We start from the raw sequence: 57671 nt of genomic DNA on the forward strand, positions 1-57671 counted from the left end.
GTTGAGCCGTTCGAGAGCTTCATCGCTACTGATATCACCGGCAATCATGTTACCGTAGTCCGTAATCGGGAATATTACGAATACATGGAGCATGACGAGGGAGATCATGGGCTTGAACAGCTTAAATAAGGTTTCGCCACAACTTTCTCGTACAGCCTTTCATTAATACGCGCCGCCTTCAAGCTGATGCTGTACGATCCGGACAATGTCTGCAATATAATCTCCGATGATCGGCAGGTTCAGCGCCCCAAGCAGCTGCAGCACATAGAGGATGGTTGCAGCGAAAAAAGTAAATCCGATCGCAATTCCGATGCCGCGCGCTGTACCGGCAAGTATATTCCGCCATATGAGCGAAAAGGGCCGGTTAAGCAGCTGAACATACTCGGCAATTTGCGTATGTTCCATTTGCAGTGACAGCTTCTCCAGCTGGTGCTCCAATACTTCCATCGAACGGTGAAGTGTACGCTGATCTTTCGAATCCTCGCTTATGTCGATCCCTCCCGGGAATAATGAAGTTCTGCGTTAAACAAACAAAAGCCCAAGTGTTGCTGCTGGGAGCGGCTTATGCTGCTCGCCGGTAGCAACGCTTGAGGCGTTCGTTAACTGCTGCTATTCCATTACTATTCCCTTATCCGTCGATTCGAATTCCAATTTCTTTCTCTCCAAGCGAAATACGCTCCATGCCTTCTTGGGAGGTATATTCCACTGCGCTTAACAGAACATTCTCGAACAATACGAACTCAAACGCTTGAAGCGCTTCATGAAGCTCTGCATCTACATCGAGCAAGAGATGAATCCTTTTCTCGATCGGAAGATCCAGCTTCTTGCGTGTGTCCTGAACGGCACGAATGACTTCGCGAACAAGTCCTTCTTGTTCTAATTCCGGGGTAATATCCGTATTGATGGCTACTGTTAGACCATAACCGGATGCCGAGGCAAAGCCTGATTTTGCTTGTTTCTCCACAAGCAGCTCTTCAACCGTAATCGTAAGCGTCTCGCCCTCAGCGGTTGTAAAGCTCAGCTCCCCGTTCTGAACGATTTCCTTTGTCTGATCAGCCTGGAGCGACTTCAAATACGATTGGATCGGTCCAACGTGTTTGCCATACTTCTTACCGGCAACCTTAAGGTTCAGCTTAAACGTAAAGTCAACAAATCCGCTGTCCCCGCTGGCAATCGTAATCGACTTCACATTGATTTCTTCTTGGATAATGACCTCATAATCAGACAGATCAAACTCGCGGTCAAGCGCCACGATAAGCTCTGAGAGCGGCTGGCGTGTTTTGATTCCTGTTTCGTTACGTACATTTCGCGCCAGCTCAACAATCTCTCTGGCTGTTTCCATATCACGCTCAAGCGTCTCATCGATTGCCGCTTCATCAGCTGCCGGGTAGTCTGCCAAGTGTACACTGCTTCCTCCGCCTAAATTCACGAACACATCATCTGCAAGCAGAGGTGCAAAAGGAGCAATTAGCCGCGAAAGCGTAAGAAGTACCGTGCGCAGGGTTCCGTAGGCGTCTAATTTATCATCTGTCAGCCCGCTGCCCCAGAACCGGTCACGGGAGCGGCGAATATACCAGTTGCTGAGCTCATCAACGAATGTCTCGATTAACTTAGCCGCATTCAGGAAGTCATTCACGGCCAGGCCTTTCGTTACTTGCCGTATGAGCGTATTCTGACGCGAGATAATCCAACGATCCAGCTTGCTGCCGGAAACACGGTGCGGCTGCTCAGCCGGATCGTAGCCATCAATGGATGCGTAAAGCGCGAAGAACGCATGCGTATTGACGATCGTATCGATAACCTTCGACTTCGCTTCACCGACAATACCGCGGGAGAAACGTTTGCTGTTCCAAGGTGCGCTGTCTGCAAGCAGAGCCCACCGGAATGCGTCTGTACCGTACTCCTCAATGATTTCCCACGGGTCAATAACATTCCCTTTCGATTTGGACATCTTCTGCCCGTTCTCATCAAGGATATGCCCGGTTGAGATGACCGCTTTATAAGGCGCCTGACCATTATACAGCGTTGAAACCGCAAGTAAACTGAAGAACCATCCGCGTGTTTGGTCGATTCCTTCACAGATAATATCCGCAGGATACTGCTCAGCGAATTTCTCTTGATTCTCGAACGGTTGATGATATTGTGCGAAAGGCATCGAACCGCTGTCAAACCACACATCGATAACTTCGGATGTACGTGTCATTACACCGCCTTCACAATGCGGACAGTGCAGCTTCACTTCGTCAACGTAAGGCTTATGCAGTTCGATATCCGGCGAGATCGGATGGGTCGAACGAGCAACCAAATCTGCTCTGCTGCCCGGTGAGTGCTGATCGCCGCAGCTATCGCACACCCAAACGTTTAGCGGAGTGCCCCAGTAGCGGTTACGGCTGATATTCCAATCTACAAGATCCTCCAGGAATTTACCGAAACGGCCTTCGCGAATATGACCCGGATACCAATCCACCTTGCTGTTATTGGCAATCAACTGGTCCTTGATAGCAGTCGTCTCGATAAACCAGCTTTCAGTCGCATAGTACAGAAGCGGTGATTTACAGCGCCAACAGAATGGGTAGCTGTGTTCATAACGTTCCTTCGAGAAGAGAAGCGAACGTTCGCTTAGCATTTTGACAATATCGATATCGCAATCCTTAACGAAGCGGCCTGCAAGATCCGTGATAGAATCCATGTAACGTCCTGCATTATCGACAACATTCAGGAAGCTGATGTTATTTTGCTTGGCCACTCTATAGTCATCTTCACCATGAGCGGGAGCGATATGAACGATACCTGTACCGCTTGTGTCACTGACAAAGTCGCCTGGAATGATAATATGACCACCAGGAACGGACACATAGCCAAATGGAGGCGTATATTTACGTCCAACAAGCTCTGAACCTTTGATCGTATTCAGAATCTCATGCTCGCTGCCTTTCATTACGCTCTCAACAAGCGCAGCCGCAACGATGTATACTTCTTCATCTTTACTTACGCGCGCATAGTCAAGCTCCGGATTAACGGCAAGCGCCACATTAGCAGGCAGCGTCCAAGGTGTTGTTGTCCATGCCAGTACGGATTCATCAGTGTCAGCAAGCTTGAATTTCACCGTTGCACTTAAATCCTTCACATCTTCATACCCTTGAGCAACTTCATGCGAGCTCAATGTCGTCTGGCAGCATGGACAGTACGGGCTTACACGGTGACCGCGGTACAGCAAGCCTTTGCCATGAATCGTCGACAATATATGCCACACACTTTCGATATAGTCGTTATTCAGCGTGATATAAGGATCATCCATGTTGGTCCAGTAGGCGATCGCCTCTGTCAATTCACGCCACTGCCGTTCATATTCGAATACGCTGTCTTTACATTTGGTAATGAATTTCTCGACACCGTATTCCTCAATTTCTTGTTTGCCCGAAATTCCGAGCTGTTTCTCAACACCAAGCTCCACCGGCAATCCATGCGTATCCCAGCCTGCTTTACGAACAACACGGTAGCCGTCCATCGTCTTATAGCGGCAAATGAAATCCTTGATAACCCGACCAAGCACATGCCCGATATGCGGTTTACCATTTGCTGTCGGAGGACCTTCATAGAATACAAAATTCGGTTTACCGTCGCGATGTTCAATCGATTTCTTGAATGTTTCTTCTTTGTTCCATTTGGCTAATACCCGCTTCTCGCGCTCTCTAGCACGTTCCTTAACATCAATGCGCTGCATCACAGAACATCTCCTTTAATTCATATTGAAAAACAAAAAAAGCCCCGCCCCCAAAAAGGGACGAGACTGACTCGCGTTACCACCCTTGTTCCAAGAAAGCGGCATTCAACTCCCCCTATCGACAGAGAGATGAATGAACAGCACGATTTACTTGGCACCTTAGTCACGAATTTAAACATCCGCGGTCCTTGTAACGGTGGACTTCCGGCAGCGCTTAGTAAATTTGGACCAGAAACAGCTTCAACTTCCCAGCTATCTGAGTGCCAAAAGGTTCGGCTCCGCTTCTCGGAGAGGATATTCCGCCATCGTTTCTACACCGGCTTTCAGCAAATCGCCGGCTCTCTGGAGTAAAAACGTAAATGGCGTACTCGTTCTCGTCAACGAATTCAGCTTATCAAAACATATTGTATGATTACATTTATACGCGTTTCGTTATCAATTGTCAAACTATTCGAGAATGATTAAGATTCACGTGCGATTTCGCTGGATAACCGGCCTCCGCCTTCAAGGGAATCCCAGCCGTCATGACTTAACAGGTCAAGCTGTGCCTCAACAAGAGTCCGGAAACGGGCACGGTAAATGGAAGCTTGCTTCTTCAATTCTTCCACTTCAAGCGCTACTTTGCGGGATTTGGAGAGGGATTCATTAATGATGCGATCCGCATTCTTCTCCGCTTCTTTCAGGATAAGCTGTGCTTCCTTCTTCGCATTGCTCTTGAGATCATCTGCTGCTTCTTGGGCAACGATGATGGTCTTGCTGAGCGTCTCTTCTATAGTGGCGAAGTGGTTCAGCTTCTCTTGAAGCGAGAGTGCCTGATTCTGCATTTCCTTATTCTCACGAATAAGCGCTTCGTAATCTTTAATGACCTGATCCAGAAATTCATTCACTTCATCTTCGTCATATCCACGAAGGCGTCTTCCAAATTCCTTGTTATGTATGTCCAATGGCGTAAGCGGCACTGGTGCACCTCCTAAAAAGTTTACCGAAGGAAAACTAGCTTCGGAAGTTGATCTATAAGTTTTCCGAAGGAAAACTCACTCCGGAAGCAAGTCCTGTAAGTTCGAATTCGTTTCGCATGCGCAATCCAGAAATCGTCATCATAGAACCGAGTTAACAGTTATCATTCGACAAGCCCGGCCATATTCCTGCAACCCATTAGATTAATTTGCCGACTTTTACGCGAACTCGGCCTTTCTTCGTCGTGCCTTCAACAGACAGCATTTTAAATCGCCCCAGCCCCTGCATCGATACAACATCTCCTTCTTTTAAAGGAGCTGAAGGATCTTCTTCGACTTTCCAGTTCACGCGGCAGCGTCCGGCCCGAATAGGATCGACTATTTTTGAGCGGCTGATCCGATAGACATCGCTGGCTATTCCGTCAAGACGCAAAGAGGCTACCGATAAGCTTAATTCCTCGAAAGCAGAGACGGTTGTCTGCAAGCTCGATAAAGGCAAAATATCCGTTAGTACATTCGCCCTATGGACTTGGCGCAAATGAATATTAATATAATCTGCAATCTCCCCGGCCACCAGACAATGAGCAAACTCATCATGTACGTGGAGGTCGCCAACGCGGTCACGTTTAATACCTAAACCGAGCATGGCACCCAGATAATCTCCATGGTCAAGTTCCAGATGTCCTTGTGTGCTGCCTTTCACTGCAATCAAAGAGATACCTTCAGGCTCGTCCTCAAGCCTCCGATAATCGGGCGCAATAAGCGCACGTTTGCGTTCTGCGCCTTCATAACCTCCAAACAGCCTCACTTGAACCTCTGGCTGGCGGTTCGCAAGGCTGATCAGAATATCGGCTTGCCTCGGATCAAGAAAATCAGTCCGCTTCAGCTCATGCGCGAAAGCCGCTCGTTCGATCCATTCGGATGCTCGGTCAACGAACGGCTTTTCATCGGGATGGAAATGAACATAGATATCCGGTTTCATCAGATAAACAAATGAACGATCGCATCAATGCCTTTTGTTACGAAACGAAGCGCAAACAAGGCGACGATCGGAGATATATCCAGCATACCGCCGATAGGAGGTATGATGCGTCTGAACGGGGTCAAATACGGTTCAACAATTTTACCGAGCAGTTCACCCACGAAACTCTCACGCACACTTGGCAGCCAGGACAAGAGGATATATCCGATAATTAGAAAGCTGTAGATCTCGGACAATGTGTATATAATATTTGTTGCAGAGTCACTCAACTCAAGGTCACCTCATCTTTTTGTATTCTTGCTCCTCAGTCAGCATTTCCGAAATTGCCCCTTGAATTTCAACCGTGTCCGGCGTACACAGAAAAATATTGATCCCAAGCTTCGAAATGCTCCCATTAAGAGCATAAACGGTTCCGCTTAGAAAATCGACGATCCGAACAGCTTGGTCGTTCCGTACGCGCTGCAAATTAACAACTACAGAACGGCGCGAGCGCAGATGATCCGCAATTTCCTGTGCTTCATCATACGAACGGGGCTCATTCAATATAACACGGACATTCTTCTGAGAGTGTATGCTGACCACATTGTTTCCTTTCGTACTTTGTTTACGTGCTTCGAATGGAGAAGTTTCAATCTCTTGTTCTTCGTGGTGCTCCACTCTTTCGCGTTCCACAATTTCCTCTTCCTCCTGCAGCCCAAGAAAATTCATGAATTTGTTCATCACGCTCATTTTTTGTTCCTCCTAAAAGTTTTTGCGAGGCTCTGCCTTAAGATAACTTGTTAAAGTTATCTTGTGAGCAAAAACTCACTTCGGAAGCCATACTTAAGTTTTTGCGAGGCTCTGTCTTAAGATAACTTGTTAAAGTTATCTCGTGAGCAAAAACTCACTTCGGAAGCCATACTTAAGTTTTTGCGAGGCTCTGCCTTAAGATAACTTGTTAAAAGTTATCTTGTGAGCAAAAACTCACTTCGGAAGCCATACTTAAGTTTTTGCGAGGCTCTACACAAATTTGGGATGCTAGCTTTTACCGACCAGCATTGTCCCAAGCCGCAGCCAGGTTGCCCCCTCTTCCACAGCAACTTCAAAATCACCCGACATTCCCATCGATAAATCGGTTACCGGTTTCCGAAGCACAGCTTGTGCGTTCAAATCATCGCGGAGCTGTCTGAGACCGCGGAATACCGGACGGGACTGCTCCGCTTCTCCGTCAAGTGCCGCCATGGTCATGAGACCGATCGGCTCAATATGCGGCATGCCTGCAAGCTCACCAGCGAACTGATGCAGCTCCTCCGGAGCAAGACCATGCTTGCTGTCTTCGCCGGACACGTTTACTTGTATAAAACACGGTACAACGATGCCAAGCTGCTCGGCACGCCGTTCGATGGCTTGTGCCAAAGACAGCCTGTCCAATGAATGAATGTATGTAAACCTTCCAATGACGTCTTTGACCTTGTTAGTTTGGAGCGATCCGATAAAATGCCATATCGGCTCAATTCCGGCAACGGAATCCTCCTGCCCGCCAGTCATTGACTGCCACTTGGCTTGAGCATCCTGCCAGCGGTTCTCCCCAAGATGAAGGAGCCCTGCCTGCAGCACGCTCTTCGTTTGTTCTATACCCACATACTTGGTTACGGCAATCAAGTTTATACCCTGCCGTTCTCTGCCGCTTCTCCGGCAAGCCTCGGCTATCCGTTTCTCTACCGTTTCTATTCGCTCAAATAATGTCACGCGTTGGTTTCTCCTTTTTTCATGCCGATCCAGCTAACCATACGTCCAGTCGGTCCGCCTTCCACACGATGCGAAAAGAAGAGTTCCGTCGAACAACCGGTACACCACTCTGATATTTCGATATGCGTCGGCAAAATTCCTGCTTTTATCATAATCTGTCGGTTCAATTCTTTCAAGTTTATCCGAGCTTTTCCTCCGCTGGTCGGTTTAACTATTTCGCTAAGCGCTCCGGATTGATCGCTTTGTACTAATTCCAGCTCTCGAATAATCGGATTAACACGGCCCAGCACAACTTCATCCACCTCATAACAGCAGCTGCCGATCGATGGACCGATTGCCGCTTGAATTTGCCCTGCTTCGCAGCCATAGTTAGCTTGCATCGCTTCGACGGTCAACCGCGCAATTTCAAGCACAGTGCCCTTCCAGCCCGCATGCGCAAGCGCGATCACGCTCCGGGCCTGATCAAAGAAATATAAAGGAACACAATCGGCATAGAAGGAAGTTAGAAGGACATCCTTTTCATTCGTCACCATTGCATCCGCGTCGCCGACGGAGGTCGCCCGGCTCGTTCGGCCTTTGCCGCGGTCTTGAGCTGTAACTACATGGACTTCACAGCCATGCACCTGTTCCCCGCATGTCCACGCCTCGAAAGGCCACCCCAGCGATTGCGAAAGCAGCTCCCTGTTACGGATGACGGCATCATTTTCATCGCCGACGTGCAAACCCATATTAAGCGATGACCACGGCGCTTCGCTTGTCCCGCCCAGCCGGCTCGTAAAGCCTGCACTGAGACCTTCACAGCTTCCCATCCATTCTGACAATAAAAAAAGCGAAGGCATCTTCGCTGAATCAATCTGTTTAAAGGGTTCCATATGTTTTATCACCTCATCCACAGTCTATCATAGCGGAAGCTTTCCTTGCGAGCTTTGCCTCAGCCCGCAAGGATCCATTTGCGCTTATCTGTATTATCGGACCTGCACGTCATCCTCTTCGTTCCGGTACACTTTAGCATCGTCTATGCGAACAAGAACGACATCTGTACCTATCTTCACGATATTGCGCCACGGAATAATAACGTCAGTCCCGCCGCCGCCGAACAAACCGAAGAATTTCGTATTATTGGGCACGACTATCGAATCGATCCGTCCCTGGCGCAGGTCCAGCTCCAAGTCACTAACCTGGCCGAGCTTACGGCCATCCACAATGTTAATGACATCCTTCGTTTGAAAGTCGGATATTTTCACTATACGCTCACCACATTTCTGCAAAAGGTTATCACCCATTCGCTTGTATTATTACTATATGTGCCTCATGGGTAAAATGTCCTGATCAGAAAAGGAAACGGTGAAATTAATACTTGCTGTGACTTTAAGCAAATCCGTACAGAAAGCTTCGCGGATTTGTAGAAATGATTTTCAGAACCAGCGAAACATGTATTTTTCCCATTAAAAAAACGGCGCAAGGCGCGCCGTTTACGTTTTAACATGCTTTTGCATTTGTTGAATCGCTGATTTCTCCAGACGCGAAACCTGCGCCTGCGAGATGCCGATTTCATCGGCAACCTCCATTTGCGTTTTCCCTTCGAAGAACCGCATGGAAAGAATCATTTTCTCGCGTTCGTTTAGTTTATGCATCGCTTCCCGAAGAGCGATCTCTTCAATCCACGATACATCTTTGTTCTTATCGTCGCTTATTTGATCCATTACATAGATCGGGTCGCCCCCATCATGATAAATAGGTTCGAACAATGATACCGGGTCCTGAATGGCATCGAGCGCGAACACGACGTCCTCCTTCGGAACGTTCAGCGCTTCGGAAATTTCGAATATCGTGGGCTCCCTTGAGTTTTTGTTCGTCAAGCTATCGCGCACTTGCAGCGCCTTGTAAGCAATATCACGCAGGCTTCGAGACACACGGATCGGGTTGTTATCCCTCAGATAACGGCGGATTTCACCGATTATCATCGGCACGGCATAGGTGGAAAACTTCACGTTCTGACTCAGATCGAAATTGTCGATCGCCTTCATGAGGCCGATGCAGCCGACTTGGAACAGATCATCTACGAATTCGCCACGATTGTTGAAACGTTGAATGACACTGAGCACTAGCCTTAGGTTGCCGTTGACCAATTTCTCTCTTGCTGCCCATTCGTTTTGTGTTTGCAATGCCGTAAAAAGCTCGCGCATTTCAGCATTGGTCAGGACAGGCAGTTTCGCGGTATCCACTCCACAAATCTCAACTTTGTTTCGCGTCAACGATGATTACCTCCCAAGGAGAAACATTAATGTACAGTATCTCCCCGGCACCCCAATTTATTCCCACCAAATGTAAAAGAAACCTTCGGAAATATCCGAAGGCTTCAAAAGGCGCGTACTTACTTCATTAGCACGATATTTTGCAGATTCAGTTTGTTCAATTGTGCTTCCTGCTCAGCAGCTGAACCCTCAACAACAGCAGCTCCTTTATAAACCGTTTGTCCGTTTGCCAGATCAATAATGATGACCTCGCTCCGCTTATCCGTGTGGACAAGCAAATACATGTTACGATCATCAAAGCTTGTTCTCGGGAGCGAAGCTGACCCGAGATCAGAATAAGCAAGCGTTATCGCTGGTTCTGATTTACGATCGCTCAAATTGTATTTCTCAATGGTCATTCCCGCTTTATCTGCCGATAATTTCAAGATGCGCTCACCCGAAACATAATATGAATCCGTATCCTGCGGCGTTGAACTGTTTATTGGAAACGGAATCATTTCTTCCTTGCCGGTTCTTAGATTATAAGAGCTGAAGCTGTAGTCCACCGATGAGACCGAATAGGAGCTATCAACATTTGATTTGCCGTTAAGCTTCTGAAGATGAGTGGTTTTATGTTGATAGATGACCCGCTCGCTTGACGTTAGAGCTTGTACATCATGCAGCAGGAAGAATTCCTCAAACGTTGTTTCGTCTACATATTGGTCCTCGCCTGCCATATCGTCCTGTAAGATCTTCTTGGCTGCAGGATCGATGGAATAAATATGCGTTTCGGACAGATTACCGGACTTAGGCTGTACTGCCGTTCGTTTAGCATTACGTGTCAGCAGCTTCAGCTGCTTGTCGACCATCTGTACATTCTGAATGTTCATCCATAAATAATTGGTATCATTAGGTACGCTGATTTCAAAATCACTCACCTTGCTGCTGCTCTTATCCAGAACAGATACTTGAAAATCGAATTTGTTATTCCGATTGAGCTGATTATAGGTCGATTCTAAATCGACATAGACCAGCACCTGCTTATCCTCGTAAAAGCCGATCAGATTCTCTTTGCCTCTCATGAAGCTCCCGTGCTCTTGTTGTAATCGGTTCAATTGAATCTTCGTCTTGTAATCGTAGTACCGGTGCGATTCGGCAAGCTGCCAGAGAAGAGACTTCTCGCTATCATAGGAACTTCCTGCCTGATCGACCCGCACATCCCCATTGGCATACTCAAATCTGCCCTGCATAACTATATCGGCCGCCTGCTTCTCATCCCCTTCACTCTTAACTAGCTTGAAGCTTGGCAGGGGATTCAATAAGGACTCGATATAAAAGCTTCCCAGGCTGATTACGATAAGGGCAATAAGTACGACGGACTTCCAATAACGTTTCATTCATTCTTCCCCCTAAACCGTAACCTTTTTTTGAAGTAAATATAAACTGATCCATAGCGAAATGAGGCCAATGATCAGTATGAGTACCATTTCGATGGTCAAAGATTCCATCGGATACAAATAGAGATCGAAGTGCAGGAAGCTTGTTTGATAATCATAAAGATAGAGAGGAGCGATCAATATCAACGAGACAACGATTAAATAGAGAATCCCTGCAATAATCCCCTTGAGACGATAACTGCGTTCCAGGAGTACGATCGTGAATAAAAGAATGACAAGTGCCGTACCCGTGCCATAGAGAAGAAGAAAATCAGTCAAATGATTCGGAACCAGCACGACAAATATATAATAATACCGAATCATTTCAAGCAATGAAACCGGATCTGAAAGCGCCTGAGGAACACTCATACGGCAAATGAGCTGCTCAATCGGCAATATCGCTAATTGAAACCCGACTAAACCCAAAACAAGCAATAAAATAGCGGTAAGCTTGGCCAAATAGATATTCCTTCTGGCCGTAGGCAGCATGAGAAGACGATAAATAAACGAGTTCTTCCCCATCCACTCCCGGTACCAGATAAACACGGTGTACAAGAGCAGCGTGACAGCGCTGAGCGCTATCGGCGCCACAATCCACATGCTGGCATCCATCATCGCTGTATATAGATTAAAAGCTCCGTGCTTCACCACATACTGTGCATCTGTCAGCAGTTCGGTTTCCAAAATATGCTGCCGCCTCGACATATAATCCCGAGCGGCCATCAGCACCCCCCCGCACTGCACAAGCAGCGTCACTGCGAACAATACGACATACAGCTTCCAGAAACGGCTGATCTCCATATGGACCAGCTTCATATATCGGTTCATGCCTGGTACACCTCTCTCATGACATCCATGACGGATTTGCCTTCTTCCTGGCGGACTTCCTCGCAGTTGAACTCTTTACTGACAACACCTTGATTGATGAGGACAACCTTATCGATCAGATGTTCAATATCGTTGATCTCATGAGTGGTCAGGATAACGCCGCGTTCTTCAATCAGATGGCTCGTGAATACGGAAGCAATCTGCTCCCTGCTGAAGATATCAATGCCGGAGAACGGCTCATCCATCAGCACATAATCGGTATCTACCGCTAATCCGAGCAGCAGATTAAGCTTGGCTGCATTACCTTTGGACAGCTCCCCTACGCGGTCTTTCACATTCAGCTTGAAAAAGGATGCCATTTCATCGGCCCGCTTCTGATTCCAGTAGCTGTAGAAATCCTTCATGAACAGCATGCAGCTGCCGATCGTCATGCTTGGCGGCATCGTAATCGTATCTGGAATGAAGGTCACTTTCTCGTATGTACGACTGCTTAACGGTTCTCCGTCAATCAGAATCCGGCCGCTCTTAATCGGGGTCAAGCCCATGATAGCTTTGAGAATGGTAGACTTCCCGACGCCATTCATGCCGATCAGACAAGTAATTTGCCCCTTCTCGGCAGTGAACGTAATACCGTCAAGCACATGCTTCCCGCCGAATTTCTTCTTCACTTGTTTCACTTCAATCATGCTTAAGCCCCCTAATCCTTCGAGCGTTCTTCAATGTACTTGTTCTTTACGATTTCCAGGAGCTCTTCGACAGGAACGTTAATCTTGCGAATAGAAGCCACGAACGCATCAACGGCGTCCCCGATCAGCTCTTCCCTGATTCCGCTGAGCACCTGCCCGTCCGTTGTAATTCGACTGGGAGAATTCCCTTCCGTAATAATCAACTTTTGCTCCTCCATTTCTTTATAAGCTTTCTGAGCGGTGTTCGGGTTAATTTTGAACAGCCCTGCCACTTCTCTGCGTGATGGAATGACTTGTCCTGGCTCCAGCTTGCCCATTGCGAGTTCTTCTTTAAAATAGCGGACAACCTGGAGATAGACAGGATCTCGATTGTTAAAGCTTACATCCAGCGGTCCGTCTCCAATGTTCATGCTTTATCCAACTCCATTTCGAGTGTGTGTACTACTTAGTTCATACACTATAAGTGTACTATATCGATCATACACCTAATTTGTCAATTACTAACTTTAATACCAGCATCTCTAAAAGCAAAAAGGCGCCCAACATCCCGTTAAGGAGTTGAGCGCCAACATTCAAAGCATCGTTTACCGGTATCTAACTATTCAAAGGCCGGCACAATCGCACCCTTGTATTTGTCCTCAATAAACTTCTTCACTTCTGGGGAACGCAGCATCTTCGCCAAGGTTTGAATCGCTTCAGAATCCTTGTTGTCCGGACGGGCAACCAGAATGTTGACGTAAGGGGAATCCGCACCTTCGATGAATAGTGCGTCCTTGGTTGGGACTAAGCCGGCTTCGAGTGCATAGTTCGTATTGATCAGAGCGAGATCTACCTCATCAAGAACGCGCGGCAGCGTCGCTGCTTCTACCTCTGTAATCTCAAGCTTCTTCGGGTTCTCCGTAATATCGGCAACCGTTCCTGCAACGCCTACGCCATCTTTCAGCGTAATCAGTTTATTGGCTGCGAGCAGTGCAAGAGCACGTCCGCCGTTTGACGGGTCATTGGGAATAACGACCTTCGCTCCTGATTTCAGCTCATCGATTTTCTTGATCTTCTTCGAATAAGCACCGAACGGTTCAATATGCACGCCAGCCACATTCACAAGATCATAGCCTTTATCCTTGTTGAACTGTTCGAGATAAGGAGTGTGCTGGAAAAAGTTTGCATCGAGCTCCTTCTCATACAATTGTGTATTGGGCTGTACATAATCATTGAACTCCACGATTTCCAGGTTAATCCCTTTTTCCTTGAGGAGCGGCTGGATGGCTTTTAGAATCTCAGCATGAGGCACCGGTGTTGCGCCAACCTTCAATGTTACTTCTTGCGTGCCTTCGTTCGCCTTCGAATCATTTGCCGCCGTGTTTCCAGCAGGAGTGGTATCATTTGACGTATTATTTTTTTTGCTCCCGCACGCTGATACGACAACGGCAAGCAGCACCGCAAGTACAATTAAACTCAGTTTTTTCATTGTAAGTCCTCCGTTGGTAAATTTTCTCTATTCGTTCTGATTATTTTCGGCTAAATCGTCGTACCAAAAGGTCTCCTGCCGTCTGCAAAATCTGCACCAATACAATGAGCAGCACTACAGTAACCAGCATGACGTCTGTCTGGAATCGTTGATAGCCGTATCGAAGTGCAAGGTCACCCAGACCGCCTCCGCCGATAACGCCTGACATTGCCGTGTAAGATACGAGCGTGACGGCGGTTATTGTAACAGCCGCTAGCAGCCCCGGACGCGCCTCAAGCAGCAGCACGCGCCTCACGATATCCCATCTGGAGGCTCCCATCGCCTGCGCGGCTTCAATGACGCCGCGATCCACTTCACGCAGCGAGGTCTCCACGAGTCTCGCGAAGAACGGGGCAGCCGCAGCAACAAGCGGCGGAATGGAACCCTCAACGCCAAGCGTTGTTCCTGTAATCCATTTCGTTACCGGCATAATGGTAATCATCAAGATAACGAAGGGGACAGAGCGCAGCACATTAACGATTACGGATAAAATCATATAAACAACAGGCTGCTCAAGCAGCTGTCTCCGCGAGGTTAAGAATAAAACCACACCCAGAATCAATCCAAGAATAATCGTGAATACAAGCGATGACGCCATCATTGTGAGGGTGTCTTTGGTCGCTTTCCATATTTCCGTCCATCTCACATTCTCGAAGGTCATGTTAATTCCCCCACATCCAGTCCCTCGCTGCGCAGTGCAGCAATAACCTTTTTTATTTCAGGTTCATTCCCAATCAGTTCGATGACAAGCTGGCCATATGGCGTACCCTTCATTCTGGATACAATGCCTTGGAGAATGGTGAATTCGACTGACGTTGTCTTAACCGCATTATACAGAATCGGCTCGTAGGTCAAATCCCCGATGTAATTCAAACGAACAAGCTTGCCCCTGCTGACCCCGATTAACTCCGTCACATCAAATGAATCGGCTACCTGGCTGACAAAATCGATCGTCACTGGATGCTCGGGCTTCAAGAACACCTTCAGCACCTCGCCTGACTCTACAACTTCGCCTTTATCGATAACGGCTACCCGGTCACAAATGGAACGGATAACGTGCATTTCATGCGTAATAAGAAGAATGGTTATGCCCAGCTTCTGGTTAATATCGACCAGCAGCGCAAGGATAGAGTTCGTTGTCTGCGGATCGAGCGCCGAAGTCGCTTCATCGCACAGCAGCACATCCGGATTATTGGCAAGCGCCCTCGCTATGCCGACGCGCTGCTTCTGCCCGCCTGAGAGCTGAGACGGATATTTATCCGCATGATCGACAAGACCGACAAGCTTTAGCAGCTCGTTCACTCTTCGGTCGATTTCCTTCATCCCCATTTTTGCGAGTCGAAGCGGGAATGCGATGTTGCTTCGAACCGTAGCCAGACTCAATAAATTAAAATGCTGAAATATCATTCCGATTCGTCTTCTCTGCATCTGAAGCTGGCTTGATGAGAGCGTCGTCAGCTCTTCGCCGCCTACTTTAACGGAACCGGTTGAAGGGCGCTCCAATAGGTTTACGCATCTAAGCAAGGTGCTTTTTCCCGCACCTGAATGTCCGATAATACCGAATATTTCACCCTTGTTCACGGTCAAATTAATATTCCTGATCGCTTCGACGGAAACCGAGCCGGACCTGTAGGATTTACTTATGTCCTTAAGCTCAATCAGTTGAATTACCTCCTGCTTCGTCAATCGTACCCCACCTATGTAGAATACCCATTGATATGAAAAATGCATTGCAAATTGCGAGCGAGCAACGGTTGGTATTATATCGAACTCCAGTACCTATTGTCACTGTCAAATATTTCTTACACCTATACTCATTTCAGTTAAACAGGCTGCATAACCATTCAAACGGATGCGCAAAATACTTCCCATATCAGGCGAGGGGAGGGTTTACTCCGATATGTCTAAACAGCAGGGTCATGGCGCTCAGAATACAACAACGAGGAAAAAGAAGAAAAACAAGAGCACGAGCGGTGGAGAAAGCGAGAGCTAACTTCGATTCAAGCCATTCACGTTCATAAAAAAATCCCGGAATCCTTATAACAAGGAGCTCCGGGATTTCTACATCAAACCATCTTATTAAACTCCTTGCGCAGCCGCTTGATGATCCGCTTCTCCAGCCTGGAGATATACGATTGGGAAATGCCAAGCAGGTCCGCAACATCCTTCTGCGTCTTCTCTTCGCCATCCGCAAGACCAAACCGCAGCTCCATAATGATCCGTTCTCTCTCGGTCAGCTTATCAAGCGCCTTATGCAGCAGCTTCCGGTCAACCTGCTCCTCAATATTGCGATAAATCGTATCATTCTCCGTTCCCAGTACATCCGAGAGCAGCAGCTCGTTGCCATCCCAGTCGATATTCAGCGGTTCGTCGAAGGATACTTCCGTCCTTGTTTTACTGTTGCGGCGAAGATACATCAATATCTCATTCTCAATACACCTTGATGCGTATGTCGCCAGCTTGATTTTTTTCTCCGGATCAAAAGTATTGACCGCTTTAATAAGACCAATAGCCCCAATCGAGACGAGATCCTCGATATGAATGCCCGTATTCTCAAACTTGCGGGCGATGTACACGACCAGTCTCAAATTACGTTCGATAAGCATAGCACGTATGGCAGAATCGCCGGACGGCAGCTTATCAAGCAAATATTCCTCTTCTTCACGAGTGAGCGGCGGCGGCAGCGCTTCGCTTCCGCCAATATAATAGATCTCCTCACTTTTTAATCCGAATAAAAATAAAACCCGATAATAATATAACTGCAGGACTAATTTCCATTTTACGAGCATGCTGCCCCATCCCTCCCCGAAGAACTGTGAACTGAATCGATCGTGATGCTTCGATTTTGCAGAAGTGACGGATGGATGATCGCTTGATACGTCCCATCAGTGACTAATTTGCCTGCATCTAGACCAATAAGTACCTTACGTGATTCAAATTGTTCTCCATCCCGGACGATGATGACCATGTCGGGTTTAATCGCAAGCATAAATTGTGCGCCCCGGTTCACCCCGCGGTATGGCACTAGACGAAGACGATCCTGCCAAATAAAGGGCTCATCATCATTCATATTTGCAAGCAGCTTATCGACCTGTGATTCGCGAATCTTATTGATCCACGAAGGCGGAAGCACCTCCTGCCAAACGCAAGTCTCCATGACCATGACCGGCGTGCGGGTAAGCGGTTCATATAATTGATTACCTGTGTCAATCAAGCCTACACAGCTATACGTACAATCACCGATTCTGACTTTCACCTCCGCAAGATGATTGCGAACCAGATCACGCTCTTTGCGCTGGGTCATAACGGAACGGTAGATGTAATAACCGACACAGACGATAGAAAATACGAATAGGATGGAAGGTCTAATCATAAATCCATATTGACCGTCAACCGATTTGAAAGTATCCCATACCTCTTTTGAGCTGTTCATAAGCAAATAATTGAATCCAAGCACAGCACCGGCAGCAGCGAAATTCACACCATAAAATGCTCCAAGATGACGGATGAAATGTTGGACGCTTCCAAATCCAAAAGCCGTAAGCAGCATTATGACCGACAAAACAATTTTGATGATAATGGTGAACAGAAACGAGAGCGGCGGAAAAACCATCATGACGGCATATAACGAACCGATGACCGCGGCCAGCAGTACACGCCACCATTTGGCCCGAATGCTGCGCACCCAAGCCGTGAGCAGAAGATTAGAACCGTCAATGAGTAGATTAATCATGAAATAGACATCGATATAAACTACATTCAGTGCCTTCACCTTCCTGCCGCACTTTCCACTGAACAGACGCCCTCCATGCGTTTCTAGCGAGGATCAGCGGCTTGTGTTTAGTATAGTTAAAGCCTATTACAATGTCTGTCTAAACATGCCGTCAGGAGCGATCTTTTTTTGTCGATGTCTCTCGCTGGACAGGCTGTGAACAGCCGTCAGGAATTTACAGAAACGGCAAAAAAGCCGCTTTCCGTATTGTACGGAAAGCGGCCAAAGACCTATTGCCTAGCGGTCATTATTACGTTTGTTGCGCAGAAATGCCGGAATATCAAGCTGGTCGCTGGATACTGTGCTGCCGAAAGGCTTTGGTCCCGAGCTTACGCTTGGCGCCGCAGCGCGTGCTTCTCCAGTCTTCTCTTCCGGATGGCCAACTGACGGCTTGCGGAACGCCGGGTTGCTGCGGTGTTCAAATCCTGTAGCAATAACCGTCACTTTAATTTCTTCTTTGAGGTTCTCATCGATGCTGGCACCAAAGATCATATTCACGTCAGGATCCGATGCAGAAATGACAATTTCAGCCGCTTCATTCACTTCATAAAGCGACAGATTAGACCCGCCGGTAATGTTCATGATGATACCCCTTGCACCATCGATGGACGTTTCTAGCAACGGACTTTGAATAGCTTTGCGAGCCGCTTCAGCAGCACGGTTCTCACCCGTCGCATTCCCGATACCCATTAGCGCGGAGCCGCGCTCCGTCATGATTGTTTTGACATCCGCGAAGTCCAAGTTGATAAGACCTGGTACCGCGATCAAATCAGAAATCCCTTGTACCGCTTGTTTAAGCACGTTATCCGCTTCACGGAAAGCTTCAAGCATCGGTGTTTTCTTGTCCACGATCTCAAGCAGTCGATCATTCGGAATAACGATCAACGTGTCTACCTTTTCCTTCAGCGCTTCAATCCCAAACTCAGCTTGTCCAGAGCGCTTACGGCCTTCAAAGGTAAACGGCCGTGTGACAACGCCAACAGTCAGCGCACCGCATTCGCGGGCGATCTCAGCGATTACCGGGGCAGCACCAGTACCTGTTCCGCCGCCCATCCCGGCTGTTACGAACACCATATCCGCTCCTTTGAGCGTGTTCATAACCGTTTCGCGTGACTCCTCAGCCGCTTTCTTCCCTACTTCAGGGTTTGCTCCTGCACCTAAACCACGAGTTAATTTATCGCCAATTTGCAGCTTTTGTTCCGCTTTAGCCATATGAAGCGCTTGGGCATCCGTGTTAACCGTAATAAATTCTACGCCTTTAACACCATTCTCGATCATTCGGTTAACTGCATTGCTGCCGCCGCCGCCGACGCCAATGACCTTGATTTGCGCCAGCTGCTCCATTTCGAAATCGAATTCCAACATGCTGTTATATCCCCCGATCAAATAAATTCACTAAACATATTTTTTAATTTCTCAAACAGTCCGGGCTTCGAGGCTGTAGGCGCTCCTGGTTTCCGGCTGGCACTTTTCTTCTGAACGGGCACGGGACGATTACGCATGTACTTCGAAACGTATTGTATCATGCCGACACCACTGGTGAACGCAGGATCTCGCACACCGATAAAATCAGGAACTGCAATGCGCACCGATGCTTCAAGTTCATGCTGCGCAAGCGCCAAAGTACCAGGCATCGTAACAGCGCCGCCTGTAAGAACATACCCATTTATTTTATCCCCGTAACCAAGACGACGAACTTCCTGATGAATGAGGTGAAAAATCTCCTGCATACGCGGTTCAATAATATTGGTCAAATCCACTTGTGAGAATTCTTTCTCGACATTGCTGCCCATCCGCATAACTTTAAACTTCTGATCCTCGGCAGCATCTTCAATAAGTGCACAGCCGAATTTCTGTTTAATTTTTTCCGCTTGCTCCGTTTGGGTACGCAAGCCGTAAGAGATATCACTCGTTACATATTCACCGCCGATAGGCAATGTTGAAGTAGCTACTATGCTTCCCTGCTCAAAGACGGCGATTGTACAAGAACCTGCGCCAATATCTACAAGCGCCGTTCCCATCATTTTCTCATCCTTGGTCAGAGCCATTTGACCTGATGCTAGTGACATTAAGATGATGCCTGCAATTCTTAGATTAGCCTTCTCGATACACCGGACTAAATTATGTATCGCTGTTTTTGCGCCGGTAACGATCGTTGCTTCCACTTCAAGCCGCACGCCAATCATACCTCGAGGATCAGAAATCCCTTCTAACCCATCGACCAAATATTGCTTCGGAACAAGATTAATGATTTCGCGCTCAGGCGGCAGTGCCACTACCTTAGCTGCCTGAAGCACCCGTTCGATATCTTCTTCACCGATTTCCCGGTCTTCGTTCGAAACAGCTACAACGCCATGATTGGTTTGTAACCCGATGTGATTGCCTTGAATGCCCACATAAACGTCGCTTATTTGAATGCCGACCATCCGTTCCGCATGATCCACTGCATTACGAATGGACTGCACGGTCTGATCAATATCAACAATTGCTCCCTTGCGAATTCCCTCCGAGTCGGCAGATCCAACTCCAATAATATTAATGACTCCGTTATTCACTTCGCCAATAATAGCACGAACTTTGGATGTACCGATGTCCAAACTGACGATGATGTCGTTGCTGCTCAACCCTTGGCACCTCCGTTTCAACATTGATTAAGATACGGACCTTTAGTTAAGTCTCCTTGCTCATTCCTAGTTAATTCAACACCCTGACTATTTTCCCTCTTTTTTCTACAATTTTTTTAATATTGTCTATGTCTCCAGATGGGTCTTTGCCACATCCTGTATCGTGTCTGCAAGGTAAAAAAGAAAATAAGAACAAATAAAATCTACATAATTAAAATTCTAACACTCTTTCAAGCTATTGAGTAGTCTCTTTTTCAGCAGAATCGGTATTTTCTGAATCACTAGGCGTGAAGGAAGCATACTTATCTGCCAAAAGAAGGGTAATCAATCCGGGTTCCTGTGTTTCAATGACCGCATTTAGCACCGCAATCTTAGACTGCAGCAAGGAAACGGCTGTAATGACCTCAAAACGCGTACGGGTGTAGATTTTAATTCGGTCTTTGTAGGACGCTGATGCGGTTGGCATAATCTCTGAAAAATCTGAAAGTGATTGTGCCGGTATAGCAGCCAATTGTTTGCAAAGTTCAATTTTCACCGGATCGCCGGCTTTCCAGCCTGATAATATCGGCTTGTCCACTACAACATCACTGCCTGCTACGAGGCTTGTTCCATTCGACATAATCGCAGTTATTTCGCCTTTCGGCGATACTTCATATGCAACTGTCGGAAGTTCTTTGATCACAATTTTAATTTTTCCTGGAAAGGACTTGATCACTTTCGTCGTTTCAATCGCCTTTAATTTACCAACTCTAGCTTCAATTGTCTTAGCTGTTGTACCGAAGAATGCATCCCCAACCGTGACTCCTGTCGCCTTCTGGATATCCGCTGCCTTCATATATCTTTGCCCTTCCACAGTTATGGAGGATATTTTACTAATGGAAGAATTAAAAAACAAGACACATAATATAACAACAAACAGAATAAAGAGACTAATAAGCAGCTTTTTGCCGCCTCTCCGTCTTCTGGCAGGCTCCCTAAGTACAGGCATCTTGTCTGTCATGGCTTGTCTCCTCTTCGTGCAAACGGAAACGGCAGGATGCCTGCTCCTAACAGCCCCATGCCGTTTGCGATCATGATATCAATTTCAATATGAAGTGCTGGTGAAATCCGCTGCTTTCGGTTCAGGTGACAGCCTGGAAATCCGTGCTCCGAGCCGCCCGAACATCGTCTCAATCCGGTCGTAGCCGCGATCGATATGATGTACCTGCTCCACAACGGTCTTCCCCTGAGCAGCCAGACCGGCGATTACAAGCGCTGCTCCTGCACGAAGGTCTGTTGCTTCGACAGTCGCACCATATAGACGAGAGACGCCTCTAATAAATGCGGAATTTAAATCTACCCGAATATCTGAGCCCATTCTAGATAGTTCATCAACGTGCTTGAACCGACCTTCGAATATCGTTTCCTTCATGACGCTAACGCCATCGGCTAATGCCAGCAGAACCATCACTTGCGATTGCAAATCCGTTGGGAAAGCAGGATACGGCGAAGTGACAATGCGGTCGATTGCTTTAGGCCTGCTTGCGCTGCCGACCTTAATTATATCACCGTCAACCACGATTTGAACACCTGCGCGCCTAAGCACGTGGATCAGAGAGGTCAAATGGGACGGATTCGTATTTTGCAAGGTAACCTGACCGCGTGTTGCAGCAGCAGCTACCATGACTGTACCGGTTACGATTCGGTCAGGAATAACCTGATAACGACCTGGAGATAGTTTCTCTACCCCTTCAATCGTAATCGTATCTGTTCCCGCACCGATGATCTTTGCACCCATGCTGCATAAGAAACGCTGCAGATCTTGAATTTCCGGCTCTCTTGCCGCATTTGTAATCGTTGTTAAGCCATCGGCAAGCACGGCTGCCATCATTATATTCTCCGTTGCACCGACGCTTGGGAAGTCCAGGTGAACCTCAGCGCCTTTAAGCCGTTTTGCGAAGCAGGAAATCCGGCTGCCTTCTTCTTGAATTTGCGCCCCCAGTGCCATGAGGCCCCGAAGATGCAAATCAATCTTTCTCTCTCCGATTGCGCAGCCACCAGGCTGATAAATCGTCACTTCGCCAAACCGCGCTAGAAGGGGGCCCATCAAAAAGATGGAGGATCGCATCTGACGCATAAGCGGCTCTGGTATATGTGAGGAATGTGCGCTTGACGTATCAAGCAAGACGGTTTCATCCTCGTGCTCTGCACGGCAGCCTAATTCGCGTAAAATGTTCAGCATAACGTCGATATCAAGCAGCTTAGGCACATGATCGATCGTTACTTTTCCTTCAACTAGCATGCTTGCAGCTAAAATTGGCAAAGCGGCATTTTTCGCGCCTTGGATAACAATGGTTCCTGAGAGGGGTTTCCCGCCTTCAATCACCAATTTGTCCAATGTATCACCTCCGAATTACCGCTCACCCACAACCAGCACTTCCGGTACCAAATCAACGCCATACTGCTCTTTGATTGTAGTTCGAATAGTGGCCATCAGGGTGAGAACGTCTTCAGCCGTCGCTTGCCCTGCATTTACAATGAAATTAGCGTGCTGCGTCGAAACCTCGGCTCCACCGCTTCGCAATCCCTTCAAGCCGGCCTCTTGAATTAACCTTGCGGCAAAATCGTGAGGCGGATTGCGGAAAACACTGCCCGCACACGCCATCTGAAGCGGCTGCGTGCGCAGACGACGCTCTTTGTAGGCTGCCAGCGTTGCCGTGATCTCTTTGCGGTCACCCTGCTCAAGCTCCAATGTGACGTTCACAACGATGCCCGGCCGCTCGTGAAGGACGGAATGTCGGTAGGAAAAACCCATTTCTTCGATTCCATAGCGAACCAATTCCCCTGTTTCCAGTACAATCTCAGCTGATTTGAAAATACGTGACACATCCGACCCGAGGGCGCCGGCGTTCATATAGACGGCCCCGCCGACCGATCCTGGAATCCCCCCTGCAAATTCCAAACCGGTCAATCCTTCTTTGCCTGATAGAACAGACAGCTTGATTAAGGAATAAGCGGCACCCGCATGGACGAGTTTGCCATCAAATTGCGCATAATCGAATCCTGCGCCCAGTTGAATAACGACACCTCGGACTCCTTTATCGCGAACGAGCATATTGGAGCCGCGCCCGATATTGGTCCACTCGACCTCGTGCTTATGGAGCAGCTTGACGACCGATACGAGCTGATCTTTGTTTTCCGGAATGATAAGAACGTCTGCAGGCCCTCCGATTTTCCATGTTGTATATTCGGAGAGCGGTTCGTCATACATGACTTTTCCTACATCCGTTTGTTTCAGTTCCGCCAAAAATGCCTTCATCTGCCGTACCTCCTTGTGCTGTGACGATTGAAACCCTGGTGCTGTTACCCGATCCGGACGTCCCGTTCCTGCTGTTTATACGCAAGGCGATGGGCCTCCGGGTGACGGTCACGATTATGAAGTATAATATGCCCTCCAGCACAGGTGTGTGACAATCGCCTATATGACAGGCTATCATTTACTTGTTTTCGTTAATTTCATCAGTTCATTCTTAATAAGCGCAGCCGACTCCGGCATACCAAGCTTCAGCGCAGCCTGCTTCATATCCGAGAGCTGCTTGCTGTTGTTCATAATCGCGCTGATTCTCTGAAAAAGCACTTGCCCTGTTACATCCTTCTCGATAATCATCTCTGCCGCACCAGCCTCTGCCAAGCTTCGCGCATTGGCCTCCTGGTGGTTGTTCGTCACATTAGGCGATGGTATCAGGATGGAAGGAATCCCAAGCGCCGTCAGCTCAGCGAGCGAAGAAGCGCCGGAACGGCCAACGACAAGCTCGGATGCAGCGAGCACCTCCGGCATGTTATGCAAATAAGGCAGCACTTGAAGTGTGGAGGGCAGGCTGCTTCTGCCCTGCTTCATCCGGTTCATCGTCTGCTCATAATAGCTTTCTCCGGTTACAAACACAAAGTGGACATTCCGCAGCTGATCCAGAAGCGGCACCATTTCCACCATTGCATCATTAATTGCTTTCGCGCCTCGGCTGCCTCCGACCATCAAGACAACCCGGCTTCCAGAAGGCAGGCCAAGTGATGCAAAACCTTTATCTCTGCTCGCACGCACCACATGCGTTGCACAGGGGTTCCCCGTATAGACCGCATGCTTGGATCGTTTGAACTGCGGCAGTGAATCCTTGAAGCTGACAGCTACACAGCTTGCGTAGCGGGTCAGAAACTGATTGGTCAAGCCAGACACGGCATTCTGTTCATGAATCAAAGTCGGAATTCCAAGCTTGGCAGCCGCATAAACGACAGGACCGCACACGTAGCCACCCGTACCTACAACAACATCAGGCTTAAACTCCCTTAGAAGCTGCTTTGACCGTCGTACGCCTTTAAGAAAGCGCATGACGGTCTTGACATTATCAAGCGATAGCTTTCGTTTGAAACCAGTGATCTCAACCGCTTCGAAAGAGATACCCTGAGCCGGAACAATCCGGCTTTCAAGCCCCTTTGGGGAGCCGATATATAAAATAGAAGAACCCGGGATATCCGCAAGCACCTGCTTGCCGACTGCCAGAGCGGGATAAATATGCCCGCCGGTTCCGCCGCCGGTCAATACGATACGCATATAATGTCACCTCGAATAACGCGATATATTAAGTAAAATCCCCAGCGATGTCAATAAGAGCGTCAAAGATGAGCCCCCATAGCTAACCAGCGGAAGCGTGATCCCTGTTACCGGAAGCATGCCGATAACGACACCTATGTTAATGAATACCTGAACCGCTACAATACCGACGATTCCGACGGCGAGCAGGCTTCCAAACGTATCGGGAGCCGCTATAGCTGCACGCATTCCGCGCCATACCAAGATGGCGAACAAGAGGATTATCGCCGCCCCTCCGATAAACCCCAGCTCTTCCGAGACGATGGAGAATATAAAATCGGTCTGCGGCTCAGGCAGGTAGTTAAACTTTTGCCTGCTCATCCCAAGCCCCAGCCCTACCAGCCCGCCAGGGCCAATCGCGTACAACGACTGTATAATTTGGTAGCCTGAGCCCAGCGGATCCGACCACGGGTCAAGAAAGGCTGTAATCCGCAGCATGCGATAAGGCGCTGCCAGAATCAGACCGACAAGCCCCGCAACGCCGATCATTGCAAGAGAGCCCAGATGGGCAAGTCTTGCACCGGCTGTATATATAACGATTAGCGAGGCACCGACCATTACAGCACCTGAACCCAGATCCGGCTGCAGCATGATAAGCCCGAAAGCCAGACCTAAAATTCCCAGAGGCGGTAAAAGCCCTTTCGTGAACAGGGTGACGGTTTGCTGCTTCTCAGCCAGCATTTTGGACAGAAACATGACCATCGCCAGCTTCATAAATTCCGAAGGCTGAATGCCGAAGGAGCTGATGCCAAGCCAGCTGCGCGCACCGCCGCGAACGACACCGATCCCGGGGATAAGCACGATGACGAGCAGAGAGAAACAAACCAGCAGACCAAGGCGCGACCATTTCTTCCAAATCCAATAATCTGCGTTCATCGCCACGAACATCGCGCCAATCCCCAGAGCAGCAAAGAGCATTTGTCTTTTGACATAGTAAAACTTATCGCCAAACTCATGAAAAGCAAGAACGGCACTCGCGCTGTACACCATCACTAGACCGATGGCGAGTATGAGCAGAATCGAAACAATCATCCATACATCCGGAGCAGATCTGGCTTTCGCCATAGAGCAAACACCTCTTGCATGCGTAAGTAGGGACGAGCCCCCTACTTACAACGTATGCGCCGATTGTTTAAAAATGCGCCCCCGCTGCTCGTAGGATTTGAACATATCCCAACTTGCGCAGGCCGGAGACAGCAGAACGATATCTCCGGGCTTCGCGATAGAGGCGGCTTCGCGTACTGCTTGCTGCAGTACAGCTTCGGCGTTCTCCTCAGGTTCGACGATAATGATGTCCGTTAAACCTGCTAGCTCAGCTGCATAGGCAATTTTATTGCGCGTTTGGCCCAGTGCGACGACAGCCTTCACCTGGTCACGGAGATGGGGTACCAGCTCTAAGTAATCAACTCCCCGGTCAAGCCCCCCGGCAATCAGTACAATATTACCCGGGAAAGAGCGAAGCGCGATGATTGTTGCAACCGAGTTCGTCGCTTTGGAATTGTTGTAATAGGTCACGCCGTGACGCTCGCAGACGTGCTCCAGACGGTGCTCAACGCCTCGGAATTCACGCAGCGGCTCAATGAGTGAAGGAAGCTCTGCGCCGGCAGCAAAGGATGCAGCCACAGCAGCGAGTGCATTCGCTGCGTTGTGCCGGCCCGGTATGCCGAGCTCGCGGACAGGCAGGAGCTTATGGGTGAATCCCTCGGAATCGCGCCACACTATCAGGCGCTCCTCTTCCCCTTCCGGCGTTGTTAAATCTTCCGGGAACGGCGGCGTTATGAAGAAACCGTATGATAGTTCCTGAGTCGTTGAGAATGGAAGAATCGATGCTTGGATAAGCCCGCCGGCCATTAATTCACGGCAAACGAGATCATCCGCGTTCAGAATCGCTGTATCCTCACCCGTTTGGCTCGCAAAAAGCTTTGCTTTAGAGGCTATGTAATCCTCCATTCCGCCATGGTAATCCAAATGCGTCTCGGCGACGTTCAGCAGAATGGATATGCGCGGACGGAACTGCTGCGTTCCCTTCAGCTGAAAGCTGCTCAGCTCGGCTACAATCCAATCCTCTGCAGATGCAGTCTGAGCCGCTTCGCAAAGCGGTGTCCCGATGTTGCCCGCAAGAATCGGATTACGATCGGCAGCTTCCAGCAGGTCGCCGATCCATGTGGTTGTGGTTGTTTTTCCATTGGAGCCGGTGATGCCTATGATCGGCGCCTGGCTGATCAGATAAGCGACTTCTACTTCTGTAACCACATCAAGACCAAGCTCAATCGCTTGGCGGACAGGCGGAGAACTATAGGGAATTCCTGGGTTCTTGATGACCAGCGCCGTTTCGGCCGTAATCAACCCATCCGGATGTCCTCCACATATAACAGAAACACCCAAAGCTTCCAACTCGTCCGCTTCGGGGCTTAAATGGCGTTCCTTTTGATCGTTGACGGTGACGATTGCACCGAGTTTATGGAACAGCTTTGCGACGCTTACGCCGCTCTTGGCAAGGCCTAACACAACGACGTGCTGGTCCCGGTAAGAGGCCGGATTATTCATGGTTTGGTTATCCTTTCATGTGTGGCATGATCTGATCCCCCTAAGTCCCCCTTCGAAAGGGGGATTCCGGGGGCTCCCGCCCTCTGGACACCCGGAATGGTGTAACGTTGGAGCTGCAGAGATGCGCTTAGAGAGTTTGGTGCGTATGACCGCTTTCGTCCCATACGGGACACGCTTTAATGCGATAGTTGGAAAGAATAAGTGCGCCGGCAGCTGCGCTGCCTTGTCCCTTTGCGGGACTGTGCTTTGTCTGGAAGACTAAGGGTTAGCGGCCCAACACGATGCCGATGGCGGCGAAGACTAGGCCTACGAACCAGAAGGTGGTAACTACGCGCCATTCAGACCAGCCGGAGAGCTCGAAGTGGTGATGGATCGGGCTCATTTTGAAGATCCGCTTGCCTCTTAGTTTGAAGGAACCCACCTGCAGGATGACCGAGATCATCTCAATAACGAATACACCCCCGATAAGAACGAGGAGTATTTCGGTTTTGGTCAGTATCGCTACTGCCGCCATGCCGCCTCCGATTCCGAGTGAGCCCGTGTCGCCCATGAACACTTTTGCCGGATGAGCGTTGAAGACCAGAAATCCCAGCATTCCGCCGATCATTGCAGCAGAGAAAATCGCTGACTCATGCTCGCTTGCATGCAGAGCAAGGATAGCGAATGCACCAAATGCGATCGCCCCTGAGCCTGCCAGTAATCCATCGACACCGTCGGTGAAATTGACTGCATTGGTTGTCGCAAACAGAATGATGACAACAAAAGGATAATAGAACCAGCCAATATCAAAGGATATGCCCGTTCCAGGAATGTCGATTGCCGTGCTGTGATGCATTTGGTAGAGAAGGACGCAAATAATAACTGAAAAAACAAGTTGTCCGAACAGCTTTTGACGCGCGGTTAATCCGAGCGAGCGCTTGAATACGATTTTGATATAATCATCGAGAAATCCAACCAGGCCAAAACCGAGCGAGGAGATCAGCAGCACCCAGAACTCCGAGGTCTTGTCAGAGAATTTGAGAAAGGCAAGCAGCGATGCGAGCATGATGATAATGCCGCCCATGGTTGGCGTACCCGATTTCTTCAAATGGCTCTGCGGGCCGTCGGTTCGGACCTGCTGTCCGAATTTAAGCCTCCGCAGCAGCGGAATGAACAAAGGTCCGATTAGAACCGCAAGCAAGAACGAAGCGCCGATTGACAATAGAATGACCTTGATGTCCATAACCTCACCTTTTATACGCGCTGCAAGTCATGGACGATTTCTTCCATCCGCATGCCGCGTGATCCTTTCACAAGCACGAGATCCCGGGGGTCCAAATTCGCCCGCAGATACTCGATAAGTTCGTTTTTATCTTGAAAAGCTTTGACAGGCGCTTCTTGAGCACCGTCCTGCTTTAACTGCTTCTTTGCAGCTGCGGCTGTATTTAAGGACAACTCCCCAAATGTCAGCACCGCTTCCGCTTTATCCGGAGTAATATAAGCTCCGATCTCCGAATGAAGCACCGCTTCCCGGGGCCCCAGCTCACGCATATCCCCAAGCACCAGCCATCTGCGCCGATATCCGGTTAGCTGCGCCACAAGATCGACCGCAGCGCGAACTGCCGTTGGATTTGCATTATAAGCATCATTGAGCACCATCGCACCATTATACGCACGAAGCGGCTCGATGCGCATACCTGTAAGCTGAAGACTATTTAATCCTTCGAGGATTTGTTCGTCCGGGACGCCAAACCATTTAGCAGCCCCAACAGCCGCAAGTGCATTGGATACATTATGCTGGCCTGGAACGGGCAGCGTCACCTTGGAGAGCCGATCATCCTGTACGACATCAAAGGTCGACGACAAGACGTCCACTGTTATATGAGCTGCCGACCAATCATTCTTCTCGGATAAACCAAAGGTTTGGAGCTGTACAGATGGATCCAGAATCAACTCCGGTACAGCTTTGCAAAGCAGAGGTTCATCTCCGTTCGTAAGCAGCAGCCCCCCGCTGCGAAGACCCTTGGCAATCTCCAGCTTCGCCGCTGCAATTCCCTCACGGGAACCAAGCTGCAGCATATGAGCGTCACCGATATTTGTAATAATCGCAATATCCGGCTTTGCGATCATGGTTAACAGCTCGATTTCACCGAAACCACTCATCCCCATCTCCAGCACGACAATATCGATACTCTCATCCAGCTGCAGCACGGTCAGAGGCAAGCCGATGTGATTGTTGAGGTTACCTGCTGTTTTGTGCACGCGAAAAAAACCGGACAGCACCGACGCGACCATGTCCTTCGTCGTTGTTTTGCCATTGCTTCCGGTAATACCGACCACACGAAGATCAAGCTCATCCCGGTACGAAGAAGCAAGCTTCTGCAGCGCGGCAAGCGTATCATCAACCAATATCAGCGGTGCATCAACCAAGGCTTCGGCTATGGGCCGATCCTTTTGCCAGAGTATTGCGGCAGCGCCGCTGTCCCATACATCCGCTCCGAATTCATGTCCATCGAAGTTTTCGCCGACAAGCGGAATGAACAGTTGACCTGCCGTGACCCGCCTGGAATCTGTCGTCACGCCGCAGACCATGACTTCAGCATTCATATGATTCTCATTGGCTAACGTTCCGCCGCACATGGCGGCAATAGCGCCTATCGATCGTTTTATCACTATAAAATGCCCCTTATCGCTTCTTTCGCCACTTCGCGGTCATCAAAATCGAAGGTTTGCCCGCCGATTAATTGATACGTTTCATGGCCTTTTCCCGCAATTAATACTACATCGTCAGGGCTGGCCATTTCAACCGCTTTTTGAATGGCGGCATGGCGGTCAGCTAACAGCTCGTAGCGGGATTTGTCCACCCCATCCTCTGTTAGTCCAGCCTCAATGTCCTGCAAAATAAGCTCCGGATCTTCCGTTCTCGGGTTATCGGAAGTTACGATCGCGTAGTCCGCATAATGAGCGGCAATTTTACCCATAATCGGGCGCTTGGTCCGGTCACGGTCGCCGCCGCAGCCAAATACGCAAATAATCCGTCCCGCCGCGAACTCCTTCACCGCTTTGAGCACATTCTCCAGCCCATCCGGGGTGTGGGCGTAATCCACAATAACGGCGAATTGCTGGCCTGCCTTAACGGCCTCAACTCTTCCCGGAACACCGGGCAGAGCCTCCAAACTCTGCTTGATCCGATCAAGCGGAATCCCCTCAATCAGTGCGGCACAGACCGCCGCAAGCGCATTATAAACATTGTACTTGCCGGCCATCTGCAGCATAATATCGGCTTTGCCTTTGAACGACTCCAGATGGAAAGAAGTACCATGAGCCGTTATCCTAATATTCGAGGCCCTTACATCGGCTTCATGATCGACGCCGTAAGTCAGTACTTCAGCGGAAGTCAGGAGGGCAAATTCTTTGGAAGCCGCATCGTCTGCATTTAACACGGCATAGGAGCGTTCCGCCTCCGAGACCGCATATTCATTGCCAAGACGGGAAAAAAGCAGTCCCTTGGCAGCCGCGTAGTTTTCCATTGTACCATGGTAATCCAGATGATCCTGCGTCAAATTTGTGAATATCGCCGTCCGGTACCTGCTGCCTTTCACTCTGCCCTGCTCAAGTGCATGCGAGGATACCTCCATCGCACAATAATCTGTTCCAGCATCAACCATAGCTGCCAAATACCGCTGCAGATCAAGCGCTTCCGGAGTCGTACCCGACATGGGGAGCGACTGTCCGTTATAGCGCATTTCGACGGTCCCAATAACACCTGGGGCATATCCGGCATCGCTTAATATTTGTTCAATGAGGTAGGTGGTCGTCGTTTTACCGTTCGTTCCGGTAATGCCGATGAGCTTGAGCTTATGGCTAGGCTGGCCGAAATAGCTGTCGGCAAGAATCGCCATTGCAAGGCGCGTATCCTTAACAACCAGCTGAGGCACATCGAGTTCAAGCACCCGGTCTACGACGAGCGCGGCAGCCCCGCTCTCTACTGCCCGCGGGGCGAATTTATGGCCATCTACCGTGTGGCCTTGCAAACATATAAACAGGTCACCCTGTGCGACTTTTCGAGAATCAATTTGAATGCCTCCAATCTCGGTCTCCCCATTTCCTACTAGACGACCCGTTGAAAGCAACGAGGCAAGCTGCTGTAGCTGCATGATTTGCCCTCCTAAAAGTTTTTGCGTGGCTCTGCCCCATGATTCCGATTGGAATCACGGAGCAAAAACTACCTCGTAAGCATAACCCTAAGTTTTTGCGTGGCTCTGCCCCATGATTCCGATTGGAATCACGGAGCAAAAACTACCTCGTAAGCATAACCCTAAGTTTTTGCGTGGCTCTGCCCCGTGATTCCGATTGGAATCACGGAGCAAAAACTACCTCGTAAGCATAACCCTAAGTTTTTGCGTGGCTCTGCCCCGTGATTCCGATTGGAATCACGGAGCAAAAACTACCTCGTAAGCATATTCTTAAGTTTTTGCGCCGCTTTTTATCATTATAGTCAATGATTATGGCTTTCATCATCTTCCTTGCCCAAATAAATTCGAATCGTGGAACCGCGGTCAACCCTTGCTCCTGCTGCGGGAGACTGACGGATCACCGTATCTCCGGTGCCTGCAGATGAGAGATTGAAGTTCATATTCAAATCCTCATAGATGTCGGAGACCGTTTTGCCTACCAGGTTAGGAACGGTAACAATCGGAATTTCACCATACTTATAATCTCTTGAAATCTGATTCTGACGAGGAGCGATACCCATATACGGCAGCGCGTCCGCCAAAATATTGTGAACAATCGGCGCAGCGACAACGCCTCCGAATTGGATCCCCTGCGGATTATCCACGGCTACATAAACGACAATCTTAGGATCATCAGCCGGCGCAAAACCAACGAAAGATACGATATGCTCATTGGGGGAGTATCGGCCGTTAATTACTTTCTGGGCTGTACCGGTTTTGCCGCCGACACGATAACCGTCGATAAACGCATTCTTACCGGTTCCTTTTGCGACGACACTTTCAAGTGCCTCACGCACCTGCTGACTCGTATTATCCGAAATGACCTTACGCACTGCCTCTGGCTGAATGGATTCAACGACTTCCCCCGTCTCCGGGTTAATCCAGTTCTTAGCGACATGCGGCTTATATAACGTGCCTCCGTTAACCGCTGCCGAAACGGCTGTAATTTGCTGAATCGGCGTTACTGATACGCCCTGCCCAAACGCAGTCGTTGCAAGCTCTACCGGTCCGACCTGACTCATCTTGAACATAATTCCGTTCTCTTCACCGCCAAGGTCAATCCCGGTCTTCGTCCCGAAGCCGAAATTCTTGATATAGCTGAACAGCTTCTCTTTGCCAAGCCGGTTGCCCAGCGTAACAAAACCAGGGTTACAAGAGTTCTGAACAACTTCAAGGAAGGATTGACTGCCATGTCCGCCATTCTTCCAGCACCGGAGCTTTGCTCCCCCAACTTCAATGAATCCCGGATCGAAGAAAAAATCATTTTTCAAATTGACTTTCTTTTCTTCTATTGCCGCAGCTAGTGTAATGATCTTAAAGGTTGACCCGGGCTCATAGGTCATCCATATGGGCAAATTCCGATTGTACACCTGCTGATCGACATCGCGGTATTTATCCGGTTCGTAGCTCGGCCTGCTGGCCATACCCAGAATTTCCCCGTTAGTCGGATCCATCGCGATCGCAATGATATCGTCCGCCTGGAACTTGACCATAGCCTGATCAAGCTCCCGCTCCATGATGGATTGGATCTGCTTGTCAATGGTGAGCTCTAGATTAAGCCCGTCCTTCGGTTTCAAATACGTATCGGAAGAGCCCGGCATCTGCCGCCCCTTCGCATCGGATAAGAACGAAATATTCCCATTGATCCCTTCAAGCTGATCATTGTATTTGGCTTCAATGCCGGTCAAACCTTGATTATCGATTCCTGTAAAGCCAAGTACGTGGGAAGCAAAGCTGCCGAGCGGGTAATAGCGTTTGTTATCCTCCGCCACCACGATGCCCGGTAAATCGAGATCGCGGATTTCCTGCGCCTTCTCTGTTGTGATCTTCCTGCCGCCAGGCTGAATACGGACAATCAGCTGCTTCTTCTTAATCGTTGTGTACACACTATCTTCCATGATCCCGAGTACGCTGGCGACTTTCGCGGCTGTCGTTTTGGCATCCTTTATTTGAGCTGGAATCGCCATAATGGTCGGAGAACTTATATTATACGCAAGCTTCTCGCCGTTTCGGTCCAAGATCTCACCGCGTTTGGCAGAAAAAGGAATTTCTCGCCGCCATGAATTCTCTGCTTTTGCCGAGAGCTCCGGCCCTTTCCACAGCTGCACGTAACCGAGACGGACAGCAAGCAGCAAGAAAGCAGCGACAGCAATAATCAGCGCAGAGAACAACCGTCTCCTTACCGTAACATTTGAAACCTTCACCTTAGCATCCCCTCCGAACGGCTCGTAAACGGGGACATCTCGTCCTTCCGCTTCTTAATCCAAGCCTATTCGGAGAAAAAATCGGTTAGAACAAGCTATCTTGGCTCGTCTGCTGTGCTGGCGCCTCACTCATTCGTGCTTTTGCCATCATCTACTTTATCAGCAGGAGGTGTTAGTGACTCCGTATCCGGCGGAGCAAGAATCAGCTTTAAGACATTTTCCCCGTTTTGCTTAGCCAGTATTTGGGAGGTGACAAACCCTTCTCCTTCGGTGAAGCATCGCATTTGTAAAATGGAACAGATTTCAAGCGCGTCCCGCAAAGAGAGCCCCTTCATGTTCGGGATCGGCAGCTTGCTTCGATCCTCGGTAAGCAAATACACACGCTGGTTAGGCGCCACGGCCGTATTCGCCTTCGGAATCTGCTGCAGGACCGTGCTGCCTTTTCCTACGATTTCATAATCAAGAGTATGTGATTTAAGCTGTGTCTTCGCTTGCGCCAAGCTCAGATCAGCCAGTTCAGGAACAACAACGGTCTGCTCCTTCTGTTTCTGCCCATCAGCTGTTGTTGTAATCGGGCTCACACCCATATGACGCAAGCTTTGCAGGACAATATCCTTGAATACTGGAGCGGCAACGGAGCCGCCGCCTGCGTATTTATCGTTCGGTTCATCGACGACGACATACACGACGATCTTCGGATTGCCTACCGGTGCAAATCCGATGAAAGAAACGACGTATTTATCCGTGGAATATCCTTTGCCATTCGTTTCAACCTTTTGAGCGGTACCTGTTTTGCCCGCAACCCGGTAGCCTGGGATATAAGCATTTGCCCCTGTCCCGATCTCTTGATCGGAAACAACCTGCTCCAGATATTCATCCACCAGATTGGCCGACTGCTCCGAAATGACTTGACGGATGACTGTCGGCTCCGTCACCGTTACTTTCCCCGTAACCGGATCTTCGATCTCTTTGACCAGATGAGGAACCATTAACTTGCCGCCGTTGGCAACAGCCGCAACAGCAGCGACCTGCTGGATAGGCGTAACTTGAACCTTACCTTGTCCGAAAGCTGCCGTCGCATATTCCGTCGCGTATTTCGGGGTTATTGCCCCCGCAATTTCTCCATTCAGTTCGATTCCTGTTTTTTTACCAAAACCAAAATTCTTTATATACCCCAGCAGACGCTCATCTTTCAATTGCTCGTAGCCAAGCTTAACAAATGCGACGTTACTGGACCGTTTCAGACCTTCTAAATACGTAATTGTTCCCCAGCCTACCCGGTTATGATCGTGAATCAAGGAGCCGGCAATATTGATAGCGCCGGACTTATACTTTTCATCCGGATGGAACAAGCCTTCCTGAACGGCACCTGAGAGGGTTACAATCTTAAATGTCGAACCCGGTTCATATAAAGACTTGATGGAATGATCATAGAATCCTTCGGGACTCGCCTTCCAATATTCATTCGGATTGAAATCAGGAAGATTCGCCATGCCAAGTATTTCCATCGTTTGAGGATCAGCGGCTATCGCTGTTATACTCTTAGGCTGGTACTTCACATAAGCTGCCTTAATCGCTTCTTCGACGTAATGCTGAATCTCGGTATCGATTGTCAGCTTGACATTATCCCCGTCATGGGAAGGCTTGAAGCTTACCGTGCCGTTCTCAAGAATAACGCCGTTCCCGTCTCTCTCATACTTAATCTCGCCTGCCTCGCCGGCTAATTGCTTGTCCAATGCAGCCTCAAGCCCCATAACCGGATGTTCCTCTTTGTCCATATAACCAAGAATATGGGAGGCCAAATTATTTTTAGGATAATAGCGTTTGGTTTCATTCTGCAGAAAGACACCGACATCATCTTGCTTGGTCTGAACCTCAAGCTCCTTCTGAAAGCTGGTGATTCGATCTGCGACCGCCTTATCAATCTTGTAGCCTTCCTTACGAATCTCCCGCTGCTCGTAATAATTGCCGTCCTTCTGCTTCGCCTCGATAATCGTGCGAATCTCTGATTCCGGCTTGTCCAGAATGAGATGCAGCTTGCTGACCACGATATCCTCGATCTTCAGCTTTTGCAGGACTTTCGGTTTGACGACTACCGTATATGCAGCAACATCCATCGCAAGCACATCCCCGTCACGATCCGTTATGTTCCCGCGAACCGGAAGAAGTTTCTCTGATTTCGACCACAATTCACGCGCTTTCTCCGACCAGAAGTCCGCATTCACGACTTGCACGGTATAGACTTTGCCTACTAAAACAACAAAAAGGAGGGTGATGAGCCCTCCAACCAACAAAGTACGCAGTTTTATCCTTTTTGTCATAGCCTCTGCCCCTATTCCTTTTTCATGGCGATCGGTTCTTTGGCGGCGGTATTTACTTTGATAGGCTCGTCATCCGGTGCAGCGAAGCCCATTTGTGCAGCTTTCTCTTTGATTTTCTCCGGGCTGCTGTTCAGGGCAACTTGTTTTTTCAATTCAACCATATCGGTTTCCATTTGGGCCTGCTGCTTGGTCAGGTTCTTGATCTCCAAATCCATTTGGTAGATTTGAGCATAGCGCATAATAATAACTCCAGCCACAATTACACATACGAGAATTGTAAACATATAGAGCAATTTCTCTTGTACAGGGATCGATTTGCGTTTAACGACGACTTTTCTTGTCTCACGGAAATTTTTCTGCTTCTGATCCGGTTTGCGTTTAGGCTGTAAGGCCAAGTTGCCATTCACATATGCCATGTAGTTCCTTCATCCTTTCTGTTCCCTAAATGATGATCTATAAAAAATGATTATTTTACAGTTTCTCGGCTACTCTCAGCTTCGCTGAGCGCGCTCTCGGATTAAGTTCCAGCTCTTCCTCGCTCGGTACAACCGGTTTGCGGTTCACCAGCTTCAGCTTGCCGTTGCCGCCGCAAACACATAAAGGAAAGTCAGTAGGGCAAGTGCATTTTTCAACAAATTTCGCAAAAAGCTGCTTGCAAATCCGATCTTCGAGTGAATGGAACGTAATAACCGACGCTCTTCCGCCAGATTTCAACACATTCACCGTTTGTTCAAGTGCTTCTTCTTCCGCGCCAAGCTCATCATTAACCGCGATTCGCAAAGCTTGAAAGGTCCGCTTGGCTGGATGTGGCCCTGTGCGGCGCGTAGCTGCAGGGATTCCGGACTTGATAAGCTCAACGAGTTCGCCGGTTGTTTCAATCGGCTTCTGCTCTCGGGCCTGAACGATTTTACGGGCGATTTGTCTTGCGAATCTTTCTTCGCCATAATTCGTTAGAATCCGCGAAATTTCCCGTTCATCCCATGTATTGACGATATCATTCGCGCTCAGCATGCTGTCCTGATCCATCCTCATATCCAGCGGAGCATCATGGTTATAGCTAAAACCGCGGTCTGCCTCGTCAAGCTGCGGGCTTGAAACGCCCAGATCGAATAAAACCCCATCGACACCATCAATTCCAAGATCACGCAGAACATGCTCTAAGTAACGGAAATTGCTTTTCACCAATGTAACCTGATCCATGTAAGGAGCTAAGCGGATACGTGCGTTTTCAAGAGCAATATCGTCTTGATCAAGTGCAATGAGCCGTCCACCGGCCGAGAGACGTGATGCAATTAATTCACTGTGTCCTGCGCCGCCTAACGTACAATCGACATAGATACCGCCTGGTTTGATAGCCAGCCCATCGACGGCTTCTTCCTTGAGCACTGTTATATGTTGAAACAAGTTGTTGCCCTCCCGGCTCTAAGGTCGCTTCTTCCAATGCCCGTATGTCGGCCAGCGATCTAGAAATTAAAATCAAAATCCACAAGCTTCTCTGCGATATCGTTAAATGTCTCTTCTGACTGCTTAAAGTAGCCTTCCCAAATTTGTTTGCTCCAGATTTCCACCCGATTGGAGACGCCAAGGACAATACAATCCTTGTCTAATTTGGCGTAGTCGCATAGCGTATTGGGCAAGTTCACCCTTCCCTGCTTATCCAGCTCGCATTCCGTTGCTCCCGAGAAGAAGAATCTCGAGAAAGCCCGGGCGTCGGACTTCATCATGGGAAGTGATTTCAGCTTCTGTTCCAATATGCCCCACTCACTCATCGGATAAACGAACAAACAATTATCAAGGCCCCGGGTGACAACAAAATGGTCGCCAAGCTGGTCACGGAATTTGGCAGGGATAATAATTCGGCCTTTGTCATCAATGCTATGCTGATATTCTCCCATAAACATTGGCCGCTCCACCTCTTCCCCCAAATCCTCCACTTAGTCCCACTTTTCACCACTAGGTTTGATGTATTCGCCACCCAAAAGGCAATTCCTGCTCGGCAGCTTATTTTTTCAAAAATATTTCACGGGATTAAACTTGTTACAGTTTTGAAACTTTTGCCTCTGACTAATCGTGTAAACTAAAACCAACCTACTCCGGACGAATTGATGAAGGAGCCTAATATCGCTATGAATGCTGTTACGGATCCAAGGATAGATTTGCTTCGTGCCTTTGAAGAGCACTGCTTTCAGGTAGCGCATTACCTGCTTGGCAATGAGAAAGACGCCGCTGCTGCAAGCGAGAATGCGCTTATCGAATTATTCCGTTCCCATGCGTTTGCCGGCGGGTCTGAAGAGGAGAGAAAGCGATTGGCCAAAGAGGCGGCGATTCGAAGTGCTCTTAAACAAGCGGGCCGCCGACAATCCGCTGTGCAATAAGAAAAGAGCTGCCACCACAAAGCCGATGAAGGCTTGCGATGCAGCTCTTTGGTTGATTTAAGAAAGGATTAATTAGGATCTTCTTCCTTGTTCGTGGTTGTAAGTGGGGGGTCCGGTAAACCGAGCTGCTCCTCTACCCTGACTGCTGTCCCTGTTCCGGCCCCTGCTGCTGCAGCTCTCCTGCGGTTGCTTCGATAAGCGTAGTAAACCGGGATTCCCAGAATTGCAACAAGCAGCAAAACAGGCAGCGCACCCGCCAAGAAGATAAATAACCCTTGCACGAACGCATAGATCACCTTTGTGCTTCCCGACATGGCGTTTTGCAGCCGATCCAGAAAAGCCGGATTCTCCTCTTTTACGACAGCCGCCGCTGCCACCATTTGCTGATACATCCTCAGTTCTACCGTTGAAAAAGCGACGTTTTTGTCCAAATACCGCATTCTTCCTTTGATTTGTTCGATTTCGGTTTGAACACCGCCAAGCTCGCTCGATATTCTCAGCAAATCATCGGATTTTACTGCCTTTTCCATAAACGAAAGCAAGCGCGCTTCGACAACCTGCCGCGCCTTAAGCCGGGATTCCAAATCCACATATTCCTCCGAAACATCCGTTCCTTGAATGGTTTTTTCGAAAACACCATCCTTGATCTTGATCTTCTCGAGCTCTGTAAGGAACGTATCGAAGCTGGAAGGCGGAACCTTAATCGTATACGTGCCGCCGATCTCTGAAGAGGTTTTCTGATCTGCAAATTGAAGCAGGTAGCTTCCGGATACATGGATAATATTTTTGAGCAAGGTCTGAGCTTTGGCATAGTCACCGACTTCCATGGAAACGTTGGAACGGTAAATTACCTTGCGGTTCATTCCCTCCTCCGAAGCAAGCGTGGAGTCTGAGCTCGATAAGCCCGACCCGAAGCTTGCTCCCGCTGCATTCGCATGCTCAGCAGCCGTATTCGAAGTAGGTTCGGCGGATTGATCGCTCTGTTCGACAGATGCACTCTCTGTTGAGCTCGTCTTATCCATAGCAGCTGAACTGTCCGTACCCGAATTGTCAGTGGACATATTGCTCTTGGCGTTACTGCTGGCGGTATCGGCATCCTTATTGCTGGACGAGCATCCTGATGCCATCAGGAGTGAAACTGCGACTGCCATTACTGCGATTGACCACTTCAGGCCTTTCTTCCTCTCTTCCATACGGGCAACCCCCTATATTTGTTTTGGTTTGCGTACCTACTTAACGTTAAGCAGATGGAAGATGTTGCAATGATACCCATTAAAATTAAAAAGCCGCATGAGCTCGGATTCCATGAAAGAAATCCGTGCCCATGCGGCTTCATATGATTGACGGTAAGGAATTATTCGTGTTCTGCCCAGCTTTCGAGGTAGTTCTTCTGCTCAACTGAAAGCTTATCGATTCCAATGTTCAGCGCCTCGAGCTTGAAGCGTGCAACTTGTTCGTCAAGCTCGTATGGAACGTTAACGACTTTAGCACCAATGGATTCGTAATGATCATTCACATATTTAAGCGACATCGCCTGCAGTGCGAACGTCATATCCATGATTTCTGCAGGATGGCCATCGCCTGCAGCCAAGTTTACCAGACGGCCTTCTGCGAGAAGATAGATGCTGCGTCCGTCCTTCAGCTGATACTCTTCAATGTTTTTACGCACGGTGCGTTTGCTTGAGGACAATGCCTCAAGTTCCGGCTTATTCACTTCAATGTCAAAATGCCCGGCATTGGACAAAATAGCGCCGTTTTTCATCACTTCGTAATGTTCGCCGCGAATGATATCCCGGTTCCCGGTAACAGTCACGAAGAAATCGCCGACTTTTGCCGCATCCAGCATCGACATCACCGTGAATCCATCCATATAGGCTTCAACTGCGCGAATCGAATCGATCTCTGTCACGATTACGTTAGCGCCAAGACCTTTTGCACGCATCGCAACCCCTTTGCCGCACCAGCCGTAGCCGGCGACAACAACGGTCTTACCCGCAACGACCAGGTTAGTCGTCCGGTTAATGCCATCCCAGACGGATTGTCCAGTGCCATAACGGTTATCGAACAAATATTTACAGAAAGCATCATTTACGGCAACCATTGGGAATTTCAATGATCCGTCCTTCTCCATCGCTTTGAGTCGAAGAATGCCGGTTGTTGTTTCTTCCGCCCCGCCGCGAATTTGAGCCAGCAGGTCAGGACGTTCTGCATGCAGAATGGATACTAAATCGCCGCCGTCATCGATAATCAGATCCGGCTTCGTTTCAAGTGCTTTAACAAGCAGCTCCTTATATTCTTTGGGCTCTGGATTGTATTTAGCGAATACGGTAATACCGTCCTCAACTAATGCAGCGCACACATCATCCTGCGTGGACAATGGATTGCTCCCCGTAATCGTAACCTCAGCTCCGCCTGCTTGCACGACTTTAGCAAGATATGCCGTTTTAGCTTCCAAATGGAGGGAAATGGCAACCTTTAACCCTTTGAACGGCTGCTCTTTCTCAAATTGCTCACGGATCCGGTTCAATACCGGCATATGTGCGGCTACCCATTCAATTTTCAAATGACCTTCAGGCGCGAGCGACAGGTCAGTTACGATGCTTGTTTCTTTTGCGTTTACTGTCATTTCTCTCTTCGACATCCTCTCTATAGGTAAATCATCCGATGACCGCCAAGACAGTCAAAGGGTGCTTCAAGCAGCTTCTCCAGCCAAGCAGAACCGTAGCGGTTCCAATACACCGTCCAATTGATCACCCGCTCCTGCGGTTTACCATCCGGCCATAAGCATACTGCAATCCGGTCCAGCTGGCGAATGACGGCTTCATGCTTTCTTGCATGCGCATCCCTCGTTCGCGACTCCAGAAACTCAATTTGCTCCATTATTTTCTGTTTATTCGTTTCGCTCAGTTTGGCTAGGCCGCCTTCCACTGCCGAGACCAGCTCTACAATTGGCTGGTACAGCTCAGAGAACTGCTGCTTAACCGCTTCGAAATGATGATCGATGTCAAGCTCATCCTGTTCTTTAAGCCAGGCTTCTTTATAGGCTTCAAACCGGTACGCAACATCCTCAAACGACAGCTCGTACTTCATCATATGCTTGGTAACTGCAGCTTCCACCAAAGTAAAAGACATGCGCGGCAGTATAATGGGCATCTGCATATCAAAGGAACGGAAGGCAGGAGCCGTTAATGCCCAGTAAGCAATCTCGCCGGATCCAAGCACAGCTGCAAGAACAGGCAGCACATAATCCTGCATTAACGGCCGTGTCAGAACATTGTTGCTGAATCGTTCAGGCGTCTCTTCAACGATACGAAGCAGCTCGCTGCCTGTCCACGATACCGTCCCTCTACGATTCACAAATCGGCCATCCCGCTTAAACAGCAGCGTTCTCTCGCCGGGAGCTTCATCGTCCTCGCCCTGAAATAAGAATAAATTCGCACTGTCCTCAGCAACTTCTGCTTGCGGTTCATAGCCATGCTGGCGAATCATATCTGCTCCGCGCCTGTAGGCCGATTCCAGCTCATCATTGCGTTCCATGATCCGTTTGAACATTGGAGCCTCCAGTTTGCGAAGCTCCGGGTCATCGGAATCAAGAAGAACGAGCCCTTCTTTGCCAAACAGCCAACCCAGCGTGTGTGCGAACCACTCGGATAATGTCTCCGATTGTTTAGCAAAAGTGGTTAAACGAGCTAACAATTCACGTTTATTTTCACTGTCCGGTAGCGTCTCCCCCAGGAGCCGGGCCGCTTCAAGCATAACCTCCTGAGTCACTTTGCTGCGGCTTACCGATGTTCGGGACCCATCCGGTCTTGGAACAGCGATTTTGACCAATTGATTGTCCGGATTAAGGATATGCGCATGGTTCGCTTCATCCCAATCATGATCTTCTCCTGCGATCCAGAACACAGGAACTACAGCTTGCCCTGTTACCTTCGCTGCATGTTTCGCTGCAGAGATAACCGATATCGCTTTATGAATGACAAGAAGCGGCCCTGTCCACAATCCTGCCTGTTGACCGCCCACAACAACAGGAGCTCCTGCTGCAATAGCTTCAATGGATGAATGTACTTCTGCACTGTTATTAAACTTCCGATTATACCGAGCAAGCACAGCCGCCAAGCTTTTTGCCGAAACACGGCTTCCCGATTGATCTTTGAGCCATTTCGCTCTTCGTTTCCAATCCCCATCTTCTGCAGGATGGCTGCCGAATAATGACTCCAGCTCAGGCTCAGTTCGACTTATGTATGCCTCGGTGACCGGCTGACCGAAAGGCAGCTGAACCGATTCGATTTCCATGGACAATATCAACCTTTCTGAGCATTCACGTAGGATGACTTATATGATTTCAAAAAGCAATTAGGATCTTTTTTCATTGTACACAACCTATCGCGCACCGTCAAAAAAAAAACGCCCTCCTTGCGATGAGGAAGACGATCCGATAAATGAATAAAACTCGAAAGAAAATCAGATATTGAAGAAGCTTTTGCCGATGCCGATACACATGAGCACCACATAGAAGAGCCCCATCATAAAAAATCCCAGCCTCCAAATCACTCTCGTAATCCGCCGGACATTGATATTTCCTTTCGATCTATACTGCACATTGCCGAGCAGTCCTGCGCCAAGCAAGAAAATAAGCAGGATTCCGTACAGTCCAAAGGAGCTGTGAAAGATACGATCAAATAAAACGGCAACACAGCCGATCAGAAGTGCTGTTGTTACATCCATGGCTGTGCGGAAAGCTTTCTTGCGATCACCCGTAAAAGCTCCGAGACCAAAATATACCAGCAAAAAAGGAATAATCGGAATAACGGCCAGAGTGGCGTAGACATGTTTTATACTTTCCCAAATCCACAGCATCTCGGTCCGCTCCTTCGCTATCTCTAAATGATTAACGATTTAATTAATACCGTCATTGCGTCATTCAATGGTGCGGGGATATGGAGACGCTTTGCAAGCGCAGCTATTCCGCCATTAATCCAATCTGCCTCGGTTAACCGTCCAGCCTTCACATCCCGAAGCATCGATGATTCATTACGCGCTGTCTGTTTGCAAACGGAAAGTAACCTTTCCCAAGAGTCCACTGGAGAATGCCAGCCGGCAGCGGTCAGGATCGCTTCACTTTCGGCATGAACCGCCATCATCAGCTTCAATCTCACTGGGTCCTGAGGTAAATCTCCGTTTTTTACGCCATAAATGGCCGTAAGCGGATTAATTACAGCATTTATCAACAATTTATCATAGAGACGGTTAACCATTTCATTCGACAGTTCTGCATCAATTCCTGCAAGATCTAACGATTCCAGTAACATTTTTTGCATTTGCTCCCCAGTATTAAGGGATTTGGGCCAGGCCCCAACAGTTAATCTGCCTTGTCCGGTGTGAATAACTGTTGTATCATCCATACGAAGCGCACCCTCTGTCGAAATGGCCGCATACAGCGGGGTATTCGGCAGCGCAGCCCCCAGCTTCTCCATATGGCCAATACCGTTTTGCAGGCACAATAAAGAGGCTCCTTGAGCGGTCAATGACGATAACTGGCTTATTAAATTCGAATCCAGATGCGTCTGCTTGACGGTGAGCCAAATCCAGTCGTGATCATTTGGCCACCAGAAACCGGTTGGTTCATCCGTTAAGACGTCAAGACTGCCCATTACGAAGGCTGGAATGGGATGCTGGCTCTTCTTGCCCTGTTCTTCAAGAGTTATTCCGTATTTGTTCAAAGCGCTGGCCTGACCGGCCGAACGCGTCACTAATGAAACGCTTATTCCAGCGCGTGCCAGTCTTGAGGCATACATCAATCCAATGGAACCAGCGCCGACAATCATGATCCGCAACCTTCATCTTCCTTTTCAGCATTTTCTATCATGGTAACAGATCATATACAAAAAATCCCGTTAAACCTTGTCGGTTTAACGGGATTCGGCCTGAGGCAAACCAATCACTGAATGAATGCTGCCTCAGCCATAGGCTGAGGCAAACCAATCATTCATTACTCAATCCGTTCCAAATTACCGTTCGCATCCATTTTAAAACGCGGCTTGGATTCATCTTCTTCCGTTAACACTGTAAGCCTTCGTGCCCGGTCCATAATTTGAATAAGCGTTTTATAATCATCATTAACTGCGCGGTAATCCGTTTGAACATTATTGACTTCTAGAGATAAACGTTCGTTAAGCTCTCTTAATGTGAACAGCTCTTCTTCTTTTTCGCGAACATCGCGTTCAAGCGTTTTAATTTGACGGCTGAGCTCTTGGTAAGTGCTTTTCCATTGGCGAAGGAAACGTACAACCGAATCAATGGAGAGCGATTCTTCTGTCAAAGGCTCACTTTTGTATGTGCGCTCTTCTGTGTCGATTATGCCTATAGATGACACGTGAGGAGTTACCACATACGTTTGTTTTTTCATATAATTCCGCTTCTGGCGCTGCTGCTTAGCAATTTGTATCGCATCTTCATAGCGTTTGCGAACGCAGCTATTCCAGCGAAATCCGCATGCTGCTGAAGTTCGGCCTATTCGCTCCCCCACTTCCTCAAAAGCGGCTAGCTGTGTACTGCCCTCGCGGATATGCCGCAATGTTACTTCAGCGAGGATGAGATCATCATCCGGGCTCCACGCATCTTGTCTGACTGCTGTCATGCAACCAAAACCTCCTAACATTAGGCGCTTACTTTATCTCTATGCCCTTGGTAGAGTTCATAGAATCTATCGGATACTAATTTGTATATCCATTTTATTGAGGGCTCATACATATTTTTTCCGAATTTGATGCAAACTTGTATCAGGACATGTCATAACAATAAAAAGTTTGCCAATTCGTCACGAGTGAAACAGTTTACAGTCGTTACCCGAGACGTTATAATGGGCAATAGAAAACGGGTCGTGACTGACGAGAGGGGGATGCACTCATGGCACGCATGTTCCGAGTGCTTGGCTTTTGGACGCTGGTTATCGCTCTAATGGCTTTTGCAGGCCACATGACTGAGATGGCGTTGTTGTTTTTTATCCAAACCGTTGTTTTTGTCTTGCTCGGCTATTTGAACTTCTCCGAGAAAACGTATATGTTAATGTTCTGGGCATACATGTTTATCTCGTTTGTTGGATTCACTTACTGGACGGTATTCGTAATGGGCAACCCGTTCTAATAGCACCAACTAAACGCCAAATAGCCAAAAGGCTGTTCCAGGTAGACAACCTCTACCTGGAACAGCCTTTTTCAATTCAATCGGAAATCTGCATTTGAACATCATATCCTCTAAAGGTTTACGGAAAGAAACGGTTTTCTGCGCACCCTCTGGGCCGTGCAAACCATTTCTTCTTATTTCTGCAGAATCATGACCTTGAACGCCTCACTCATAATGTCGCTCCACAATAACTGGCGGATCGACCGGTTACGCTTAGCCGCCTCACTGAACGGATCTGAGCCATCATGATCCACTAAATCATCCAGAACACCTTGATCAATCAGAAACTGCTTTTGAGTCTGATAATAGCTCACCTTCCAGCCAGACTTCTCCGCTGCTCTTCGGCAAGCCATGAAATTCACATGAGCCGTTATGTCCTGCTCTCCAATGAACCGGAATGGATCATCATGTGCAATATGATCCTTGTAGCAAAGCAAAGTTCCTTTCATGCGATGAGGTCCAGCCAATTCATCCGCTTCATGACCGTAATCAATGATGATAAGCGCACCCGCTGACATTCGGGCAGACATCTCCTTGATCCAGCGTTCTGCGGCCAGGTTGATTTCAACTTCCTGACCTTCAGCCAGCTTGATGCCATCAGCCGCTAACGATTGTTCCAGCTCCGGATTCGTGAGCGGCACTATAGCATATTGAAAAGGCCGCCCATTCCTTGATGAATCCTCCTCGCTCAAGGTCACAGCCATCTCCCACAGCTGATCTTCATGCAGAACGAGCCGGTGAACAGGAAACGCGTCAAGCAGCTCATTGGCAAATATAATCAGCGGTTTATCTCTCCAATGTTCTATTTCCGCCTCTTGGGGAGTCATGAAACGTATTTCCGCTTTAGCCTGCGTCTCAAACCTTGATTCTTGAAATAGCCGCTCAGCCTCAGCTAAGTGAACAGGGCTGCCATCCACAACCATGTATGTCAATTGGGATAACCAGTCAGGCCTTTCCTGTTCCCAAATATCGATAATCTGCTTGGATAATCTTCCTGTTCCAGCTCCCCATTCACCAACATCGGCGCATCCGCCATATTCATCAACAAGCCTTGTTAAGAAGCCGGCCAGTTTCTCCCCCATAATCGTACCTACAGCAGAGCTGGTATAGAAATCTCCTGATTTCCCCACTCTCACCGCACCTGACCGGTAGTAACCATATTCCTGATCATAGAGACACATTTCCATATAATCATAAAACGAAATGCAGCGCACATCCGCTTGAATAGGCGCCGCGTTCAGCTTTTTCCCAGCAATGCCATCCCTTCGAATGCGTTTTTCAATGCGATTCTTTAGCTGTTCCGAACGGTTCATGCCTGCCTCCATTCAAGGACAAAATTTCAGTTACAAGATATAATAGAGAGATTGTACGCATATAGTAGTCCAAGCAAACACGTCTTTGAAAGGGGAGCAGAGCGTGACAGGTATGAAGCATCGCAGAACCCTGGTAATCGTCGTTTGCGCGATCGCCACGTGGCTGACCATCATCCCCGTTTTTGCACAGCCGCAGCAGCCTGTTGATGAAGAAGTGAGACGTATCCTGGAGAAAAGTTTATCTGTCGTTGAAATCGACAAAGAAATAGCTCGTATCGTGCAGCAGCAGACTGCGATCTCAACTAAGCTGGTGCAGTCCCAATCCGAGCTGGACAAGCAGAAGGCATCCATCGCTGAACATCAAGAGAAGGCCGGAGCTGTACTTCGAGCCTATTATACCGGTGAGAGAGACTTCATGCTGACAGCCGTGCTATCGTCCGATAACCTGTCCAGTTTGCTCACCATGGTCGATTATTTTGACTTTATTTTCTCTAATGATCAGCTTACCTTGAACACCTATACGAAACAATACCGCGAATTAAAAAAAGAAATCGATAAGCTTGATGCCCAATCCGAACAGCTCGCCGAGGTTCAGAAGCAGCTCACAGAGCAGCGCAGCCGGGTAGCAGCCCTGCAGGAGGATGTAGACAGCCAGCTAAGCGGAAGGTCCGATGCTGACAAGCTCCTTAATATGATCAATGAATTTAATGACTACTGGAAAAATGTCGGTTTATTAGAGGTCAAACGTTATTTCAGCGCCTTGTCCAAAGCGATGAATAAAATGCCGGCTTGGGTGCAAGACAACAAAGACATGCTTGAAATCGACGGTTTCAACTATACACTTACCGTCTCCGATGATCAATTGAATACCTTCCTCAGGGAACAAAATGAGCTGTTTAATAATTTTGCTTTTGCCTTTCATGATGATTCGGTGGAGGTATCCGGTAAACGGGATGGCATGGAGGTCAAATTATCTGGTCATTACACAGTGGAGAAGACCGGCGCTATTCTATTCCATGTAGATGAACTCATATTTAACGGTCTGGCTCTGCCGGACACAACCCGCCATTCGCTTGAAAAGGAGTTCGACCTCGGTTTTTATCCGCAAAAAATGGTTTCGTTCCTCAGAACGAAATCTGTACAAACAGAAAATGGAAAGCTAATTGTTAAGCTTTCCATTTCCCTTTGATGAGAGCGGCGGCGCTGTGCCACCGCTTTCTTGTTCCCCGTTCCACTGCTTAACCAATGCACCCGCCTGTTCCGTCGTAAAAGAACTCCAATCATGGCGGTTCTTCCATAATTCCAACCATTTGTTCCAACGCTCGGACCAATACGGATCAGGCAGCAGGGGCTGGCTTTCCAGCATATTGATCAGCCAATTAGGGGGATTCTCCGAGATCTCACTCGTTTCAAACTCATTCGTATAGGCGGATATCCTCGCTGGCAGCCTCATGAAACGGGAATAACGATCGAGCTGGCTGCTGGTAGAGGTCATTTCATTTATCCATAAACGCGCAGCATCCAGATCCTCCAATTTAGATGACAAAACAAAGCTATTCCCGCCGCTCCAGCTTATCGGCCCTGTTTGATTTCCGATTGTTAACCGTTTCCGTTCAGCATCTGAAAGGGATTGGTAAACCGACCAAGGCAGCACAGAAGAGAGCAACGTACCGGATTCAAACTGCTGCATGAGTTTAGCAGAATCCAGAACTGGATTCAGAGCCGACATCTGCTTGGCATAATCTGCCGCAAAGCGGAGTTGTTGTTTGGAGCCCTCATTAAATGGCAGCAAATTGACCGCAGATTGACTATTGTCCTTAAACGCACCAAGCCAAGCGATAATTTGACTCGGTTCCGCCGGCAGAATGTTAAACCATTTCAAATTAGGATTTGCCGATTGGAGCCCATTCCATGCAGTTTTAAACGTACTCCAATCCTTTGGGGAAGCATTCAGCCCGGCAGTTTTCAGCAGCTCGCGCTGCCATACAACGAGCAGCGGATTACAGTCAAGCGGTACCCCCCAAAGTGAACCGTTCCACTTCAGAAGATCTGTGAGCGCTTCCAATTGATCAGCTAGCGAATCTCCCGTAAATATACCGTCCGTCGGGAGCAAATAGCCTTGAACAGCAAACTCTCTTACCCGGTTATTATCCAAAAGCATGATATCAAATGGATCTCCGATTTGAGAGTCTTCCTTCCATGTATCATAGGCCTCGGCTGTCGGAAAATTAATTAATTCTACCTTGATTGCAGGATGAACATGTTGGAATTTCTCATTGCTTTCTATCCAATATTGATATTCTGACGCCTGCATCGATACAGCTGCTCGCAGAGTTACCGTATTCTTCTTGCTTCCATCAACAACTTTAGGCTGCTGTGCCGAAGGCGGCCCATCGAACGGGATGACTGTCAATCCAGGCTTGCCAAACATCGGAACAAGCAGCGCCGCGCATATCGTAAACACACCGAGCAGCAGCAAAACATATTTCTTACGGGACACTTTTACCTCCTAAAAGTTTTCCGAAGGAAAACTTGCTCCGAAAGCATTATCTTAAGTTTTCCGAAGGGAAACTTGCTCCAAAAGCATAATCTTAGTTTTCCGAAAAAACGCTACATAAACGCAATATCGATTCGAAGAAAATGTGACTGTTTACATGCTCTAAAACTTTTGTCCTAGCTTTTATTGTACCAAGAAAGCTCTTCTTTGTCGCCTCACATTTGTTGATTATCCAATGGAAATCGTTCATAATGAACCGAAAAAGAAACGAACGGAGGTCTGCTCATGCAGCTAATTATTAGTGTCGAGCTTAACTTGCCGGAGGATAAGCTTCCCGGTTACTACGCCCAAATTATCAAAGGAATAGCCGACATCGCGACCTTGGTGGATCGTCATAAAACACTCCTCTTCGTTAGCGGTTCAAGTGATGCTGATGCAATCGAAGCTTTTGTGGAGCGTTATAAAGTCCCTAGTGAGCGGGGCATGTGGCTTCAGCTCGACGAGAAATGGTTAATCAATGATAGAACCTTCACAGACTATGGCGTTCTGACAAGACAAGGTAATCATTTTCTGGATATGGCACTTACTGCTATCGTGGCTTTGGACGGAGTGGAACCGGAATCGGAGCTGACGCAGGCGCTGCAGCAGACTGAGGAGCATACACTTGCTTCCAGTAACGCAAACGGCCGACAGCTGTTAGCTGTCGACCGTCATCAGGTAGAGCTTATTGAAGGCATTGCAAGAGCTTATCATTGCCGCGCTGAACGGCTCCCTCTGGCCTCAGAGGCTATCTAAAGTAGATCTGCAGCCAGCTGGGCGAGCTTTGATCTCTCGCCCTTCTCAAGGGTCATATGACCGCTCACACCCTCCTGCTTGAACCGTTCAACGATATGAGTCAATCCATTGCTGATTGAATCCAAGTACGGATGATCAATTTGCTCCGGATCTCCCATCAACACAATTTTACTTCCTTCCCCTACACGGGAAACGATTGTTTTCACCTCGTGCCTGGTCAGGTTCTGCGCTTCATCAATAATAATGAACTGGCCTGGAATGGAACGTCCGCGGATATAAGTTAATGCCTCCACCTGTATACTGCCAAGCCCCATTAATATTTTATCAATATCCCCTGATTTTTTCGTATCGAATAAAAATTCTAAATTATCATAAATCGGCTGCATCCATGGACGCAGCTTCTCTTCTTTCTCACCTGGAAGATACCCGATATCCTTACCCATCGGGACGACGGGCCTTGCAATCAGCAATTTTTTGTATTTATGCTCATCCTCAACCTTCATAAGTCCGGCAGCCAATGCAAGCAAGGTCTTGCCTGTACCCGCTTTTCCTGTTAGGGTGACAAGCGGGATATCGTCGTTAAGAAGCAGCTCCAGTGCCATTCTTTGCTGCGCATTGCGGGCAGTCATTCCCCATACCGGGTCATTGCTAAGATACAGCGGCTCTAGCCGTGCGCCATCTTGCGTTACTTTGAGCAGCGCAGATTTGGAGGTGCCCATCTCATCTCGCAGAATAACGAATTCATTCGGCTGTAGTCGTGTGCTGCCGAGCTGCAGATTCTTAATCGTTAAGAAACGGTACGTATAAAATTCATCGATAACCGCAGGGTGTACGAACAGTGTTAAATATCCGGTATACACATCCGAAGCCGTTACAACGACTTGATCGGACCGGTAATCTTGAGCTGCGAGCCCCAATACATCCGCTTTGATACGGACAAGGACATCTTTGCTTACAATGATAACGGGTCGCTCTTCCGGCTTCTCCTTCTCTTCCAGGGAATAGTTTAAAGCAACCGCCAAAATCCGGTTATCATTTGACATCTCACCAAACATGTCTTGCACTCGAACATAGCTGCGATGATTCAGTTCAACCTTGAGCAGGCCTCCATTAGGGAGAGTAATTCCTTCGTGCAGCCGTCCATCCTCACGCATTTGATCGAGTAAACGAGAAACATGGCGCGCATTTCTGCCCAATTCGTCAGCTAACCTTTTCTTAGAATCAATCTCTTCCAACACCACTGCGGGAATAATGATCTCATTATCTTCAAAGGCGAAGATCGCTTGTGGATCATGCAAAAGAACATTGGTATCGAGCACGAATATTTTTTTCATCGTGAGCCCTCCCGGCGTTGGAATTTCGTTCAAAGGCGTACATAGCGATACCTGCTCTGGGCAAACTACACTTGAACAGACAAACGTGGCTAAAGAAAGGTCAGGTGGCGAATATGAGCAAGTGGCTGGTGTCGGCTTTGATCCTTTGCCTGCTTGCGACAGGTTGCGGTACCGTCGCGCGCAATGAGACATCACCCTCTCCGCAGAATGATAACCGCGTTAAAGTCCAGCAGAGCTCGCCTCGTAAGAAGGCTATTACCAGCCCGAAACAAGTCGCAGCCCATTTAGAGAAGCTCGCGATGAAAGTTCCGGGCGTGAAGGGCGCTCATTGTGTCGTGTTTAAAAATACAGCGATCGTTGGCATTGATGTAGTCAGTACGATGGAACGATCACGTGTCGGCACGATCAAATATGCTGTAGCGGAAGCATTTCATAAAGATCCTTACGGTATCGATGCAATTGTCACTGCCGATATGGACTTATCCCAGAGGCTGCGGGAAGTCCAGGCCGACATCAAACGCGGACGGCCATTAGCAGGTATGGCAGAGGAACTCGCCGACATCGTCGGACGCATTGTACCTCAGCTTCCGCGGGATGTTCAACCCCGTCAAGCGGAGCCGGATAAACAAGATCAGCCAAAGATTCATAAGAATTTGTAAAAACGAGCAGCCATATAAGAACACAAAAAGCCTAGCGATGTTACACTAGGCTTTCTTCATGGCTGCAAACACCTGTCCATCCAGTTTGTCGGCAGCTCTTTTGTCATAAGTTTTCACAACAGCAGGTAGTGTGGACAAGCGGGCGCCGTAAAACATCGCATCGCGGATATGTCCAATTTCAATATCGAAGCAAACAAGTTTAAACGGTACTTCTTCGAGCGCTTCAGAACGCAGTGCTGCTTTCCCGTAAACGGTTTGAACAGATCCGGGCGCAAACACAGTTACGCTAACATTTTCATTCGAGGACATGTTCGCACTCAGACGAGAGCGGCCGTCGATTGCAAAACGAAGCGTGGTGCGATCCACCGCATAGATCCATGAGATAGCACTGGACGTAGGTGAGCCTGTATCCGCATCGATAGTGTGCAGAAGTACGAAAGGTTCCTGTTTCAACTGGTTAAATAGATCGTCGTTCAATGCTGTAACGGGCTCGGTCATCCGCATTGCCTCCTTGCAACATGATCATGAATGCTCCGATGCGATCATTATAACATAGCAGGGTTTGCTCTTCCACCCGTCATTCAGCTAGTTTTGCTTGTAAAGCTTCTTTAGCGGCCTGAAGTTTATTCTCGTCAAGTCGTACATAAGGACTCTTCCAGGAGCCTTCCAGAGGGATAAACGTGATGTCTTCGCGTCCAATGCCGAAATATGTGGAAATCATGTTTTCCACTTCGCCTGAAGGGATGTCCATACGCATGTTATTGCCAACCGCACGAATGACACCCGCGATTTTGGTCACGCTCGAAAGGGACTTCAGCTTGTCGGCAATTTCACCCAGAACCTGGCTTTCTCGCTGGTTCCGGTCGAAGTCACTGGACATGTTCTTGCCGTCATTGGACTTTCGGTATCTGACGAAATCCAGAGCATCATCGCCATTTAGCTTCTGAGGACCTTTGGTCAAATCGATGTTGGTACCATCCGCATGATCGACGTAGTGCATGTCCATGTCGACATTTACATTAACACCACCAAGAGCATCAACAACATCGGCAAAACCCTGAAAGTTAATGGTGGCCGTATAATTCAAAGGGATATCAAAAAACTCGCCAAACATTTTGCGCATATCCTGCTTCGCTTGGCGTTCTGCGCTCTTCTTATCGAGACCGTCACTCTTGGCAGCCGTCAGGAATCTTGCATAATACGCATTTGCTTTGTGGACTTTGTATCCGTCCAGCTCGATCTTGGAATCACGCGGGATCGAGACGACCGTTGCTGATTTCGTCTTCGGATTAAATGCGGCAACCATCATAACATCTGAATTCAAGCTGCCCGTTTCCTTGCGTGTATCAAAGCCGAGCAGCATAATAGCAACCGGCTTCACTTTGACTGATTCGCTTGGAGCTACTTCTACAGTAGGATCTGCATCAGTCGTAATATCCTTTAAGGCATCCTTTGATACTTTGTAAAGGTAACCGGCGTACCCTAACCCTCCGATAATCAGCAGCAGAACCACAATCATTAATCTGCGCATCCAGAAGACTTTCTTCTTTTTCTTTTTCGGTTGTTGAGGCTCTCTCGGTCCTCGGGAAGAGGATCTGGGCGGCATTGATGATTTGGTCATTGCGTTCACCTTATCTTTTCAGTTGTATTTCGGATTCTCGTTGATATCACTAAGGAGCTTCTCGCCAATTTCACGAGGATACATCTGAATCTTGCTGCGGCCGTCCAGCTCATAGCGGACATGTATCATCGTATCGTCGATTTTGTCGATCTGCACGAGTGCGAGTTGATGGTCCTCAGTCAATATTTGCAAAAAGAAGTCTCGGGTTTCCACAGCAGCATGATCATCAGGCCTGGCCTCTGCCACAATCTGAATCTGCAGCCAATTAAACAATGCGTCTTCTAACCTCATAGACGTCCTCCTTAAAGCTTTTGTTGCATAGCTTGAATCCGGATGCCGGATTCAACAAACAAAAACTTGCTTCGTAAGCATGCATATTGCTGAGAAGCCTGCTCCTTAATCGTGGGAACGTTTAAGCTTTTTTCCCTGAATCGGCATCCACTTCTGCAGCATTGACGTTTCTGCCTTTTATTCGGTCATAAAGCTGTCTTCCGCGCAGCATGAGCATCATAGCTACTGCGACCGACATGCACTGGATAATGGGAAGCTTGTCGAACTGTAATACAAACAAGATAAACGAACCCAGCGCCATAACGAGATGAACGAGTATTTCTTTCAATATCGGCAGCCGCTGCACACGGAACACAGCATTGAAAATATAAATCGTTAAGCACAAAATAATGATGTACGTTAAGATCGGATGGGCATGGAACCAGTTCTGCACCTTCAAGCATCTCCTTTCAATTTCACACATATGCCAAGCTACGCAAACGGCAGGATAACAGGACCAATTCGATCCGCTACCCTGCCTCTCGTCGTTCGTAACCATTTAATTCATGTATTAATCTTTAGTCTAATTCTTAAACGCCTTGAGCTGCGGCTCTGCGCTGTTTATCTGCACGTTCGCGCTCACTCTTATTCAAGAGTTTCTTGCGCAGACGAATCGATTTAGGAGTGATTTCACATAGTTCATCATCATTCAAGTACTCGAGAGCCTGCTCCAGCGAGAATAGCACTGGTGTTTTCAGACGAACCGTATCATCCTTGGAAGCTGTGCGGATATTGTTCAGCTGTTTCTCTTTACAAATGTTAACGATAATGTCGCTGTCCCGGTTATGCTCGCCAACGATCATTCCTTCGTATACTTCAGTACCAGGCTCAAGGAACAGAATACCGCGGTCCTCTACACCGAACATTCCGTAGAATGTCGAAGTACCGTTCTCACTTGCAACCAGAACGCCTTGATGACGTCCGCCGACTGATGCGCCGGCAAGCGGGCCGTATTTCTCAAAAGCGTTGTTCATAATTCCATAACCGCGAGTAAGTGTCAAGAAATTCGTACGGTATCCGATCAATCCGCGTGCAGGAATGATAAATTCCATACGCACTTGGCCGGTTCCGTTATTAATCATATTGACCATTTCCGCTTTACGTGAGCCGAGGCTCTCCATAACAGGACCTGTACTTTCTTCTGGGACATCGATAAGAAGACGCTCGTAAGGCTCGCTCTTAACTCCGTCAATTTCTTTGATAATAACTTCAGGCTTGGAAACCTGCAGTTCAAAGCCTTCACGGCGCATATTCTCGATCAGTATACCAAGGTGAAGCTCGCCGCGGCCTGACACAATGAATGCATCCGGGCTGTCAGTTTCATCAACACGAAGAGCCACGTCTGTTTCTAATTCTTTGAAGAGACGTTCACGAAGCTTACGGGAAGTTACCCATTTGCCTTCACGTCCTGCGAATGGACTGTTATTAACGAGGAATGTCATTTGCAGTGTAGGCTCGTCAATTTTAAGAACCGGCAGTGCCTCTGGGTTGGCAGGATCTGCAATCGTTTCACCGATGTTGATCTCGCGAATACCAGCAATAGCTACGATATCTCCAGCGCCCGCTTCTTCAACTTCAATACGTTTCAAGCCTTGGAAGCCGAACAGCTTCTCGATACGCGCTTGTTTCGTAATCCCGTCACGGTTAATGACCGCTACCGATTGGCCTTGGCGAATTTTACCGCGATTGACACGTCCAACTGCGATACGTCCCAGGTACTCATTGTAATCCAGCAAAGTAACAAGGAATTGCAGCGACTCATCTACGCTTTCAGTCGGCGATGGAATATGCTCGATGATGGTTTCATACAGAGACTGCATATTTTCATCTTGTTTTTCCATGTCAAGACTGGACGTTCCGTTAAGCGCGGAAGCGTACACGACTGGAAAGTCAAGCTGTTCATCGTTAGCGCCTAGCTCTATAAATAGATCAAGCACTTCGTCAACGACATCTTGAGGACTTGCATTCGGACGGTCAATTTTGTTCAGTACGACGATTGGCGTCAGATTGCTCTCAAGCGCTTTGCGAAGTACGAATTTCGTTTGCGGCATACAGCCTTCAAATGCGTCAACGACAAGCAGTACGCCGTCAACCATTTTCATGATGCGTTCAACTTCTCCGCCAAAGTCAGCATGGCCTGGCGTATCTACGATGTTGATCAGAAACTCTTTGTAATTTACTGCGGTGTTCTTTGCCAAAATCGTAATTCCACGTTCACGTTCCAGGTCGTTGGAATCCATTGCCCGTTCTTGAACCGCTTCATTATCACGGAACGTTCCTGATTGTTGAAGCAATTTGTCGACGAGCGTTGTTTTACCGTGGTCAACGTGCGCGATGATGGCGATATTACGTAAATTTTCTCTGGCTTGCATTGTTAATTATCCACTCCACTTTGTTTAGTCTTCTTTCTAGTCTTGCCTTCTTGCTAACAAATCAAAAGGACAGAATTACCAGCGTGCTCTTTTTCCCGCAATCAACCAAGCCCCGATCGCAAGCAGAAGCACTGCAATGATATACAAACCCCAGCCCCAGAATGCCATAATGACAAAAAACGATACCGCTATAAGAGCTAAAATCATAGCAATCGTCAGCGGATATTTCGGGTGTGACATTTCAAACAAGTGATACTCATACAACCCGAGCGCGACCCCCAAAATAAAAAAGGGCCATAGGTACTGCATATTGCTCCAACCGAACGCAATACAAAAGAAAAAAATGAAGGCGTTTATCGTCAAAATCGCTCCCGGTACGAGAACTAAAGGGGGGAGCAACCGACCGAAAAACAGCACATGCAGCAATATGCCGGGAATCAACACGAAAAGCGGCCAGAAGTTAGTTCCGATAAATGCGAATAACCCGAGCTTTCCGAGTAAAATAACGGCGCCGGCAAACAAAAAAAGAAGACCGACGGCGTATTTATTTTTCGACATGCCCAAAGATCCCTTCTCTCGACACTTTTTATCATTACTAGTGTACTGGAACGGACGGCAAAAAACCAGTGTAAGGCGGTAATTTCCACTGAAAAATGTTCATTATTTTACTTTTTTAGACGCAAAAGCGCAACAATGATCACTAATGGAATGCACAGCAGTGGAAATGCCTGCTGAAAAGTCGGGTAATTATGAAGGATGAGCTTAACCATGCCGGGATCATGGACGACCATCTCGCCAGCGGC

57 protein-coding genes and 1 other annotated feature (2 of these 58 cut by a window edge) are annotated in these 57671 nt (G+C 48.3%); of the genes, 6 read left to right on the forward strand and 51 right to left on the reverse strand.

Translation table 11 applies throughout. The features are described from left to right. Positions 1–129 carry the 3' end of a TraR/DksA C4-type zinc finger protein gene (locus ACFPYJ_RS21585; RefSeq protein ID WP_379190292.1) on the forward strand. The gene continues 585 nt to the left of window position 1, outside the view, so the window shows 129 of its 714 coding nt (coding positions 586–714); the start codon falls outside the window, past its left edge; the stop codon is at positions 127–129. A 33-nt stretch (positions 130–162) separates the two neighbouring features. Here ACFPYJ_RS21585 and ACFPYJ_RS21590 read toward each other — a convergent pair whose 3' ends face one another. From ACFPYJ_RS21590 to mraZ, 35 genes are all read right to left on the reverse strand, one after another. Beyond that, positions 163–447, reverse strand: a complete 285-nt coding sequence (locus ACFPYJ_RS21590) for a DUF5665 domain-containing protein (protein WP_379190293.1) — start codon at positions 445–447, stop codon at positions 163–165. Positions 448–628: 181 nt separating this feature from the next. Beyond that, complete coding sequence (ileS, locus tag ACFPYJ_RS21595; protein ID WP_379190294.1) at positions 629–3724, reverse strand: isoleucine--tRNA ligase; 3096 nt, start codon at positions 3722–3724, stop codon at positions 629–631. 53 nt (positions 3725–3777) lie between these two features. Next, positions 3778–4114: a binding site (T-box leader), on the reverse strand. 71 nt (positions 4115–4185) lie between these two features. After that, positions 4186–4683 (reverse strand): DivIVA domain-containing protein, encoded by a 498-nt coding sequence (locus tag ACFPYJ_RS21600; protein WP_379190295.1) that lies wholly within the window; start codon positions 4681–4683, stop codon positions 4186–4188. Positions 4684–4879: 196 nt separating this feature from the next. Next, complete coding sequence (locus ACFPYJ_RS21605) at positions 4880–5662, reverse strand: YlmH family RNA-binding protein (RefSeq protein WP_379190296.1); 783 nt, start codon at positions 5660–5662, stop codon at positions 4880–4882. Further along, the gene (locus tag ACFPYJ_RS21610; protein WP_379190297.1) at positions 5662–5931 is read right to left on the reverse strand and encodes a YggT family protein; all 270 of its coding nucleotides are present in this window, start codon (positions 5929–5931) and stop codon (positions 5662–5664) included. Before ACFPYJ_RS21610 ends, ACFPYJ_RS21605 begins: the two co-directional genes overlap by 1 nt. A 7-nt stretch (positions 5932–5938) precedes the next feature. Next, positions 5939–6391, reverse strand: coding sequence for a cell division protein SepF (locus ACFPYJ_RS21615; RefSeq protein WP_379190298.1), 453 nt, complete (start codon positions 6389–6391; stop codon positions 5939–5941). Between the two features lie 288 nt (positions 6392–6679). Next, positions 6680–7390, reverse strand: a complete 711-nt coding sequence (locus ACFPYJ_RS21620) for a YggS family pyridoxal phosphate-dependent enzyme (protein ID WP_379190299.1) — start codon at positions 7388–7390, stop codon at positions 6680–6682. Continuing rightward, the gene (pgeF, locus tag ACFPYJ_RS21625) at positions 7387–8262 is read right to left on the reverse strand and encodes a peptidoglycan editing factor PgeF (RefSeq protein ID WP_379190300.1); all 876 of its coding nucleotides are present in this window, start codon (positions 8260–8262) and stop codon (positions 7387–7389) included. The genes ACFPYJ_RS21620 and pgeF overlap by 4 nt, the downstream gene beginning before the upstream one ends. A gap of 93 nt (positions 8263–8355) precedes the next feature. After that, positions 8356–8634 carry a PRC-barrel domain-containing protein gene (locus ACFPYJ_RS21630; RefSeq protein WP_379190301.1) on the reverse strand — a complete coding sequence of 93 codons (279 nt, stop codon included), beginning with the start codon at positions 8632–8634 and terminating at the stop codon, positions 8356–8358. Between the two features lie 228 nt (positions 8635–8862). Beyond that, positions 8863–9645, reverse strand: coding sequence for an RNA polymerase sporulation sigma factor SigG (gene sigG / locus ACFPYJ_RS21635; protein ID WP_090573745.1), 783 nt, complete (start codon positions 9643–9645; stop codon positions 8863–8865). 119 nt (positions 9646–9764) lie between these two features. Beyond that, positions 9765–11021 (reverse strand): hypothetical protein, encoded by a 1257-nt coding sequence (locus tag ACFPYJ_RS21640; RefSeq protein WP_379190302.1) that lies wholly within the window; start codon positions 11019–11021, stop codon positions 9765–9767. Positions 11022–11033: 12 nt separating this feature from the next. After that, positions 11034–11888: a hypothetical protein gene (locus tag ACFPYJ_RS21645; protein WP_379190303.1), complete on the reverse strand. Its 855-nt coding sequence runs from the start codon at positions 11886–11888 to the stop codon at positions 11034–11036. Then, positions 11885–12574, reverse strand: coding sequence for an ATP-binding cassette domain-containing protein (locus tag ACFPYJ_RS21650; protein ID WP_379190304.1), 690 nt, complete (start codon positions 12572–12574; stop codon positions 11885–11887). Before ACFPYJ_RS21650 ends, ACFPYJ_RS21645 begins: the two co-directional genes overlap by 4 nt. Before the next feature lie 11 nt (positions 12575–12585). Next, entirely contained in the window at positions 12586–12963 is a 378-nt protein-coding gene (locus ACFPYJ_RS21655) for a GntR family transcriptional regulator (protein WP_379190476.1), read from the reverse strand. Positions 12964–13172: 209 nt separating this feature from the next. Beyond that, entirely contained in the window at positions 13173–14042 is an 870-nt protein-coding gene (locus ACFPYJ_RS21660; protein WP_379190305.1) for a MetQ/NlpA family ABC transporter substrate-binding protein, read from the reverse strand. Between the two features lie 40 nt (positions 14043–14082). Further along, positions 14083–14748, reverse strand: coding sequence for a methionine ABC transporter permease (locus tag ACFPYJ_RS21665; protein ID WP_379190477.1), 666 nt, complete (start codon positions 14746–14748; stop codon positions 14083–14085). Then, on the reverse strand, positions 14739–15743 hold the full coding sequence (locus ACFPYJ_RS21670; protein ID WP_379190478.1) for a methionine ABC transporter ATP-binding protein: 1005 nt from the start codon (positions 15741–15743) through the stop codon (positions 14739–14741). Before ACFPYJ_RS21670 ends, ACFPYJ_RS21665 begins: the two co-directional genes overlap by 10 nt. A gap of 404 nt (positions 15744–16147) precedes the next feature. After that, complete coding sequence (sigE, locus tag ACFPYJ_RS21675; RefSeq protein ID WP_379190306.1) at positions 16148–16870, reverse strand: RNA polymerase sporulation sigma factor SigE; 723 nt, start codon at positions 16868–16870, stop codon at positions 16148–16150. Next, positions 16861–17853 (reverse strand): sigma-E processing peptidase SpoIIGA, encoded by a 993-nt coding sequence (spoIIGA, locus tag ACFPYJ_RS21680; RefSeq protein WP_379190307.1) that lies wholly within the window; start codon positions 17851–17853, stop codon positions 16861–16863. Before spoIIGA ends, sigE begins: the two co-directional genes overlap by 10 nt. A 237-nt stretch (positions 17854–18090) precedes the next feature. Beyond that, entirely contained in the window at positions 18091–19218 is a 1128-nt protein-coding gene (gene ftsZ / locus ACFPYJ_RS21685; RefSeq protein WP_379190308.1) for a cell division protein FtsZ, read from the reverse strand. Between the two features lie 17 nt (positions 19219–19235). Further along, positions 19236–20477, reverse strand: coding sequence for a cell division protein FtsA (gene ftsA, locus ACFPYJ_RS21690; protein WP_379190309.1), 1242 nt, complete (start codon positions 20475–20477; stop codon positions 19236–19238). Between the two features lie 235 nt (positions 20478–20712). After that, positions 20713–21477: a cell division protein FtsQ/DivIB gene (locus ACFPYJ_RS21695; protein WP_379190310.1), complete on the reverse strand. Its 765-nt coding sequence runs from the start codon at positions 21475–21477 to the stop codon at positions 20713–20715. 84 nt (positions 21478–21561) lie between these two features. After that, positions 21562–22854, reverse strand: coding sequence for a UDP-N-acetylglucosamine 1-carboxyvinyltransferase (gene murA / locus ACFPYJ_RS21700; RefSeq protein WP_379190311.1), 1293 nt, complete (start codon positions 22852–22854; stop codon positions 21562–21564). A gap of 15 nt (positions 22855–22869) precedes the next feature. Next, positions 22870–23775 (reverse strand): UDP-N-acetylmuramate dehydrogenase, encoded by a 906-nt coding sequence (murB, locus tag ACFPYJ_RS21705; RefSeq protein ID WP_379190312.1) that lies wholly within the window; start codon positions 23773–23775, stop codon positions 22870–22872. Between the two features lie 174 nt (positions 23776–23949). Then, a complete protein-coding gene (gene murG, locus ACFPYJ_RS21710) occupies positions 23950–25062 on the reverse strand; it encodes an undecaprenyldiphospho-muramoylpentapeptide beta-N-acetylglucosaminyltransferase (RefSeq protein ID WP_379190313.1) in 1113 nt (370 codons plus the stop codon). Positions 25063–25068: 6 nt separating this feature from the next. Continuing rightward, complete coding sequence (spoVE, locus tag ACFPYJ_RS21715) at positions 25069–26166, reverse strand: stage V sporulation protein E (RefSeq protein WP_379190314.1); 1098 nt, start codon at positions 26164–26166, stop codon at positions 25069–25071. 45 nt (positions 26167–26211) lie between these two features. Next, a complete protein-coding gene (gene murD / locus ACFPYJ_RS21720) occupies positions 26212–27648 on the reverse strand; it encodes a UDP-N-acetylmuramoyl-L-alanine--D-glutamate ligase (protein ID WP_379190315.1) in 1437 nt (478 codons plus the stop codon). 265 nt (positions 27649–27913) lie between these two features. Then, entirely contained in the window at positions 27914–28870 is a 957-nt protein-coding gene (gene mraY / locus ACFPYJ_RS21725) for a phospho-N-acetylmuramoyl-pentapeptide-transferase (protein ID WP_379190316.1), read from the reverse strand. Between the two features lie 11 nt (positions 28871–28881). Next, complete coding sequence (locus ACFPYJ_RS21730; protein ID WP_379190317.1) at positions 28882–30300, reverse strand: UDP-N-acetylmuramoyl-tripeptide--D-alanyl-D-alanine ligase; 1419 nt, start codon at positions 30298–30300, stop codon at positions 28882–28884. After that, positions 30300–31784, reverse strand: coding sequence for a UDP-N-acetylmuramoyl-L-alanyl-D-glutamate--2,6-diaminopimelate ligase (locus ACFPYJ_RS21735; RefSeq protein WP_379190318.1), 1485 nt, complete (start codon positions 31782–31784; stop codon positions 30300–30302). The genes ACFPYJ_RS21730 and ACFPYJ_RS21735 overlap by 1 nt, the downstream gene beginning before the upstream one ends. 341 nt (positions 31785–32125) lie before the next feature. Beyond that, positions 32126–34066 (reverse strand): stage V sporulation protein D, encoded by a 1941-nt coding sequence (locus ACFPYJ_RS21740; protein WP_379190319.1) that lies wholly within the window; start codon positions 34064–34066, stop codon positions 32126–32128. A 125-nt stretch (positions 34067–34191) separates the two neighbouring features. After that, on the reverse strand, positions 34192–36387 hold the full coding sequence (locus ACFPYJ_RS21745) for a penicillin-binding transpeptidase domain-containing protein (protein WP_379190320.1): 2196 nt from the start codon (positions 36385–36387) through the stop codon (positions 34192–34194). An 11-nt stretch (positions 36388–36398) separates the two neighbouring features. After that, the gene (locus tag ACFPYJ_RS21750; protein ID WP_379190321.1) at positions 36399–36803 is read right to left on the reverse strand and encodes an FtsL-like putative cell division protein; all 405 of its coding nucleotides are present in this window, start codon (positions 36801–36803) and stop codon (positions 36399–36401) included. Positions 36804–36858: 55 nt separating this feature from the next. Then, on the reverse strand, positions 36859–37791 hold the full coding sequence (gene rsmH, locus ACFPYJ_RS21755; RefSeq protein ID WP_379190322.1) for a 16S rRNA (cytosine(1402)-N(4))-methyltransferase RsmH: 933 nt from the start codon (positions 37789–37791) through the stop codon (positions 36859–36861). A gap of 59 nt (positions 37792–37850) precedes the next feature. Beyond that, a complete protein-coding gene (gene mraZ / locus ACFPYJ_RS21760; protein WP_379190323.1) occupies positions 37851–38288 on the reverse strand; it encodes a division/cell wall cluster transcriptional repressor MraZ in 438 nt (145 codons plus the stop codon). 225 nt (positions 38289–38513) lie between these two features. On the opposite strand from mraZ, the gene ACFPYJ_RS21765 reads away from it, so the two are divergent. After that, a complete protein-coding gene (locus ACFPYJ_RS21765; RefSeq protein ID WP_379190324.1) occupies positions 38514–38762 on the forward strand; it encodes a hypothetical protein in 249 nt (82 codons plus the stop codon). Between the two features lie 68 nt (positions 38763–38830). Here the strand turns inward: ACFPYJ_RS21765 and ACFPYJ_RS21770 are convergent, their stop codons facing one another. The 6 genes from ACFPYJ_RS21770 to ACFPYJ_RS21795 all read right to left on the reverse strand — a co-directional run bounded on the left by ACFPYJ_RS21770 (position 38831) and on the right by ACFPYJ_RS21795 (position 45402). Further along, positions 38831–39955 carry a DUF4349 domain-containing protein gene (locus ACFPYJ_RS21770; RefSeq protein WP_379190325.1) on the reverse strand — a complete coding sequence of 375 codons (1125 nt, stop codon included), beginning with the start codon at positions 39953–39955 and terminating at the stop codon, positions 38831–38833. Positions 39956–40116: 161 nt separating this feature from the next. Then, positions 40117–41388 (reverse strand): adenosylhomocysteinase, encoded by a 1272-nt coding sequence (locus tag ACFPYJ_RS21775; RefSeq protein WP_379190326.1) that lies wholly within the window; start codon positions 41386–41388, stop codon positions 40117–40119. 20 nt (positions 41389–41408) lie between these two features. Then, a complete protein-coding gene (gene bshC, locus ACFPYJ_RS21780) occupies positions 41409–43058 on the reverse strand; it encodes a bacillithiol biosynthesis cysteine-adding enzyme BshC (protein ID WP_379190327.1) in 1650 nt (549 codons plus the stop codon). 168 nt (positions 43059–43226) lie between these two features. Continuing rightward, a complete protein-coding gene (locus ACFPYJ_RS21785) occupies positions 43227–43622 on the reverse strand; it encodes a DUF3397 domain-containing protein (RefSeq protein WP_379190328.1) in 396 nt (131 codons plus the stop codon). A 23-nt stretch (positions 43623–43645) separates the two neighbouring features. Then, on the reverse strand, positions 43646–44590 hold the full coding sequence (locus tag ACFPYJ_RS21790; protein WP_379190479.1) for a ketopantoate reductase family protein: 945 nt from the start codon (positions 44588–44590) through the stop codon (positions 43646–43648). Positions 44591–44754: 164 nt separating this feature from the next. Further along, positions 44755–45402 carry an RsfA family transcriptional regulator gene (locus tag ACFPYJ_RS21795; protein ID WP_379190329.1) on the reverse strand — a complete coding sequence of 216 codons (648 nt, stop codon included), beginning with the start codon at positions 45400–45402 and terminating at the stop codon, positions 44755–44757. Positions 45403–45671: 269 nt separating this feature from the next. Here ACFPYJ_RS21795 and ACFPYJ_RS21800 point away from each other — a divergent pair, with 269 nt between their 5' ends. Next, positions 45672–45908 carry a DUF2626 domain-containing protein gene (locus tag ACFPYJ_RS21800; RefSeq protein WP_379190330.1) on the forward strand — a complete coding sequence of 79 codons (237 nt, stop codon included), beginning with the start codon at positions 45672–45674 and terminating at the stop codon, positions 45906–45908. A 173-nt stretch (positions 45909–46081) separates the two neighbouring features. Here the strand turns inward: ACFPYJ_RS21800 and ACFPYJ_RS21805 are convergent, their stop codons facing one another. Next, complete coding sequence (locus ACFPYJ_RS21805) at positions 46082–47260, reverse strand: class I SAM-dependent methyltransferase (protein ID WP_379190331.1); 1179 nt, start codon at positions 47258–47260, stop codon at positions 46082–46084. 103 nt (positions 47261–47363) lie between these two features. Between ACFPYJ_RS21805 and ACFPYJ_RS21810 the strand changes: the two genes are divergently transcribed. Beyond that, positions 47364–48449, forward strand: coding sequence for a coiled-coil domain-containing protein (locus tag ACFPYJ_RS21810; RefSeq protein WP_379190332.1), 1086 nt, complete (start codon positions 47364–47366; stop codon positions 48447–48449). Here ACFPYJ_RS21810 and ACFPYJ_RS21815 read toward each other — a convergent pair. Next, a complete protein-coding gene (locus tag ACFPYJ_RS21815; RefSeq protein WP_379190333.1) occupies positions 48420–49760 on the reverse strand; it encodes an extracellular solute-binding protein in 1341 nt (446 codons plus the stop codon). The genes ACFPYJ_RS21810 and ACFPYJ_RS21815 overlap by 30 nt on opposite strands. Positions 49761–50042: 282 nt before the next feature. On the opposite strand from ACFPYJ_RS21815, the gene ACFPYJ_RS21820 reads away from it, so the two are divergent. Beyond that, positions 50043–50552, forward strand: a complete 510-nt coding sequence (locus ACFPYJ_RS21820; RefSeq protein ID WP_379190334.1) for a hypothetical protein — start codon at positions 50043–50045, stop codon at positions 50550–50552. Here the strand turns inward: ACFPYJ_RS21820 and ACFPYJ_RS21825 are convergent. Further along, positions 50549–51886 (reverse strand): PhoH family protein, encoded by a 1338-nt coding sequence (locus ACFPYJ_RS21825; RefSeq protein WP_379190335.1) that lies wholly within the window; start codon positions 51884–51886, stop codon positions 50549–50551. The genes ACFPYJ_RS21820 and ACFPYJ_RS21825 overlap by 4 nt on opposite strands. A 113-nt stretch (positions 51887–51999) precedes the next feature. On the opposite strand from ACFPYJ_RS21825, the gene ACFPYJ_RS21830 reads away from it, so the two are divergent. Continuing rightward, a complete protein-coding gene (locus tag ACFPYJ_RS21830; RefSeq protein ID WP_379190336.1) occupies positions 52000–52545 on the forward strand; it encodes a YhcN/YlaJ family sporulation lipoprotein in 546 nt (181 codons plus the stop codon). Between the two features lie 45 nt (positions 52546–52590). Here the strand turns inward: ACFPYJ_RS21830 and ACFPYJ_RS21835 are convergent, their stop codons facing one another. From ACFPYJ_RS21835 to ACFPYJ_RS21865, 7 genes are all read right to left on the reverse strand, one after another. Further along, entirely contained in the window at positions 52591–53043 is a 453-nt protein-coding gene (locus tag ACFPYJ_RS21835) for a pyridoxamine 5'-phosphate oxidase family protein (RefSeq protein ID WP_379190337.1), read from the reverse strand. A gap of 79 nt (positions 53044–53122) precedes the next feature. Then, a complete protein-coding gene (locus tag ACFPYJ_RS21840) occupies positions 53123–54076 on the reverse strand; it encodes an LCP family protein (RefSeq protein ID WP_379190338.1) in 954 nt (317 codons plus the stop codon). Positions 54077–54184: 108 nt separating this feature from the next. Beyond that, positions 54185–54457: a hypothetical protein gene (locus ACFPYJ_RS21845; protein ID WP_379190339.1), complete on the reverse strand. Its 273-nt coding sequence runs from the start codon at positions 54455–54457 to the stop codon at positions 54185–54187. Between the two features lie 121 nt (positions 54458–54578). Beyond that, positions 54579–54890: a YlaH-like family protein gene (locus tag ACFPYJ_RS21850; RefSeq protein ID WP_379190340.1), complete on the reverse strand. Its 312-nt coding sequence runs from the start codon at positions 54888–54890 to the stop codon at positions 54579–54581. 136 nt (positions 54891–55026) lie between these two features. Next, on the reverse strand, positions 55027–56868 hold the full coding sequence (gene typA / locus ACFPYJ_RS21855; RefSeq protein ID WP_379190341.1) for a translational GTPase TypA: 1842 nt from the start codon (positions 56866–56868) through the stop codon (positions 55027–55029). 75 nt (positions 56869–56943) lie between these two features. Then, positions 56944–57426, reverse strand: a complete 483-nt coding sequence (locus ACFPYJ_RS21860) for a hypothetical protein (RefSeq protein ID WP_379190342.1) — start codon at positions 57424–57426, stop codon at positions 56944–56946. Between the two features lie 107 nt (positions 57427–57533). Beyond that, a protein-coding gene (locus tag ACFPYJ_RS21865; RefSeq protein WP_379190343.1) for a YjbE family putative metal transport protein crosses the window boundary here: on the reverse strand, positions 57534–57671 show its 3' portion. Its footprint extends 522 nt past the window's final position; only the last 138 of its 660 coding nucleotides appear in the window; the start codon falls outside the window, past its right edge — the gene reads right to left on this strand; it ends in the stop codon at positions 57534–57536.

It is taken from the genome of Paenibacillus solisilvae (genome assembly GCF_042656405.1).
Lineage (GTDB): Bacteria > Bacillota > Bacilli > Paenibacillales > Paenibacillaceae > Paenibacillus_Z > Paenibacillus_Z solisilvae.

Excerpts from the sequence above, each read along its gene's own strand:
- ACFPYJ_RS21735 (WP_379190318.1), bottom strand. The coding sequence starts at position 31,784 with ATGCAGCTACAGCAGCTTGCCTCGTTGCTTTCAACGGGTCGTCTAGTA.
- typA (WP_379190341.1), bottom strand. The coding sequence starts at position 56,868 with ATGCAAGCCAGAGAAAATTTACGTAATATCGCCATCATCGCGCACGTT.
- ACFPYJ_RS21790 (WP_379190479.1), bottom strand. The coding sequence starts at position 44,590 with ATGATTGTCGGCGCTGGTTCCATTGGATTGATGTATGCCTCAAGACTG.
- ACFPYJ_RS21750 (WP_379190321.1), bottom strand. The coding sequence starts at position 36,803 with ATGGCATATGTGAATGGCAACTTGGCCTTACAGCCTAAACGCAAACCG.
- ACFPYJ_RS21660 (WP_379190305.1), bottom strand. The coding sequence starts at position 14,042 with ATGAAAAAACTGAGTTTAATTGTACTTGCGGTGCTGCTTGCCGTTGTC.
- ACFPYJ_RS21845 (WP_379190339.1), bottom strand. The coding sequence starts at position 54,457 with ATGAGGTTAGAAGACGCATTGTTTAATTGGCTGCAGATTCAGATTGTG.
- ftsZ (WP_379190308.1), bottom strand. The coding sequence starts at position 19,218 with ATGTTGGAATTCGATTTCGAAATGGAGCAGCTGGCGCAAATCAAGGTC.
- ACFPYJ_RS21615 (WP_379190298.1), bottom strand. The coding sequence starts at position 6,391 with ATGAGCGTGATGAACAAATTCATGAATTTTCTTGGGCTGCAGGAGGAA.
- ACFPYJ_RS21835 (WP_379190337.1), bottom strand. The coding sequence starts at position 53,043 with ATGACCGAGCCCGTTACAGCATTGAACGACGATCTATTTAACCAGTTG.
- ACFPYJ_RS21650 (WP_379190304.1), bottom strand. The coding sequence starts at position 12,574 with ATGATTGAAGTGAAACAAGTGAAGAAGAAATTCGGCGGGAAGCATGTG.
- mraZ (WP_379190323.1), bottom strand. The coding sequence starts at position 38,288 with ATGTTTATGGGAGAATATCAGCATAGCATTGATGACAAAGGCCGAATT.
- ACFPYJ_RS21800 (WP_379190330.1), top strand. The coding sequence starts at position 45,672 with ATGGCACGCATGTTCCGAGTGCTTGGCTTTTGGACGCTGGTTATCGCT.
- bshC (WP_379190327.1), bottom strand. The coding sequence starts at position 43,058 with ATGGAAATCGAATCGGTTCAGCTGCCTTTCGGTCAGCCGGTCACCGAG.
- ACFPYJ_RS21770 (WP_379190325.1), bottom strand. The coding sequence starts at position 39,955 with ATGGAAGAGAGGAAGAAAGGCCTGAAGTGGTCAATCGCAGTAATGGCA.
- ACFPYJ_RS21785 (WP_379190328.1), bottom strand. The coding sequence starts at position 43,622 with ATGCTGTGGATTTGGGAAAGTATAAAACATGTCTACGCCACTCTGGCC.
- murD (WP_379190315.1), bottom strand. The coding sequence starts at position 27,648 with ATGAATAATCCGGCCTCTTACCGGGACCAGCACGTCGTTGTGTTAGGC.
- ACFPYJ_RS21820 (WP_379190334.1), top strand. The coding sequence starts at position 50,043 with ATGCAGCTAATTATTAGTGTCGAGCTTAACTTGCCGGAGGATAAGCTT.
- ACFPYJ_RS21765 (WP_379190324.1), top strand. The coding sequence starts at position 38,514 with ATGAATGCTGTTACGGATCCAAGGATAGATTTGCTTCGTGCCTTTGAA.
- ACFPYJ_RS21860 (WP_379190342.1), bottom strand. The coding sequence starts at position 57,426 with ATGTCGAAAAATAAATACGCCGTCGGTCTTCTTTTTTTGTTTGCCGGC.
- spoVE (WP_379190314.1), bottom strand. The coding sequence starts at position 26,166 with ATGGCGAAAGCCAGATCTGCTCCGGATGTATGGATGATTGTTTCGATT.
- ACFPYJ_RS21745 (WP_379190320.1), bottom strand. The coding sequence starts at position 36,387 with ATGACAAAAAGGATAAAACTGCGTACTTTGTTGGTTGGAGGGCTCATC.
- ACFPYJ_RS21590 (WP_379190293.1), bottom strand. The coding sequence starts at position 447 with ATGGAAGTATTGGAGCACCAGCTGGAGAAGCTGTCACTGCAAATGGAA.
- ACFPYJ_RS21795 (WP_379190329.1), bottom strand. The coding sequence starts at position 45,402 with ATGACAGCAGTCAGACAAGATGCGTGGAGCCCGGATGATGATCTCATC.
- ACFPYJ_RS21830 (WP_379190336.1), top strand. The coding sequence starts at position 52,000 with ATGAGCAAGTGGCTGGTGTCGGCTTTGATCCTTTGCCTGCTTGCGACA.
- murB (WP_379190312.1), bottom strand. The coding sequence starts at position 23,775 with ATGAAGGCATTTTTGGCGGAACTGAAACAAACGGATGTAGGAAAAGTC.
- ACFPYJ_RS21840 (WP_379190338.1), bottom strand. The coding sequence starts at position 54,076 with ATGCGCAGATTAATGATTGTGGTTCTGCTGCTGATTATCGGAGGGTTA.
- ACFPYJ_RS21640 (WP_379190302.1), bottom strand. The coding sequence starts at position 11,021 with ATGAAACGTTATTGGAAGTCCGTCGTACTTATTGCCCTTATCGTAATC.
- ACFPYJ_RS21695 (WP_379190310.1), bottom strand. The coding sequence starts at position 21,477 with ATGACAGACAAGATGCCTGTACTTAGGGAGCCTGCCAGAAGACGGAGA.
- pgeF (WP_379190300.1), bottom strand. The coding sequence starts at position 8,262 with ATGGAACCCTTTAAACAGATTGATTCAGCGAAGATGCCTTCGCTTTTT.
- murG (WP_379190313.1), bottom strand. The coding sequence starts at position 25,062 with ATGCGTATCGTATTGACCGGCGGCGGAACCGGCGGGCATATTTATCCC.
- ileS (WP_379190294.1), bottom strand. The coding sequence starts at position 3,724 with ATGCAGCGCATTGATGTTAAGGAACGTGCTAGAGAGCGCGAGAAGCGG.
- ACFPYJ_RS21775 (WP_379190326.1), bottom strand. The coding sequence starts at position 41,388 with ATGACAGTAAACGCAAAAGAAACAAGCATCGTAACTGACCTGTCGCTC.
- mraY (WP_379190316.1), bottom strand. The coding sequence starts at position 28,870 with ATGGACATCAAGGTCATTCTATTGTCAATCGGCGCTTCGTTCTTGCTT.
- ACFPYJ_RS21605 (WP_379190296.1), bottom strand. The coding sequence starts at position 5,662 with ATGAAACCGGATATCTATGTTCATTTCCATCCCGATGAAAAGCCGTTC.
- sigE (WP_379190306.1), bottom strand. The coding sequence starts at position 16,870 with ATGCTCGTAAAATGGAAATTAGTCCTGCAGTTATATTATTATCGGGTT.
- ACFPYJ_RS21805 (WP_379190331.1), bottom strand. The coding sequence starts at position 47,260 with ATGAACCGTTCGGAACAGCTAAAGAATCGCATTGAAAAACGCATTCGA.
- ACFPYJ_RS21645 (WP_379190303.1), bottom strand. The coding sequence starts at position 11,888 with ATGAACCGATATATGAAGCTGGTCCATATGGAGATCAGCCGTTTCTGG.
- ACFPYJ_RS21825 (WP_379190335.1), bottom strand. The coding sequence starts at position 51,886 with ATGAAAAAAATATTCGTGCTCGATACCAATGTTCTTTTGCATGATCCA.